This is a genomic window from Pseudomonas sp. LAIL14HWK12:I10, assembly GCF_900184205.1.
Lineage (GTDB): Bacteria > Pseudomonadota > Gammaproteobacteria > Pseudomonadales > Pseudomonadaceae > Aquipseudomonas > Aquipseudomonas kermanshahensis.
This window is the reverse complement of record NZ_FXWU01000007.1, coordinates 1-56,319: the sequence shown is the minus strand read 5'-3', so window position 1 is coordinate 56,319 and position 56,319 is coordinate 1. Positions and strand designations below refer to the sequence as shown.

Sequence of the window (56,319 nt, the reverse complement as noted above, 5' to 3'; positions counted from 1 at the left end):
CCGAGGCTGTCGTTGATGTGCTTGAAGCGGTCGAGGTCGAGGAACAACACCGCGCCCTGGCGGTTCGAGACTTGGGCGCAGGTGAGTACGGCCTGCAGGCGGTTCTCGAACAGTGCGCGGTTGGGCAGGCCGGTGAGCGGGTCGTGGTGAGCCTGGTAATCCAGCTTGGCCTGGGCGTGCTTAAGGCTGGAGATGTCGGCGAACACGGCGACGAAGTGGGTAATCTCGTAATCGCTGTTGCGCACCGCGCTGATGGTCAGCCAACTGGGGTACAGCTCGCCATTCTTGCGTTTGTTGTAGATCTCGCCCTGCCAGTGCCCCTCGTCGGTCAGCTGATGCCACATGGCGGCATAGAAGGCGCTGTCGTGCTGGCCGGAGGCAAGCAGGCGCGGGGTTTGGCCGAGCGCCTCGATCTCGCCGTAGCCGGTAATTTCGCTGAAGGCGCGGTTGACCGCGCTGATGCGCTGGTCGATGTCGGTGATCAGAACGCCCTCGGCGGTGTTTTCGAACACGGTGGCGGCCAGCTGCAGTTTTTCCTGCATGAGGTGGCGCTCGGTGATGTCGCGGGCAATGGTCAGCATGCAGTCGACACCGCCAATCGGCAGGGGCCGGGCGGACAGTTCGCACAGGCGGATCTGCCCATCGCTGCGGCGGATGTGGCAGCTGAAGTCACGTACGAAGCCATCACGCTTGAGCTGGTCGACCAGCCGCTTGCGCTCGTTGAGGTCTACCCAGATGCCCAGATCAAGGGAGGTCTGGTCGATGGTCGGGTTCAGGTCGTAGCCGGTGAGGCGGCAGAAGCCTTCGTTGACCTCAATCAGCAGCCCGTCGCTTTGGCGCGACAGCAGCAGGCCGTCGGGCGATGCGTGGAATGCCTTGGCGAACTTCTCTTCCGAGGTTTGCAGTTGCTCCTGGGTTTCTTTGAGCTGGCTGATGTCGCGCACGGCCACGACCAGCGCCGGCGTGCCATCGAGCTCGAATGTTTCTGCCGAGGTCAGGCCTGTGAACAACTGGCCATTGCTGCGGCGGAAGCTCATTTCCAGGTTGCGGATGCCGCCTTGGTGCAGGCGTTCGAGCAGCCGCGGCCCGGTGCCGGCGACGGCCCACAGGTTCAGCTCGGTGGCGGTGCGGCCGATCACTTGACCTGGGGTGAGGCCGATCTGTTCTTCGAAGGCTTCGTTGACCTCCAGCAGGCAGCCGTCGCTATGGCGGGCGATCAGCAGGATGTCCGGGCACTGCTGGAACACCGAGGCGAACTTCTGCTCCGACAGGCGCAGGGCGTCTTCGGTGCGTTTGGTCTCGCTGATGTCGATCATCAGCCCGCGCATCACCGGCCGGTGGCCATGCTCGATCATGCTGACGATGTTGCGAATCCACAGGGGCTGGCCGTCGGCGCGGATGACCCGGTAGTCGAGGCTGTGATCGCGGCCGGCTGCGGTTTCACTGTCGCAATAAGCCTGGGCCCAGAGCGCGTCCTCCGGGTGCAGGATGCTGCGCCAGAAGCCGGGCTTGAGCCAGTCATGCAACGGGTAGCCAAGCAGGTCTTCGGCATGGGGCGAGACATAGTTGTAGGTGAAATCGTTGGCGTCGGCTTCCCAGGCGATGGCCGACAGGCTCTCGACCAGGCCGCGGTAGTGATACTCGCTGCTGCGCAGCTCTTGTTCGAGGGCGATGCGCCGGGAAATTTCCGAGCTGAGCCTGCGGTTGATGCGGATCACCACGGCAAGAACCGCCACCAGCAACAGCACCGCAGGCAGGCCATACACCAGCATGTCGGACCAGAACAGGCGCTGGTCCACCACGTTACCGACCCAGCGCTGTTGAATACGGTTGATCTCGGCGCTGCTCATGTCGGCCATGACTTTGTCGAGAATGCCCACCAGGACTTTGTTGTCCCGTGGTGCGGCCATGGCCAGTTGGTAGCGGTAGGGCGTTTCGCCACTGACATAGAGGCCGTCGAGCTTGAGCTGGCGAAGGCTCCAAATACTCGAAGCGAGGTCGCCGACCACGGCGTCGACTTCGTCTGTGGCCAGTGCCTGCAGGGCCGAGCTGACATTGGGCATGGCCACCAGGTTGAGGTCGGGGTGGTGGGTGCGCAGCAGTTCGTGCGGGGCGTAGTTTTCGACCACGGCGATCTTCAGGCCGTACAGGTCCTTCAATGAGCGGGGTTGCGCCCCGCCTTTGTGGGCCAGGATGACAATCGGGAAGTCGAGGTAGGGGCGCGTAAAGGCCAGGTAACCCTGGCGCTCGGGAGTCGACATGATGCCGGGTAGCAGGTCGAGCTGGTTATTGCGCGCCTGCGCCAATACCTCGGTCCAGCTCTTGGGCTCGACCGGTTTTAGCGTCACGCCCAGGCGTTCCTGGATCGTGTCGATGTAGTCGGCGGCCAATCCCTGGTACCGGCCCTCCTGGTCGCGAAACTCGAACGGTGGCCAAGAGGCGTCTACGCCCAGGCTTAACTGCGGGTGGGCAGCCAGCCAGGCTTTTTCCTCGTCTGTCAGGGTCAGGGCGCCGGCCGTTGTGGTCCACAGGATAAGGAGCAGCAACAGAATGGCCGGCATTAGGGGCATAGCGGCCTCGCTATCAGAGTGTCTGACGTCGAGTGTAGACGGGCATTCAGGGGGATGTGGGGCAGAAATCAGGCATTGTGTCGCCGCTTTGCCCACAAAAGAAAAACCCCGGCCTGGGCCGGGGTTTGTCATCACTCGTCGAGGAAGGAACGCAGATGCTCGCTGCGCGTCGGGTGGCGCAATTTGCGCAACGCCTTCGCTTCGATCTGACGGATCCGTTCACGGGTCACGTCAAACTGCTTGCCTACCTCTTCGAGGGTGTGGTCGGTGTTCATGTCGATGCCGAAGCGCATACGCAGCACTTTGGCTTCGCGGGCGGTCAGGCCCGAGAGCACGTCACGGGTGGCTTCCTTGAGGCTTTCGACCGTGGCTACATCGATCGGGGACTGCATGGTCGAGTCCTCGATGAAGTCGCCCAGGTGCGAATCTTCGTCGTCACCAATCGGGGTTTCCATGGAGATCGGCTCTTTGGCGATCTTCAGTACCTTGCGGATCTTGTCCTCAGGCATTTCCATGCGCTCGCCCAGCTCTTCCGGGGTCGGTTCACGGCCCATTTCCTGCAGCATCTGGCGGGAAATACGGTTGAGCTTGTTGATCGTCTCGATCATGTGCACCGGAATACGGATGGTGCGGGCCTGGTCGGCGATCGAGCGGGTGATCGCCTGGCGAATCCACCAGGTGGCATAGGTCGAGAACTTGTAGCCGCGACGGTACTCGAACTTGTCCACCGCTTTCATCAAGCCGATGTTGCCTTCCTGGATCAGGTCGAGGAACTGCAGGCCACGGTTGGTGTACTTCTTGGCGATGGAGATCACCAGACGCAGGTTCGCTTCGACCATTTCTTTCTTGGCGCGGCGGGCCTTGGCTTCACCGATCGACATGCGACGGTTGATTTCCTTGATCTCCGCGACGGTCAGGCCAGTCTCGGTCTCAAGGTCGATCAGCTTCTGTTGGCAGGCGACGATGGCAGCGTCTTTTTCACCCAGGGCAGCAGCCCACTTGGTGTTACGCTTGGCCAGGTCACCGCTCCAGGTCTGGTCGGTTTCGTTGCTTGGGAACATGCGCAGGAAGTCGGCACGCGGCATGCGAGCGTCACGGACGCACAGTTGCATGATGGCGCGTTCTTGCTGACGCAGGCGGCTCAGTGCATCACGCACGCGCTCTACCAGTACCTCGAACTGCTTGGGTACCAGCTTGATCGGCATGAACAGATCGGCCAGCGCCTGCATGGCGCCGATGCTCTCGGCATGGCTGCGGCCATGCTTTTTCAGCACCTTGAGGGTGACGGCAAGCTGATCGGAAACCGCACCGAAACGCTGAGCGGCAACGACTGGGTCCGGGCCACTTTCGGCCTCTTCCTCATCGTCGCTCTCTTCGCTTTCTTCTTCGTCGTCCGTTTCTTCCTTGGCAGCCGCAACCTTGGCACCTGGAACAGGCACTTCTTCGGTCGGGGCAGCGATGTTGTCATCAGGGTCGATATAACCGCTGAGCACATCGGACAAACGGCCACCTTCGGTGGTGACGCGGTCGTATTCGCTGAGAATGTAGTCGACAGTACCCGGGAAGTGAGCGATGGCGCCCATGACTTCACGGATGCCTTCCTCGATACGCTTGGCGATTTCGATCTCGCCTTCGCGGGTCAGCAGCTCGACAGTACCCATTTCACGCATGTACATGCGCACTGGGTCGGTCGTGCGGCCGATATCGGTTTCAACTGCCGCCAACGCAGCAGCGGCTTCTTCGGCCGCGGCTTCGTCGGTGTCGGCTTCCGCCAACAGAAGGGCATCCGCATCCGGAGCACTCTCGAATACGTTGATCCCCATGTCGTTGATCATGCGGATGATGTCTTCCACCTGTTCAGGATCTGAAATATCCTCAGGCAGGTGGTCGTTGACCTCCGCGTAAGTCAGGTAGCCCTGCTCACGACCGCGGGTGATCAACTCTTTGATACGAGACTGCTGTTGCGCTTTTCCGGACATAACACCCTATCCACTGAAGGTCTTGGCGGGCAAAAAACAAGCCGAGGATTATACCCGAGCATGGGCCTCACGCGCCAGATGAGGTCGGCGTTTGTGCGGGAACATTCCTGCTAAGCAGGGCGAGAAGCTGCGATTTTTCCTCACTGCTCAACTCGCTTTGACGTGCTTTCCTGAGCAGATGTTCCAGGCTGCGCTCGCGTTGGCGGGCGGACAAGCTAGTTATAGTGTCGAAAAACTGTTGTTCAAGGTTGTCGGCTACGATCAGCCATTCCTTCTCGGCCAGCGCCCGCAGCAAACGGCCCTGTTCGGTGCCGTGCCAACGTGCGATCAACTGCATTGAGCTTAGCCCAGGATTCTTCTGAGCGGCTTCGATCAATGCCACCAGCAACTGGCTGTACAGGTGCTCTTCGTCGGCGAAGTGGCTGGCATCTTCCACCTTGCCGGCCAGTAATGGGTGGTGCAGCAACGTGCGCAAGGCCGCCAGGGTCGGGGGCTCCACGGGGGCCGGGGTGCGCGGTGGGGCCTCGTCGCGTTGCTGCCAGGGCTTGCCGCCTTTGCGGTTTTTGTCCCAGGGCTTGTCGCTCCACGGCTTCTTGCCGCCCGCCTTGTTCGGCTTCCATTGTTGCTCTTGCTGCGCCGGCGCGTAGTCGTGCTGCGGCATGTCGCCGTAGTCAGGCGTGTAACTGGCCATGGCGTCGTAGTCATAGCCCGGATCGTAGTCCGGGACGCTGCTACTGGCTGCCGGTTGTTGGGCCAGTTGCTCGACTTGCTGAGGGTCGAGGCCGGTGATTTCCTTCAGGCGGTTACGCATCAACTGACGCAAGTTGGCGCCAGGGATTTTTTCGATCAACGGTGCAGCCAGGGTCGCCAAATGCGCCTTGCCTTCTAGCGAGCGCGGGTCAGCTTCGGCGCTCAGTTGCTCGAAAAAGTAATCTGCCAGGGGTTGGGCATGCTGGTTGATGCGTGCCATGAAGGCATCGGTGCCTTCGGCGCGCACCAGGCTGTCCGGGTCTTCGCCTTCGGGCAGGAACAGAAAGCGTGCGCGGCGGCCGTCCTGCAGGGCCGACAGGGCGGACTCCAGCGCGCGCCAGGCCGCCTTGCGCCCGGCCTGGTCGCCGTCGAAACAGAACAGCACGCTGGGCACCACGCGGAACAGGCGCTTGAGGTGCTCTTCGCTGGTGGCGGTGCCGAGGGTGGCGACAGCGTTGCGCAGGCCCTGCTGGGCCAGTGCGATGACGTCCATGTAGCCTTCGACGACGATGATTTCGTCGAGGTTGCGGTTGTGCTTGCGCGCCTCGTAAAGCCCGTAGAGCTCCTGGCCTTTATGAAAAACCGGGGTTTCCGGGGAGTTGAGGTACTTGGGTTTGTCGTCACCCAGTACGCGGCCGCCGAAGGCGATCACGCGGCCACGGCTGTCGCGGATCGGGAACATCACGCGGTCGCGGAAGCGGTCATAGCGTTTGCCGGTTTCGGCGTTCTCGATCAGCAGGCCGGCATCGATCATGACCTTTTGCTGCAGGGTGTCGGCACCCAGGTGCTTGAGCAGGTTGTCCCAGCCGGGTGGCGCGAAGCCCAGGCCGAAGTCCCGGGCAATCTCCCCAGACAGGCCGCGGCCTTTGAGGTAGTCCACCGCCGCTTTGCGGGTGGGGTGGTTGCGCAGGGCCTGGCGGTAGAATTCGGTGGCGGCATCCAGTAGCGGATACAGCGGTGAATCGGTTGGCTGGCGCGGCTTTTGTGCGCGACGGCCTTCCTCGCGGGGTACTTCCATGCCAGCGGCGCGGGCCAGTTCCTCGACGGCCTGGGGGAAGTCCAGGTTGTCGTGGTCCATGACAAAGCCGAGGGCGTTGCCACCGGCGCCGCAACCGAAGCAGTAATAGAACTGCTTGTCGGGGCTGACCGTGAAGGACGGGGTCTTTTCCTTGTGGAACGGGCAGCAGGCCGAGTAGTTTTTGCCGGTTTTTTTCAGCTGGACGCGCGAACTCACCACGTCGACAATGTCGAGGCGGTTGATAAGGTCGTCAATGAAACTCTGGGGAATCAGCCCGGCCATGGCAGTCTCGTCATCTGGCAACTGGCAAGTCTAATCGCTCACGCGCCGGTTGGGGCGAATGCTGCAAGGGGAAGTGCGAGGGAAGTATGTGCTCGTCGCCAGCCAATTAAGGCTCGTCAGACAGGACGTGCACGATCTGGTCAATGACCAGCTCTGACGTTTCAGGCAGGTTGCCCCCATGCAGTTCGCATGACGCGAGTGCATAAAAGGCCTTGAGCTAGCTGCCCAAGTTTGAAGCAGTTGTGAAGCAACCGCTGCCATCGGCCCGGCGGTGAGCCGGGCAGGGCAGAAGCTTTGCGTAGAACGTCTGTATTAGTACAGACGAACGGCGCGGCGCTGTTCGCGCTGAACTTTCTTGGCGTGGCGCTTAACAGCAGCAGCTGCTTTACGCTTACGCTCGGCGGTCGGCTTCTCGTAAAACTCGCGGCTACGAACTTCAGCCAGTACACCGGCTTTTTCGCAGGAGCGCTTGAAACGACGCAGAGCTACGTCGAAGGGTTCGTTCTCTTTAACTTTGACGGCTGGCATCCAGGGCTACCTTAATTCATTACCGGGGTAGACGTGCTCCTGGCAAAACAAAGGTGTGCTGGAGAACGTCGGTTTTCAAGGGTTGCGGATGTTAACCCTTAGCTGGCCGGAATGCAAAGCCTCTGATCGAAAACCGCTGGTCGGCACCCGACACGGCGACTATCATGCGCGGCTTCGAATTCAGCCCCCACAAGGGACGAGCCCATGCTAGTACTGGGATTGGAAACATCCTGCGACGAAACTGGCGTCGCATTATATGACAGCGAACGCGGTTTGTTGGCCGACGCGCTGTTCAGCCAGATCGACCTGCACCGCGTGTTCGGCGGTGTTGTGCCGGAGCTTGCCTCACGCGATCACGTCAAGCGCATGCTGCCGTTGATTCGCCAGGTATTGGACGAGGCTGGCTGCGTCGCCACCGAGATCGATGCCATCGCCTACACCGCGGGTCCTGGGCTGGTCGGCGCACTGCTGGTCGGCGCGTCCTGCGCCCAGGCCCTGGCGTTTGCCTGGGACATCCCGGCCATTGGTGTGCACCACATGGAAGGCCATCTTCTGGCGCCCATGCTGGAAGAAAACCCGCCCGAGTTTCCGTTCGTCGCTTTGTTGGTGTCGGGTGGCCATACCCAGTTGGTCAGGGTCGATGGCATCGGCCAGTACGAGCTGTTGGGCGAAAGCCTGGACGACGCAGCCGGTGAGGCGTTCGACAAGACCGCAAAGCTGATCGGCCTGAACTACCCCGGCGGCCCGGAAATCGCCCGGCTGGCCGAGCAGGGCGTGCCAGGGCGTTTTGTTTTCCCGCGGCCGATGACCGATCGCCCGGGGCTGGAATTCAGCTTCAGTGGCCTCAAGACCTTCGCCCTGAATACCTGGCAGCAGTGCCGTGATGCTGGCGACGACGGTGAGCAAACCCGTTGCGACGTGTCGCTGGCATTCCAGCAGGCGGTGGTGGAGACTTTGACCATCAAGTGCAAGCGGGCCCTGAAGCAGACGGGCCTGAAGCGGCTGGTGATTGCCGGTGGTGTCAGCGCCAACAAGGCGTTGCGTGCCTCGCTAGAGGAAATGCTGGGTGGCATGAAGGGCAACGTGTATTACGCGCGCCCGCAGTTCTGCACCGACAACGGCGCGATGATCGCCTATGCCGGCTGCCAGCGCCTGTTGGCCGGGCAGCAGCAGGACCTGGCGATCAGCGTGCAGGCCCGCTGGCCGATGGAGCAGTTGCCGCCGGTCTGAAAGTTGTCAGAAGTGGCGTTCACGCCCGGCGAACAGGTCGCGTAGGTTGTTGCGGTGGCCCCAGACGATCATCAGCGTGAGCACGCTGATTGGCAGCAATGCCTCGGGTTCGCGCCAGGCGAGCAGGGGCAAGGTCAGCGGCGTGGCAATAAGCGCCGCCAGTGAGCTGGTACGTGTGAGGTAGAAGGTCAGCAACCAAGCAGCGATGGCCAGCAATGCCGCCGGGAAGTACAGGCCCATGAGCATGCCGGCCGCCGTTGCCACGCCCTTGCCGCCCTGGAAGCGAAAGTACAGCGGGAACAGGTGGCCCAGCACCGCGCACACGCCAACCCAGGCCTGCTCCTGCAGGTCGAGGCCGGCAGCGCGGGCAAGCAATACGGGCAACAAGCCCTTGCACAGGTCGCCAAGCAGGGTCAGGATCGCCAGCTTGCGGCCTGCCAGGCGAAGCATGTTGGTGGCCCCGGCATTGCCTGAACCGCTGGCACGGGGGTCCGGGCTGCCGAAAAGGCGGCTCAGGACAATGGCGAAGGACAGCGAGCCGAGCAGGTAGGCGAGCAGCGCCAATAACCAAAACATGCTAACTATTCCGGGCGAGGACGCCCTGATTCTAACGGCGCCAGTCGCCCTTGTCGTGCTGTGGAGAGAAGTGCTTGGACAGAGTGTTCATCGAAGGCCTGGAAGTCGATACCGTCATCGGTGCCTATGACTGGGAGCGGGATATTCGCCAGTGCTTGCGCCTGGACCTGATTTTTGCCTGGGACAACCGCCCGGCGGCGGCCGGCGACGATCTCAGCCTGGCGCTGGACTACGCCAGTGTTTCGGCGCGTATCCAGGCATTTTCCGAACAGGCACGCTTCGAGTTGGTAGAAACCTTCGCCGAGCGCCTGGTCGCGGTGCTGATGGAAGAATTCCAGATTCCGTGGGTGCGGTTGAAGCTGACCAAGCCAGGCGCGGTTCCGGCTGCCCGTGGCGGTGTTGGCGTGGAGATCGAGCGCGGATGTCTCTGAACACGGTTTACCTGGGCTTGGGCAGTAATATCGACCGGCATGCGCACTTGTGTGCCGGGCTCGATGCCTTGGCGGGCATTCTTACCGACATGCGCTGTTCGCCAGCGTTCGAAAGCCAGGCGGTCGGGATCAAGAGTGGGCCGTTCATCAACTTCGTGGTGACCGGCAAGACCGATTTGCCGTTGATGGAGCTGGACCGCCGCCTCAAGTTCATCGAAGCCGACAACGGCCGTTACGCGCCAGAGCGTAAAGGGCTGCCGCTGGATATCGACGTGCTGCTGTATGACGACCTGCATGGCACGTTCGATGGGTTGGTGCTGCCGCGGGCCGAGATTTTGAAAAACGCGTTTGTGCTGTGGCCATTGTCGCTGCTGGCGCCAGAGTTGGTGCACCCGGGGGTGGGCAAGCCGATGGCGCAGGTGTGGCAGGAGGCGCGGATCGATCAGGTGTTGGCGCCGGTTGCCTTTGAGTGGCGCGGGTTGCAACTGACGCCTGCCTGATCCGAACTCTTTTGTTGCCTGAGCGGGCCTCTTCGCGGGTAAACCCGCTCCCACAGGGACCGCACAGGTCTAGAGACCAGTGATATTCCTGTGGGAGCGGGTTTACCCGCGAAAGGGCCGGCTCAGGCAATCGATAAATCAGCCTTCTGCACCACCTTTGTAGGCAACAAGCGCCTTCAACCGCTCACCTTTGAGTGCCTCCCCCAACGCCTGCCCGGTCAGCCCAGCCTGCACCAGCGGCTTCACATCCACCGCCCTCGCCGCCGCCGCTGCGCCCCTTAGGTAATCAGCCTGTGGATAAGCCCGCTCGCCCTGACGCGCACGCGCATCCATCTGGCAGGCGCTGAGGAAATCGTCAAAACGCTGTGGCCGGCGGTACACATCGAACTTCTGCAACAGCCCCAGCAATGCCTCAGGATCCAGCTCAAAGGCCTGGTTGCAGTGTGTCAGGCACTCACCCACCAGCATGGCCAGCTCCTGGCACTCGCGCGGTGCCTTGAAGCGCTGGCTGACCGCCTTGATCACTGCCGGCTGCAGCTCGCGCAGCAGGCAAGCCCAGCGCACGTGCAGCGGTTGACCGTGCAGCGCAGCCTGCTCCAGGCCTGCCAGTGCGTGATGGCTGTCGATGAGCTCAGGCAGCAACTCCTGCAAGGCGTCGCACGCGTGCAAGACCTCGAAGAACACCTGGGGTTGCGGCTCCATCAGCGCGCGCTCGATCTCTTTCCAGCTGCGCTCAGCGGTGAGCGCTTGCAGCTCGCCGGAGGCGCTGATCTGGCGCATCAGCGCCAGCGTCTCGTCAGCGACCTTGAAACCGAGGGGGGCGTAGCGTGCGGCAAAGCGGGCAACCCGCAGTACCCGCAGCGGGTCTTCAGCGAATGCCGGGGAAACGTGGCGTAACAGGCGCCTGTCGAGATCTTCTTTGCCGTGGTAGGGGTCGTACAGCGTGCCCGCATCATCCTCCGCCATCGCATTGATGGTCAGGTCGCGGCGGATCAGGTCTTCTTCGAGGGTGACGTCGGGGCTTGCATGGAAGGTAAACCCGCCGTACCCCCGCCCGCTCTTGCGCTCGGTGCGCGCCAGGGCATATTCCTCACCGCTTTTGGGGTGGATGAAAACCGGAAAATCAGCGCCCACTGGGCGATAGCCCAGGGCTTGCATCTGTTCGACGGTCGCGCCAACCACCAGCCAATCGATATCGCTGACGGGGCGCCCGAGCAAGCGGTCGCGCACGGCGCCGCCGACTTTGTAGATGTGCATGTACAGCCTCCATAACTGCCCACAGGATAACCTGTTGGCAGTCATGCAGGGGCAGCGGTGCTAGAGGTGGTGGATGACGGCCAGGTCCATGCGGCCATAGTCGGCGCTTTCGCTGTGCTCGCCGCGGGGTGGCATGTGGTGGGTCTTCATGACCTGGTCGCCCTGAACGGTCTCCAGGTGGATGTCGAAGCCCCACAGGCGATGCAGGTGCTTGAGCACTTCCTCGGTCGAGTCGCCCAGGGGTTTGCGGTTGTGCTGTTGGTGGCGCAGGGTCAGCGAGCGGTCGCCGCGCCGGTCGATGCTCCAGATCTGCACGTTCGGTTCGCGGTTGCCCAGGTTGTATTGCGCCGCCAGTTGCTCGCGGATGACCCGATAACCGGTCTCATCATGGATGGCGGGCACCAGCAGGTCATCGCGCTGGTCGTCGTCCAGAATGCTGAACAGCTTGAGGTCGCGGATCACCTTGGGCGACAGGTACTGCAGGATGAAGCTCTCGTCCTTGAAGCTGCTCATGGCGAACTTGATGGTCGATAGCCAGTCACTGCCGGCAATGTCGGGGAACCAGTGGCGATCCTCCTCGGTAGGGTTTTCGCAGATCCGGCGGATGTCGGTGTACATCGCGAAGCCCAGCGCATAGGGGTTGATGCCGTTGTAATACGGGCTGTCAAAGCCTGGCTGGAACACCACGCTGGTGTGCGATTGCAGGAACTCCATGATGAAGCCGTCGGTGACCAGGCCTTCGTCGTACAGGTCGTTCATCAGGGTGTAGTGCCAGAAGGTAGCCCACCCTTCGTTCATGACCTGGGTTTGGCGCTGCGGGTAGAAGTACTGGGCGATCTTGCGCACGATGCGCACCACTTCACGCTGCCAGGGCTCGAGCAGCGGGGCGTGTTTTTCGATGAAATAGAGGATGTTTTCCTGAGGTTCGGCGGGGAAGCGCGCATCATCGCGGTCGCCGCCTTTTTCTGCGCCCTTGGGAATGGTGCGCCACAGGTCGTTGATTTGCCGCTGCAGGTGCTCTTCACGCTCTTTTTGCCGGCGCCGTTCCTCTGCGGCGGAAATGGGGTAGGGGCGCTTGTAACGGTCGACGCCGTAGTTCATCAGGGCGTGGCAGGAGTCGATGAGGTCTTCGACCGCATCGATGCCGTGGCGCTCTTCACATTGGGCGATGTACTGCTTGGCGAACACCAGGTAGTCGATGATCGAACTGGCATCGGTCCAGGTGCGGAACAGGTAATTGCCTTTGAAGAAGCTGTTATGGCCGTAGCAGGCGTGAGCAATCACCAGCGCCTGCATGCACATGGTGTTTTCTTCCATCAGGTAGGCGATGCACGGATCGGAGTTGATCACGATCTCGTAGGCCAAGCCCATCTGGCCCCGACTGTAGGATTTTTCGGTGCTGAGGAACTGTTTGCCATAGGACCAGTGGTGGTAGCCCAGCGGCATGCCGACCGAGGCGTAGGCATCCATCATCTGCTCGGCGGTGATCACTTCGATCTGATTGGGGTAGGTGTCCAGGGCGTAACGCTCGGCCAGACGGCTGATTTCCCGGTCGTAAGTCTGGATCAGGTCGAACGTCCACTCGGACCCGGTGGAAATGGGTTGGCGTTTCTGAGCTCTGGCGGTCATGTGGCTAACCTGCGCTGGAAGAGTTCACGGAAGACCGGGTAGATGTCGCCGGCCGATACCAACTGCTGCTGGGCGAACGTGTCGGGGAAGCCCTCGCCGATTCGCTCGTACTCGTACCACAGCGCCTGATGTTCACGGGGAGTGATCTCAACGTAAGTGTAGTACTGCACGTGCGGCATGATCTGCTTGGAGAGGATCTCGCGGCAGATCGGCGAGTCGTCGTTCCAGTTGTCACCGTCAGAGGCTTGCGCGGCGTAAATGTTCCAATCGCTGGCCGGGTAGCGCTCGGCCATGATTTCCTGCATCAGCTTGAGTGCGCTGGAGACGATGGTGCCGCCGGTTTCCCGCGAATAGAAAAACTCTTCTTCGTCCACTTCCCGCGCGCTGGTGTGGTGGCGGATGAAGACCACTTCGATACGGTCGTAATTGCGCTTGAGGAACAGGTACAACAGGATGAAAAAGCGCTTGGCGATGTCTTTGGTGGCCTGGGTCATGGAGCCGGACACGTCCATCAGGCAGAACATCACCGCTTTTGAACTGGGGTTGGGCTGCTTGACCAGCAGGTTGTACTTCAAGTCGAAGGTATCGAGGAAGGGCAGGCGGTTGATGCGCGCCTTGAGGCGTTCGATCTCTTGCTCGACTTCCTGGATATCCGTGAAATTGTCGGGTTCCTCGACCTTCAGGCGGTCGAGTTCTTTCTGCGCTTCGCGCAACAAGGCGCGGCTGCTGCCGGTCAGGGCGATACGCCGGGCATGGGCCGAACGCAAGGTGCGCACGATGTTGATGCGCGACGGGTTGCCTTCGTTGGCGATACCGGCGCGTACGGTCTTGAAGGTGTCGGCACCGGTTAGGTGACGTTTGACCAGGTTGGGCAGTTCGAGGTCTTCGAACATGAACTCGAGAAACTCTTCCTGGGTGATCTGGAAGACGAATTCGTCCATGCCCTCGCCGGAGTTGCCGGCTTTGCCGCGGCCACCGCCACCACCGCCCCCCTGAGGCCTGGGGATGTGTTCGCCGGCAGTGAATTCCTTGTTGCCAGGGTGCACGATAGTCTGCTTGCCGCCACGACCGTGGTGCAACACCGGTTCATCGATATCCCGTCCCGGAATGCTGATTTGCTCGCCATGCTCCATGTCCATGATGGAGCGGCGGCTCACGGCCTCTTCGACGGCCTTCTTGATGTGGTCACGGTAGCGCCGCAGAAAACGCTGGCGGTTGACCGTGCTTTTGTTCTTGCCGTTCAGGCGTCGGTCGATTACGTAGCTCATGGTCCCTCCGGTAGCTGGGAACAGCTGCACGCTTCAAGCTACGAGCTGCACGTAAAAGCAGCTGCCGCCGCCCGAGGCTGGCACTGCAGCCTTGGGCGTGCGGTGTGTAGCTTGCCGCTTTATTGCGATTTCCTGACCCGCAGGTACCATTCCGACAGCAGACGAACCTGCTTGTCGGTGTAGCCACGCTCCACCATCCGGGTGACGAAGTCGTTGTGTTTCTTCTGGTCTTCCTTGCTGGCCTTGGCATTGAAGCTGATGACCGGCAGCAAGTCTTCGGTGTTGGAGAACATTTTCTTCTCGATCACCACCCGCAGCTTTTCATAGCTGAGCCAGCTCGGGTTCTTGCCATTGTTGTTGGCGCGTGCGCGCAGTACGAAGTTGACGATCTCGTTGCGGAAGTCTTTCGGGTTGCTGATGCCAGCGGGCTTCTCGATCTTTTCCAGCTCTTCGTTGAGGGCAATGCGGTTGAGGATCTCGCCGGTTTCCGGGTCGCGGTATTCCTGGTCCTGAATCCAGAAGTCGGCGTACAGCACATAGCGGTCGAAGATGTTCTGGCCGTATTCGCTGTAGGACTCCAGGTAAGCGGTCTGGATTTCTTTGCCGATGAACTCGATGTAGCGCGGCGCCAGGTATTCCTTCAGGTAGCGCAGGTAGCGTTCGCGCACTTCGGCCGGGAACTGTTCCTGTTCGATTTGCTGTTCGAGCACGTACAACAGGTGAACCGGGTTGGCTGCGATCTCGTGTGGGTCGAAGTTGAAGACTTTGGAGAGGATCTTGAACGCGAAGCGGGTCGACAGGCCGTTCATCCCTTCGTCGACACCTGCCGAGTCGCGGTATTCCTGGATCGACTTGGCCTTCGGATCGGTGTCCTTGAGGTTCTCGCCATCGTAGACGCGCATCTTCGAATAGATGTTGGAGTTCTCTGGCTCTTTGAGGCGTGAGAGCACGGTGAACTGGGCCAGCATCTTGAGGGTGTCGGGCGCGCAGTGGGCCTTGGCCAGCGAGCTGTTGACCAGCAGTTTGTCGTAGATCTTGATCTCGTCACTGACACGCAGGCAGTAGGGCACCTTGACGATGTAGATCCGGTCGATGAAGGCTTCGTTGTTCTTGTTGTTACGGAACGTGTGCCACTCCGATTCGTTGGAGTGGGCCAGCAGGATACCGGTGTAGGGAATCGCCCCCAGCCCTTCGGTACTGTTGTAGTTACCTTCCTGGGTCGCCGTAAGCAGTGGGTGCAGGACCTTGATCGGCGCCTTGAACATCTCGACGAATTCCATCAGGCCCTGGTTGGCCCGGCACAGCGCACCCGAATAGCTGTAGGCGTCGGCGTCGTTCTGTGGGTATTCCTCGAGCTTGCGGATGTCCACCTTGCCGACGAGGGCAGAGATGTCCTGGTTGTTCTCATCGCCAGGTTCGGTCTTGGCAATGGCGATCTGGTTGAGGATCGACGGATAGAGTTTGACCACTTTGAACTTGGAGATGTCGCCGCCGAACTCCTGCAGGCGCTTGGTGGCCCAGGGCGACATGATGGTGTTCAGGTAGCGCCGTGGGATCCCAAACTCTTCCTCGAGAATGGCCCCATCTTCGGTGGCGTTGAACAAGCCCAGTGGCGATTCGAATACAGGTGAGCCCTTGATGGCGTAGAAGGGCACCTTTTCCATCAGTTGCTTGAGCTTTTCGGCCAGCGACGACTTGCCGCCACCTACCGGGCCCAGCAGGTAAAGGATCTGTTTCTTCTCTTCCAGGCCCTGCGCCGCATGGCGGAAGTACGACACGATCTGGTCGATGCATTCTTCCATGCCATGGAAGTCTTCAAAGGCCGGATAGCGCCTGATCACCTTGTTGGAGAAGATCCGCGATAGCCTGGAATTGTTAGAGGTGTCGACAAGCTCCGGTTCGCCGATGGCCAGCAACAGCCGTTCTGCCGCCGATGCGTAGGCGCTGCGATCCTGCTTGCACAGCTCGAGGTACTCCTGCAGCGAAAGTTCTTCCTGGCGGGTGGACTCGAAACGTTGTTGGAAGTGGCTAAAAATGCTCATGACGTCACCTCGCTCGATACGTGGAGACGACGCCGGATCAGTCAGCTGATGCTGGCATGCAACCGGGTTCGCCGATTGCTGTATACCCCCCAGAACACCCTTGAAACGCTACCGATGACCCGCACGCCGGTGTACCGGCTCTCCCCTTTTTTGGATGGCCTGGGCTTAAGGATAGTTGGTAATACGCAAGGTCAAGGGCGTGAGGCCGAGAAGTTGCTCGCGACCGTTCGTCAGGTGAGCCGCGAGCCCGCATGGGGCGCGGGCTGCAGTAAAAATGAAAAAATTATTCGGCAGCGCCTTGGGCGGTCTCGGCCGGGTAGGTGGCGCGCCACAGCTCAAAGCCGCCATCGACGCTGTACACCTCTGAAAAGCCCTGGCCCGCCAGGTAGGCGGCAGCGCTCTGGCTGGAATTGCCGTGGTAGCAGACCACCAGGGTCGGTGCATCGAGGTCGGCATTGCGGATGAAATCGGCGACCGAATGGTTGTCCAGGTGGGTGGCGCCGCTGATGTGGCCGGCGGCAAAGGCTTGTGGGTCGCGAATGTCGACCACTACCGCACCTTGCGCGCGCAGGGCCAGAGCCTGCTCGGGAGGGATGCGTTTGAATTCGCTCATGGCTACGGTTTCCTTCAGGGCTGATCGTTGATTCTAGTGGGTTGTGCCGGCGGGCGTACGGTGCCGTCGTCGGAACAGTCGCAGCGATGGTATTCACCGCTGTCGACGTTGTAGAGGGTCATGGCACCGCCCCACACGCAACCGGTGTCCAGGGCGATGATGCCGGGCTCGTCGACGCGCCCTTCAAGGGCGGCCCAATGGCCGAAGATGATCTTCACGTGGCGTGAACGGCGGTCCTTGTGCGCATACCAGGGCTTGTAGCCTTTGGGGGCGGTGCCCAGGCCTTCCTTGCTCTTGAGGTCGAGCTTGCCCTCGGGCGTGCAGAAGCGCATGCGCGTGAGGTAGTTGGTGATCACCCGCAGGCGCTCGATGCCGGTGAGGTTCTTGCTCCACTTGTTAGGCTCGTTGCCGTACATGCCGTCGAGGTAAAGCTTGAGCCGGCCGTCGTCGCGCAGTGCTTCCTCGACTTCGGCGGCGAGCTCCAGGGCTCTGCCCAGGGTCCATTGTGGCGGTATGCCGGCATGCACCATGGCAATGCCGCGGGGCTCGTCGTAGTGCAGCAGTTTTTGCCGGCGCAGCCAGTCGAACAGCAGGTCGGCATCCGGCGCTTCGATGATTTCGCGCAGGGTGTCGCTTTTTTTCAGGCGTTCGACGTTGTGCCAGGCGGCCAGCAGGTGCAGGTCATGGTTGCCCAGCACGCAGACCAGCGACTGGCGGATTGAGTAGAGGAAACGCAGGGTCTCGAGCGATTCGGGGCCACGATTGACCAGGTCGCCGACCAGCCACAGGCGGTCGACGGCGGGGTTGAAGCGAACACGTTCGAGCAGGCACTTGAGCGGTTGCAGGCAGCCTTGCAGGTCACCGACGGCGTACGTTGCCATCAGTGCAGGGCTCCGGGTACCGCCAGGCGGAAGGGCGCAATCTCGGCGTCGAAGCGTTTACCGTCTTCGGCGAACATCTGGTAGCTGCCCTGCATGGTGCCCACGCGGGTGCTGATGACCGCGCCACTGCTGTAGGTGTGGCTCTGGCCCGGGTCGATGTTAGGTTGCTGGCCGACCACGCCGGCGCCGCGCACTTCTTCGACTTCACCGTCGCCGTTGGTGATCAGCCAGTGCCGGGACAGCAACTTGGCTGTGACAGAACCGTTGTTTTGCACGGTGATGGTGTAGGCGAAAGCGAAACGACTGTTTTCGGGGTCGGATTGTTCTTTGAGGTAACGGGTCACGACGCTGACGTCGATCTTGTAACGGGGATCGGACATGCAAAGGCCTTGGGCGAACTGACGCAATAATGCAGTCTAGGCCATTGGCGGGGGGGAGGGCCAGCGGTGTGGTCGCGGGCAGGTATGTGCAGGCGGGGTGGGGTGGCAGTGCCGGCCTCTTCGCGGCCAAGTTGGACCGCGAAGAGGCCGTAAAAGGCGCTAATCAGGCTTGCTGATCGGCCAACTGGTCAGCCAGGCGCACGAAGGCGGCCAGGTCCAGCTGTTCAGGCCGCAGGCTGCCATCTACGCCAGCGGCTTCGATCGCCTGGCTGTCGAGCAGGCCTTTAAGGGTGTTGCGCAGTGTCTTGCGGCGCTGGTTGAAGGCTTCGCGAACGACACGCTCCAGCAGCAGGTGGTCCTTGGCCGGGAACGGCAGCACTTCATGTGGCACCAGGCGCACGATGGCCGAGTCCACCTTCGGCGGTGGGTTGAACGCGCCAGGGCCAACGTTGAACAGGTGTTCGACCCGGCAGTGGTACTGCACCATGATCGACAGGCGGCCCCAATCACCGCCACCTGGGCCTGCGGCCATGCGCTCGACCACTTCCTTCTGCAGCATGAAGTGCATGTCGCGGATCAGGCCGGCATGGCTGAGGAGGTGGAAGATCAGCGGGGTGGAGATGTTGTAGGGCAGGTTGCCGACCACCTTGAGGCTGCGCGGTGGCACACCCAGCTGGTTGAAGTCGAACTTCAGGGCGTCGCCCTGATGCAGGCGGAAGTTATCGCGCCCGGCAAACTTGTGCTGCAGGATCGGCACCAGGTCCTTGTCCAGCTCCACCACGTCCAATTGCGCGCCGCTGCCCAGCAGGCCCTCGGTGAGGGCGCCCTGGCCCGGGCCGATTTCCAGCAGGTGTTCACCTGCCTTGGCGTTGATGGCGCGCAGGATGCGGTCGATGATGCCGGCGTCGTGCAGGAAGTTCTGGCCGAAGCGCTTGCGCGCCCGGTGTTGGTATTGCTCGTTCATGGTCGGTTCTCGGCCATCTGGTAGGCGGTTTCCAGCGCGACTCGCAGGCTGCCGGTGTCGACCTTGCCGGTGCCGGCCAGGTCCAGGGCGGTGCCGTGGTCGACCGACGTGCGGATGATCGGCAGGCCCAAGGTCACATTGACTGCGGCGCCGAAACCTTTGTACTTGAGTACAGGCAGGCCTTGGTCGTGGTACATCGCCAGCACTGCGTCGCAGTGCTCCAGATATTTGGGGGTAAACAGGGTATCGGCCGGCAGCGGTCCGCGCAGGTCCATGCCTTCGGCACGCAGGCGGGCCAGTGTCGGTTCGATGATGTCGATTTCTTCGCGGCCCAGATGGCCGCCTTCTCCGGCGTGCGGGTTGAGGCCGCACACCAGGATGCGAGGGTTGGCAATGCCGAACTTGTCGCGCATGTCGGCATGCAGGATGCGGGTGACACGTTCGACGCGTTCGGCCGTGATGGCGTCGGCAATGTCGCGCAGTGGCAAGTGCGTGGTCACCAGGGCCACGCGCAGGCCACGGGTCGCCAGCATCATCACTACCTGCGCGGTGTGGGTCAGCTCGGCCAGAAACTCGGTATGCCCGGAGAAGGCAATGCCGCTTTCGTTGATCACACCCTTGTGCACCGGGGCGGTGATCATCCCGGCGAAATGCCCGTCGAGGCAGCCGTTGCCGGCGCGGGTCAGGGTTTCCAATACGAAGCCAGCATTGGCCTTGTCCAGTTGCCCTGCCGTCACGGCGGTGGCCAAGGGCGTATCCCACACATACAGGCTGCCCGCAGGCGCGGGCTGGGCGGGCCAGTGCCCCGGCGCTACCGGCAGCAGGTTGACGGCCAGCCCCAGCTGCGTGGCCCGCTCGGCGAGCAGGTCACGGCTGGTGATGGCGATCAGGGGGTGGGGCTGGGCGTCTGCGGCGAGCAGCAAGCACAGGTCAGGACCTATGCCAGCTGGCTCGCCGGGGGTGACGGCGAAGCGCAGGGGCTTCACTGGGCGGCCTGGTCGGCGCCAGGCAGCTTGATTTCAACGTAGGCTTCGTCGCGGATCTGGCGCAGCCAGGTCTGCAGCTCTTCGTCGTACTTGCGGTTGCGCAGCACATTCATGGCCTGCTGCTCGCGTGCCTGCTCGGTGCTGTCGGTGGCGCGGCGGCCCAGCACTTCCAGGACGTGCCAGCCGTACTGGGTCTTGAACGGTTTGGTTACCACACCTTGCTGGGCGGTGGCCATCTGCTCACGGAACTCCGGTACCAGGCTGTTCGGGTCGACCCAGTTGAGGTCGCCGCCGTTGAGTGCGGAGCCCGGGTCTTCCGAGAAGCTCTTCGCCAGCTCGCCGAAGTCTTCGCCGTTCTGGATACGGTCGTACAGGCGCTCGGCCAGCTGCTTGGTGGCCGCTTCGCTACGGATTTCGCTCGGCTTGATCAGGATGTGGCGGACATGCACTTCGTCACGCAGCACGTTCTCGCCGCCACCACGCTTCTCCTCGAGCTTGAGCAGGATGAAGCCGTTGGGGATGCGGATTGGCTGGGTGATGTCGCCGACCGACATGTTGCTGAGCATCTTGGCGAAGTCAGGTGGCAACTGGCCGGCTTTACGCCAGCCCATTTCACCACCCTCAAGGGCGTTTTCGCTGGCCGAGTTGGCAATCGCCACCTGGCCGAAGTCCGCGCCCTGGCGCAGTTGCTGGTAGAGCTCACCGACCTTGCGCGCCGCTTTCTGGATGTCGTCCGAATTGGCGGCTTCCGGGGTCGGGATGAGGATGTTGGCCAGGCGGTACTCTTCCGAGAGCTGCATCTTGCCCAGGTCCGAGTTCAGGTAGTTTTTCACTTCCTGCTCGGAAACCTGAATGCGCTCGGCCACACGGCGCTGGCGCACGCGGCTGATGATCATTTCGCGCTTGACCTGCTCGCGCGCGTCGTCGAACGACAGACCATCATGGGCGAGGGCTGCGCGGAACTGGTCCAGCGACATGCCGTTGCGCTGGGCAATGGTGCCAATGGCCTGGTTCAGCTCCTCATCGGTGATGCGGATACCGGAGCGCTCGCCGATCTGCAGTTGCAGGTTCTCGACGATCAGGCGCTCGAGCACCTGCTGTTCCAGGGCGCTGGTCGGTGGCACGCCGGCGCCACGCTTGGCGATGGTTTGCTGAACTTCGTGGACGCGCTGGTCCAGTTGGCTCTGCATGACCACGTCGTTGTCGACGATGGCCACCACTTTGTCCAGGGGTTGTACCGCGGCATGCACCGCGCCACTCAGCAATGCAGCGCCCAGCAACACTGGGCGCAGACGATCAATAAGCTTGGTCTTCACGTGTACGGTAACCTTGAATGCCTTCGTCGAGGAAAGATTCGACCTTGTTGCCTACTACACCACCGAGGCCTTTCAGCACGATCTGCAGGAAGATACCGTGGTCGCCTTTTTCGTTCTGCGGGAGTGCCTGGCTGAAGTCGTCGTAGTCGATCCAGTAACGGTTGACCAGGCGCAGCTTCCAGCAGCAGTTGTCGTATTCGAAACCGCCCATGGCTTCCAGGGTGCGGTTGCGGTTGTAGTCATGCTGCCAGCGAGCGATCACGCTCCACTGTGGAACGATCGGCCAGATGACCGAGAAGTCATGCTGTTGGATCTTGTAGTAATCCTTGATGTAGTTCGGATCACCAGGCGTGCCGTAGTCGCCGCCACCCACTTTCCAGGTACCCGTGGTCGAGTCGTAGGCAATGGTGTCGTTGCGGTAGCGGTAGCCGAGGTTGACGATCTTGTTCGGATTGTCTTCAGGCTGGTAGTGGAACATCGCGCTGCCCGAGCGGGTGCTGCGGCTGTCCGGGTCCCAGTTGAAGTCCGAGTTGAAGCGCCAGTCGCGGTTGAAGTTGTAGCTGTACAGCAGTGCGTACGGCGACACGTCAGACTGCGAGTCTTTACGGGTGCGGTAGTCGATGCCTGGCAGTTGGACCTTGCGGTCCTTGAAGTACAGCGCCTGACCGATGCTGAAGCTCTGACGCTCGAAGCCGTTGTCTTCGATCCAGCGCGTGGTCACGCCCAGCGACAGCTTGTTCTCGTCGCCGATGCGGTCGGTACCGCTGAAGCGGTTGTCGCGGAACAGCGAGTCGTAGCTGAACAGGGTTTCGCCCGAGTCGAACAGCGGGATGTCCTTCTGGTCCTCGTAAGGGACGTAGAGGTAGAACATGCGCGGTTCGAGGGTCTGGCGGTAGTTGGTACCGAACATCGACGTGTTGCGATCGAAGTACAGGCCGCTGTCGACGCTGAAAATCGGAACGTCGCGGTTCAGGCTGCTGTTGAAGTCGCCGTTGAGCGCGACCGAGGCTGGGTTGTTGGCGATGTCGCTCTTGCCCTTGCCATCCAGATCGAGGTCATAGTGGGTGTACATGTACTTCAGCTTCGGCGTGATGTAGCCGTAGCTGGCTTGCATAGGCAAGCTCATGGACGGGGCAACGTTCAGTCGCGTGCCGTTGGCGCGGGCAACACCGAAGATGTTCTCGTCCAGTCGACGGCCAGGAACGCCGGCACTTGCGTCCGGGTTGCCATCTTTGTCGAGTACGAAGTCGTTTTTCAGGTCACGATCAAAGCGAACCGCTTCAGTCTCATACCCAAAATTCAAACCACCCGGCTGGAACGGCAGTGCGCCATTGAGGGTGATCTGCGGCAGACGGTCATACGGCGTGATCTGCGAGATGGTCGCCATCTCGTAGGCATGCACGTTCAACCGTGCGGTATAGCTGTCGCCACGGTAGGTCAGGGCACCCTGCTGGTTGAGCAGGTCACGGCTTTCGACGCCGATCTGGTCGGACTCCAGGTCCTGGAAGTAGAACGGGTCGCTGATGTCGGTGTAGTCCACCTCGGTCATCAGACGCTCGTCCAGCCCGCCCTTGTGCTGCCAGTTGACCATCCAGCGCTGATCTTTGTAGTCAGTCTGGTCTTTACGGTCGTCGTCCTTGTCGTTCAAGTACGCGCCGCCGAACTGGCCTTCGCTGGATGGGGTCAGGTAACGGAACTCACCTTCCATCAGCAGGCCGCGCTTGGTCATGTAGCGCGGGTACAACGTGGCGTCATAGTTGGGCGCCAGGTTGAAGTAGTACGGCGTGACCAGCATGAAGCCGGTGTCGCTGCTGCTGCTGAACGACGGCGGCAGGAAGCCGGACTGGCGACGGTCGTCGATCGGGAAGTAGATGTACGGTGTGTAGAACACCGGGAAATCCTTGACCCGCAGGGTGACGTTGGTCGCAGTACCGAAGCCGGTCGCCGGGTTAAGGGTGATGTTGTTGCCCTTCAGCTGCCAGGCGTTGCTGCCCGGTTCGCAGGTGGTGTACGTACCGTCTTTCAGACGGATGATGGCGTTTTCGCCACGTTTGGCGTACAGGGCGTTGCCGCGAATGTGCGACTTGTGCATCACGTATTCGGCGTTGTCGACCTGGGCTTCACCCGTGTCGAGCTGGATCTGCGCCTCGTCACCCACTACCAGCGAGCCGTTGTCACGGATCTTGACGTTGCCCTTGAGCTCGCCACGGTTTTCGGTCTGGTAGAGGTTGGCCTCGTCGGCCTCGGCCTGCATGCTGCCTTGGCGCATGACCACGTTACCGGCGAGGGTAGCGATCTGCTGCTCCTGCTGGTACTTGGAAACCTTGGCATTGATGTAGGTCGGCGATTCGTCCTTGGGCGTGGTGTCGGCCATGCCTGGGCGGGTCGGCTCGATGTACGCGCCACCGCAGTACGGGCCGGTTTCGGCCAGCTGGGCTGCGGTGAGCTTGTCACGGGGGACCCAGTCCAGGTGGCTGTAGTCTTCGCTGCGCGACTTCAGGCCACGGCCCTTGGCCTCGGTGACCAGCATCGGTTTGTCCGCGGTTTCGGCCTCGGCCGCCTGGGCCTCGGTGCCGGAACTGAGGGCAGCACCCTCGTGCACCGGACGCGGCGGCAGGTTGTTGACTGGAGTCTTGGGCTTGCAGTCCCAACCGCCGGAGGCGGACACTTGGCAGTCGAACTGTTCGGCTGCCACGACGTACGACGTGGCCAGAGGTTGCAGGGCCAGCAAACCGCCGGTGACCAGCAACGGAAACTTTCTACGAAACGCGGGGGATTTCAATGCCATCTTATTAGTCCGGGCTTCCTGCGTGCCATCTGCCCGCGTGTGGGGCCGCACGCCTCTCGATGGTCTGAAAAAGATGCTGGATAATAAAGCATGACCCGCTTGACGGCTAGGGCCGTCGGAGACCCTTGTAATGCCTGATCACGATGTACGCTTGCAACAACTGACTGTCTGGCTCGATGAGCAGCTCAACAATCTTTTTCTGAAAAACGCCTGGGGCGAAGTGCCAGCAGGTAGCCTGACGGCCGCCAGCAGCGATGCGAGCTTCCGTCGCTACTTCCGCTGGCAGGGCGCTGGGCGCAGTTTCGTGATCATGGACGCCCCGCCGCCGCAGGAGAACTGCCGACCGTTCGTCGCCATCGATCACCTGCTGGCCAGTGCCGGTGTGCATGTGCCGGTGATTCATGCCGAAGACCTGGAGCGCGGTTTCCTGCTGCTGGGCGACCTGGGCCATCAGACATACCTGGACATCATTGATGCCGACAACGCCGATGTCCTTTTCAGTGACGCCATCGATGCGCTGCTGGCGTTCCAGCGCCTGCCGATGGACGCGCCACTGCCGAGCTACGACGATGCCCTGCTGCGCCGTGAAGTCGAACTGTTCCCGGAGTGGTACGTCGGGCGGGCGCTTGGCCTGACCCTTACCGAAGCCCAGCAAGCCACCTGGCAGCGTGTGAGCCAGGCGCTGATCGACAGTGCCCTGGCCCAGCCCAAGGTGCTGGTGCACCGCGACTACATGCCGCGCAACCTGATGCAGAGCACGCCAAACCCAGGCGTGCTGGACTTCCAAGACGCCGTTTACGGCCCGGTCACCTACGACATCACCTGCCTGTTCAAGGATGCCTTCCTCAGCTGGCCACAGGCCCGTGTCGAAGCCTGGCTGCGGGATTACTGGCAAAAGGCGCAGGGGGCCGGCATTCCGGTACAGGCCGACTTCGAGGCGTTCCACCGTGCCAGCGACCTGATGGGCGTGCAGCGCCACCTCAAGGTCATCGGTATTTTCGCCCGCATCTGCCACCGCGACGGTAAGCCACGTTACCTGACAGACGTCCCGCGCTTCTTCGCCTATATAGATGAAGTGATCAAGCGCCGCCCCGAGTTGGCGGAGCTGGGTGAACTGATCGCGGAACTCCAGGCCGGAGCGCGTGCATGAAGGCGATGATCCTGGCGGCAGGCAAGGGCGAGCGCATGCGCCCTTTGACCTTGCATACCCCCAAACCCCTGGTGCCCGTCGCCGGTCAGCCGCTGATCGAATACCACCTGCGTGCCTTGGCGGCTGCGGGGGTTACCGAGGTGGTGATCAACCATGCCTGGCTCGGCCAGCAGATCGAAGATCACCTGGGCGATGGCAGCCGCTTCGGCCTGAGCATCCGCTATTCACCTGAGGGTGAGCCGCTGGAAACCGGTGGCGGGATCTTCAAGGCCCTGCCGTTGCTGGGCGAGGCGCCGTTCCTGCTGATCAATGGTGACGTCTGGACCGACTACGATTTCGCTCGCCTGCAAGCGCCGCTTGCGGGCCTGGCGCATCTGGTGCTGGTCGACAACCCTGGCCATCACGGCCGTGGCGACTTCCGCCTGGTAGCCCAGCAGGTCGTGGATGGCGACGACGCACCGGGTACCCTGACCTTCAGTGGCCTGTCGGTGCTGGACCCGGCGTTGTTCGCCGGTTGCCAGCCGGGTGCTTTCAAGCTGGCACCCCTGCTGCGTCAGGCCATGGCGCAGGGCAAGGTCAGTGGTGAGCACTACCGTGGCCATTGGGTCGACGTCGGTACGCTCGAGCGCCTGGCGCAGGCTGAACGCCTGATCGGCGAGCGCGCCTGACATGTGGTGGCCAAGCACGGTAATTGGTGCCGGTGCCGGTTTTGCCGTCGCCAGCATCCCGGGCGCCCTGCTCGGTGCCCTGGTAGGGCAGGCCATGGACCGGCGCCTGCAGGTGCGCGGCTGGGAGGACCTGCGCGAGCGCTTGGGCGGGCGCCCGGCCTTGCGTGACGAAGAATTGCTGTTCGTGCTGCTGGGCAGGCTGGCCAAGTGCGATGGCCGGGTTGCCGAGCAGCATATCCAGCAGGCACGCCAAGAGATGGTGCGCCTGGACCTGGCCGACGCGGCCCGGCTGCGGGCGATTGCCGCGTTCAACCGCGGCAAGGCCGGCAAGGACCGACTGGCGGGCCACCTGCGTCGTATCCGCGAGCAGCCGCATGCCGCCGAAGGGACCTTGCGCGCCTGTTGGCGCATGGTCTGGGCCGACGGCAAGGTCGGCGCCAAAGAGCGCGACTTGCTGTTGGACTGGGGGCAGACGCTGGGCTTGAGCCGGCGGCAGGTGCAAGCCATGTCGCTGGAGTACGAGCCGCGCAAGTCCGGGCTGGACGGCGGCACCATGACCTATGCGGCAGCCATGCGCCTGCTGGCCGTGGAGGCAGATACCGAGGGCGACAAGGTCAAGCAGGCTTATCGCCGGCTGGTTAGCCGCCATCACCCGGACAAGCTGGCGGGCAGCGGTGCCACGGATGCCCAGGTGCGTGCAGCGACCGAGCGGACCCGGGAGTTGCATCAGGCGTATGCGCTGATTCGCAAGCGGCGGGGTTTGTAGAAAAGCGGGAGCGCTTTGCGCCCCTTTTCGCGGCGCAAGGCCGCTCCCACAAGTGCTGTGCATCCCTCGGGCTTTGCGCGAACTTGTGGGAGCGGCCTTGTGTCGCGAAAGGGGTGCAAAGCACCCCCATCGATTTCAGCTCACTCTTGCGGGTTCATCCACCCGCGCACCCGGCGGAACAATTGTTCCTGTTCAGCGGCCTTGTTACCGGGCATGGCAATCAGCGACAACTGGCGGTATTGGCTGTCCTTCTGCCGTTTGCTGGCCTGCAAGCGCAGTTCCGCTGCACGGCGATCGCCCGTGCGGGTGGCGTAATACACGTCGGCGGTCGGCACCTTGAGGGTCGGCGCGAGGCTTTCCAGGTCATGTTCCACCCGGGCCGGCGTCTGCGCGGCGATCATCACCAGCTTTTGCACCTGCGCGGGTTGTTTCTCGCTCAGGTAGCGGGCTGCCCAGTACGCGCCACTGCCATGGCCGATCAGCACGATGCTGCGTGAGTCATGCTGTTGCGCGTAAGCCACCGCCGCGTCGAGGCGGGCGAAAATACGTTCGGCGTCGGCCGGGTCATTCTGCTCGCTGGCCTGTGCGGCATCGGTGCTTTCTGCCGTGTCGGGGTCGGCGGCAGTCGCCTGGGCGACGTTGGCATTGGCATCGGTCGGTGTGTCTTTGGCGGGGGCTGTTTCGCCCTCGTCCTTGGCAGGGGCCGCTGCGGGTTTGGCTTCGACACGCGCCTGCGGGCTGTCGGTAAGCAGGTCGGGCAGGCTGACGCTGAGGCTGTGCCAGCCCACATCGGGGAACTTGCGCCGCAACGGGCCGACGGCGTTCGGCCAGTCGGCCGTCTCACCGGCACCGGGCACGAGGATCACCGCACCTTTGGGGTCGTTGCTGTTGGCCGGCTTCCACAGTGCCAGGAAGCTTTCGGCACCCGCCTGCAGAGTTTGCTGCTCGGCCTTGGGCACCAGGCGCTCCAGGGCCAGGGCGTCTTCCTGGCTGCGTTCCAGCAGGGGCGGGCGGGTGGCTTCGGCCGGTGGGGCCTCGGCGGTGGTCGGTGGTTTTTCAGCGTCGGCGGCCATGGCGCCGAGCGGAAGGATCGAGGCTAGGCAGCACATTGCCAGCGTCGTGCGATAAAGTGTGGACATGCGTCAACCCAAGGCCAGAATGATACCGGCAGCCTAATAGTATTTGCCCGCGACGGCCATGTTAGGGCCGCCCTTGCCAAGACGAGCGTGTAGATGAAGCGAATGCGTCGCCTGTTGGTTATCGGCTGCTTGTGGCTGCCCTTGATCGCCTTGGCAAGGCCTGAAGCCGTGCCGAGCGTTGCCCTTGAGCCCGCGCAACAGCAGTGGTTGGACACCCACCGCAGCCTGCGTGTCGGCCTGGTGCTGCAAGCGCCTTATGCGCAGTTCGACCGGCGCTTGCAGCAACTGTACGGGGCCAACGTCGAGTTGGTGAACGCGTTGGCGCAGGCACTGAGGCTGGACCTCACCTGGCGCAACTTTGCCGACCAGGCCAGCCTCGAGCACGCGTTGCAGGCCGGTGAAATCGATTTTGCCCCCGGCCTGACACAAACCCCGGCAAGCCTGCGCCTGTGGCTGTTCAGCGACCCGTACATGCGCGTGCCGCAGCTGGTGGTCGGCCCACGCACAGGCGCCATGGCCGTCGAGCTTGAAAAACTCGAACCCGATCAGCGCGTCGCGGTGCGCATGCCCAGCCCGTTGGCGGACTACCTGCGCAGCAACTACGGCACGCTCAACCTGCAGGGCGTGCCCAACGAGCGCGAGGCCTTGCAGTTGGTCGTGGGTGGCCAGGCCAGCTACGCGGTGCTCGATGAAGCCCAGCTCAGCCGCCTGTCGCGTGAAAGCGAGTTCGGCGAGCTGGCGGTGGTTGGCGATATTGGCCTGCCGCAGCTGCTGCGGGTGGGTTCGCGGCGCGACTGGCCGTTGCTGGCCGACGTGCTCGAACGGGGCCTGCAGGCCATGCCGGCCAAGGCCTTGGAACAACTTCACCAACGCTGGTTGCAACCCAAGTACCCACGCTTGAGCGAGTCGGCAGGCTTCTGGCAAAACCTCGCCATGCTGTTTGGCATGTTGTTGCTGTGTGCGCTGGCCACGTTGATCTGGCAGCGCCGCCAGCAGCGCCAACTGGAACGTAGCCTGCTGGCCACCCGCGAGAACCTGGCTGAGCGCCAAGTGCGTGAAGAGGCGCTGCGGCTGAGCCAGTTCGCCATCGACCAGAGCACCGTGGGCATTTTGTGGGTCAATTGGGACAGCCATGTCCGTTATGCCAACCATGCCGCAGAGCGCATGCTGGGCTATGGTGAGGGCGCCTTGCTGGAACGCCCGCTGAGCGACTTCGAGCCAAACTTGAACATGGACCGTTGGCTGGAGCTTTGGCGCGGCGCGCGGGCGGGCGAAGGGGGTGTGGGGCAATTCGAGACCCACTGCCAGCGCGCCGACCTCAGCGTGTTGCCGGTGGAGCTTTCGTTAAGCTTCCTGCGTTTTCGTGATGCCGAGTACCTGGTGGTGTACATCGCTGATGTCACCGAGCGCCACCGCGCACTGGCAGCGCTGCGCGAAAGTGAAGCGCGCCTCAAAGGCATCGCCGGCAACGTGCCGGGGCTGGTGTTCCGGCTGGAACGTGACCCGGCCGAAGGCGACCTGGAGTTCCCCTACATTAGCGAAGGCAGCGAGGCCTTGGTCGGCTACGCACCTGCCGAAATCCAGCACCCCCACATGGGCCTGCGCAACCTGGTGCACCCCGAAGACCGCAGCGACTATCACCGGGTGCAGGACCTGGCCTTGGCCAGCAACCAGGACTGGTCCTGGCAAGGGCGCATCCTCACGCGCCAGGGTGAACAGCGTTGGGCCGACATCAAGGCCAGTACCCGGCGCCTGGCCGATGGCCGGGTGGTGTGGGACGGTATCGTCTGGGACATCACCCAGGGCAAGCGGGCAGAACTGGCGTTGGCGCGCTCCCAAGAGCAACTGCGCGAACTGTCGGCGCACCTGGAGAGCGTGCGCGAAGAAGAAAAGGCCCGCATCGCCCGCGAAGTGCACGATGAGCTGGGGCAGATGCTGACCGTGCTCAAGCTCGAAGTCTCGATGTGTGAGCTGGCCTTTGCCGAGCTGGATCCGGGGCTTAACGAGCGTTTGTCGAGCATGAAGCGCCTGATCGCGCAGCTGTTCCAGCTGGTGCGCGATGTGGCCACGGCATTGCGCCCGCCCATTCTCGACGCTGGTATCGCCTCGGCCATCGAGTGGCAAGCACGGCGTTTCGAGGCGCGTACACAGATTCCCTGCCTGGTGCAGGTACCGGATAATCTGCCAGCATTGAGTGATGCCAAGGCGACCGGGCTGTTTCGTATCCTTCAGGAGGCGCTGACCAATGTCATGCGCCATGCCCAGGCGCACAGCGTAGAGATCGAACTGGTGCGTGAAGCGGGGCAATTGCGCATGACCGTCAGCGACGACGGCACGGGTTTTTGCCGCGATCAGACCCGGCCCACCTCGTTCGGCCTGGTGGGCGTGCGCGAGCGCGTGCTGATGCTGGGTGGCAGCATGACGCTGGACAGTGAACCGGGCGAGGGCACCAGCCTGAGCGTGGCCATTCCGTTGGAGTAGGAGACCGATCGTGATTCGAGTGCTGGTGGCGGAAGACCACACCATTGTCCGTGAAGGCATCAAGCAATTGATTGGCCTGGCCAAGGACATGCAAGTGGTGGGTGAGGCCGGCAATGGCGAGCAGTTGCTCGAAGCCTTGCGCCATATGCCGTGTGAAGTGGTGTTGCTGGATATCTCGATGCCCGGCGTCAGCGGCCTTGAGGCCATCCCCAGAATCCGCGCCCTGAACGACCCTCCGGCGATCCTGATGTTGTCGATGCATGACGAGGCGCAGATGGCGGCGCGGGCGCTCAAGGCCGGTGCCGCAGGTTATGCCACCAAGGACAGTGACCCTGCCTTGCTGCTGACCGCTATTCGGCGGGTTGCCGGGGGTGGGCGCTATATCGACCCAGCGTTGGCCGACCGCATGGTCTTCGAGGTGGGCCTGACCGAGTCCCGGCCGTTGCACACCCTGCTCTCGGAGCGGGAGTTTTCGGTGTTCGAGCGCCTGGCCCAGGGCGCCAACGTCAACGACATTGCCCAGCAACTGGCGCTGTCGAGCAAGACCATCAGTACCCACAAGGCGCGGTTGATGCAGAAGCTCAAGGTGAACTCACTGGCGGAACTGGTGAAGTACGCCATGGAGCACAAGCTGGTCTGATTGCGACCTGCAGGCTTTTTGAGCCTGCCACCGACCTTGTGGGAGCGGGCTTGCCCGCGAAGAGGTCTGGCCTGCGGATCGCGGTGCCTGTGCTGCCGCTTTCGCGGGCAAGCCCGCTCCCACAGGTTGGGTGCAATGCTTGGGAAGGTGTTCAATCCCCGCCATTCTTGTAGGGCGATCCCTACACAGAATCTTCCATCTGGATGATGGCATTCTCTCAGTACCCCCGATTTTCGGGCGTTTGCGTCTTGTCTAGTCTTTGCCTACGCAGTCATCCAACAAGAAGGTGCAGGCATGAGCGAGGCGAATTCGAACGCTGCAACCAGCGAAACGCTGGTCAGCTTCCGTGGTGTGCAGAAGAGCTACGACGGCGAGTCGCTGATCGTCAAAGACCTCAACCTGGACATCCGCAAGGGCGAGTTCCTCACCTTGCTCGGCCCGTCCGGCTCGGGCAAGACCACCAGCCTGATGATGCTGGCCGGTTTCGAAACCCCCACCGCCGGCGAGATCCAGCTGGCCGGGCGTTCGATCAACAACGTGCCGCCGCACAAGCGCGACATCGGCATGGTGTTCCAGAACTACGCGCTGTTCCCACACATGACCGTGGCCGAAAACCTGGCCTTCCCGCTGACCGTGCGCAACCTGAGCAAGACTGATATCAGCGAGCGGGTCAAGCGTGTGCTCAACATGGTGCAGCTCAATGCCTTTGCCAAGCGCTACCCCGGCCAGCTGTCCGGTGGCCAGCAGCAGCGGGTGGCCCTGGCGCGGGCCCTGGTGTTCGAGCCACAGCTGGTGCTGATGGACGAACCCCTGGGCGCACTCGACAAGCAGCTGCGTGAACACATGCAGATGGAGATCAAGCATATCCACCAGCGCCTGGGAGTGACTGTGGTGTATGTGACCCACGACCAGGGCGAGGCGCTGACCATGTCTGACCGGGTGGCGGTGTTCCACCAGGGCGAAATCCAGCAGATCGCCGACCCACGCACCCTCTATGAAAAGCCGTGCAACACCTTCGTCGCCAACTTCATCGGTGAGAACAACCGCATCAACGGCACCCTGCTGGCCAGTGATGGCCATCGCTGCCAGGTGCAGCTGGCGCGGGGCGAGCGGGTCGAGGCGCTGGCGGTGAATGTCGGCCAGGCCGGTGAGCCGGTGACCTTGTCGATCCGCCCGGAACGGGTGCGCCTCAATGGCCACAGCGAAAATTGCGTCAACCGCTTCTCTGGCCGTGTGGCCGAGTTCATTTACCTGGGCGACCACGTACGGGTACGCCTGGAAGTCTGTGGCAAGGCCGACTTCTTCGTGAAGCAGCCGATCGCCGAGCTCGACCCGGCGCTGGCCGTGGGCGATGTGGTACCGCTGGGCTGGGAGGTGGAGCACGCCCGCGCGCTCGATCCGATTGCCGAAGCCCATTGATGGATTGCTTCACCAACCCTGTACTGTGGAGAGAATAATAATGCACAAGCAGTTGAAACTGACCGCCCTGGCCCTAGGGCTGTTCGCCGCTGGCCAGGCCATGGCGGCCGACCTGACCGTGATCTCTTTCGGTGGCGCCAACAAGGCCGCCCAGGTCAAGGCGTTCTACGAGCCTTGGGAAAAAGCGGGTAACGGCAAGATCGTCGCCGGTGAGTACAACGGTGAAATGGCCAAGGTCAAGGCCATGGTCGACACCAAGAGCGTGTCCTGGAACCTGGTGGAAGTCGAGTCGCCAGAGCTGTCCCGCGGGTGCGACGAGGGCATGTTCGAAGAACTCGACCCTGCGCTGTTCGGCGATGCAGCCGACTATGTGCCGGGTGCCATCCAGCAATGCGGCGTGGGCTTCTTCGTCTGGTCGACGGTACTGGCCTACAACGCCGACAAGCTCAAGACGGCGCCTACCAGCTGGGCCGATTTCTGGGACACCAAGCAGTTCCCGGGCAAGCGTGGCCTGCGCAAAGGCGCCAAGTACACGATGGAATTCGCCCTGATGGCCGATGGCGTTGCGCCCAAGGACGTCTACACCGTGCTGGCTACCAAGGAAGGCCAAGACCGCGCCTTCAAGAAGCTCGATGAACTCAAACCCAGCATTCAGTGGTGGGAAGCCGGCGCCCAACCGCCGCAGTTCCTGGCCTCGGGCGACGTGGTCATGAGCTCGGCCTATAACGGCCGGATCGCCGCCGTGCAGAAAGAGAGCAACCTCAAGGTGGTGTGGAACGGCGGCATCTACGACTTCGATGCCTGGGCAATTCCAAAAGGCGCCAAGAACGTCGAAGAGGCGAAGAAGTTCATCGCCTACAGCGTTCAGCCCGAGCAGCAGAAAACCTACTCCGAGAACATCGCCTACGGCCCGGCCAACTCCAAGGCCGTGAGCCTGCTGTCGGACGAGGTGAAGAAAGACATGCCGACCACGCCTGAAAACATTGCCAACCAGGTGCAGATCGACGTGGGCTTCTGGGCTGACAACAGCGAGCAGCTGGAGCAACGCTTCAACGCCTGGGCGGCGAAGAAGTAAACGACAAGGAGCCGCTACGCGGCTCATCGCCGGCAAGCCGGCTCCCACAGGCCAGGCGTAGCGCCTGAGCCCAACGCTGTATCTGTGGGGGCCGGCTTGCCGGCGATGGCTGCGCAGCAGCCCTGATTTCAGCCGGTTTTTACGGAGTTCGCCATGGCCATTGCAGTGCCCCTCAACGAAGGCGCAGGTCCAAGTCTCAAGCAGCGCCTCAAGCACGCCGAGCGGGTCAACCGCTGGAAGGCGCAGGCGTTGATCGCGCCGCTGGCGCTGTTCCTTCTGCTGGTGTTTCTGGTGCCGATCGCCGCGCTGTTGTACAAGAGCGTCGGCAACCCGGAGGTGGTCGCCGGCCTGCCGCGTACCGTCGAAGCGGTGTCGCAGTGGGATGGCAAGAGCTTGCCCGGTGAGGCGGTATACAAGGCACTGAGCCAGGACCTGGCTGAGTCGCGCAAGAACCAGACCCTGGGCGACCTCTCCAAGCGCCTGAACATGGAACTGGCGGGCTACCGCAGCCTGTTGACCAAGACCGCCCGAGCGTTGCCGTTCAAGGCTGAACCTGCCTCTTATAAAGAAGCACTGCAAACCCTCGATGAGCGTTGGGGCGACCCGGCCTACTGGCAGGCGATCCGCCGCAATACCAGCTCGGTCACCTCGTTCTACCTGCTGGCGTCGCTCGACCACCGTATCGATGACCTTGGCGAGCTGGCCAAGGCCACGCCTGACCAGGCCATTTACCTGGATATCTTTGCCCGCACCCTGTGGATGGGGGTGGTGATCACCGCCATCTGCCTGGTGCTGGCCTACCCGCTGGCGTACTTGCTGGCCAATCTGCCGGCCCGGCAGAGCAACCTGCTGATGATTCTGGTGCTACTGCCGTTCTGGACCTCGATCCTGGTGCGGGTGGCGGCGTGGATCGTGCTGCTGCAGTCGGGCGGGTTGATCAACAGTGCGCTGATGGCCATGGGCATCATCGATGAACCGCTGGAGCTGGTGTTCAACCGCACCGGTGTGTACATCTCGATGGTCCATATCCTGCTGCCGTTCATGATCCTGCCGCTGTACAGCGTGATGAAGGGCATTTCGCCCAGCTACATGCGTGCGGCCATCTCGCTGGGTTGCCACCCGTTCGCCAGCTTCTGGCGGGTGTACTTCCCGCAGACCTACGCCGGTGTTGGCGCGGGCTGCCTGCTGGTGTTCATCCTGGCGATCGGCTACTACATCACCCCGGCATTGCTGGGCAGCCCGAACGACCAGATGGTCAGCTACTTCGTGGCCTTCTATACCAACACCAGCATCAACTGGGGCATGGCGACCGCGCTGGGCGGCCTGCTGCTGCTGGCGACCGTGCTGTTGTACCTGATCTATAGCTGGCTGGTCGGCGCCAGCCGCCTGCGCCTGAGCTGAGGAGCCTTGTCATGCTGAGCCCTTACATGTCACCCGTGGAGCGGGTCTGGTACTACAGCCTGCGCATTCTTTGCGGCTTGATCCTGCTGTTTCTGATTTTGCCGGTGCTGGTGATCGTGCCGCTGTCGTTCAACAGTGGCAGCTTTCTGGTGTACCCGTTGCAGGGCTTTTCGCTGCAGTGGTACCAGGACTTCTTCGGCTCTGCCGAGTGGATGCGGGCACTGAAGAACAGCATCATCGTCGCCCCGGCGGCCACGGTGCTGGCGATGCTGTTCGGTACGTTGGCGGCGATTGGCCTGACTCGCGGCGACTTCCCGGGCAAGTCGCTGGTGATGGCGCTGGTGATTTCGCCGATGGTAGTGCCGGTGGTGATCATCGGTGTGGCCAGTTACCTGTTCTTCGCACCCTTGGGGATGGGCAACAGCTTTACCTCGCTGATCCTGGTGCATGCGGTGTTGGGTGTGCCGTTCGTCATCATCACCGTGTCGGCGACGTTGCAGGGCTTCAACTACAATCTGGTGCGCGCTGCGGCCAGCCTGGGTGCTTCGCCGCTGGTGGCGTTCCGCCGGGTGACCCTGCCGTTGATCGCCCCAGGGGTGATCTCGGGTGCGCTGTTTGCCTTTGCGACGTCGTTCGACGAGGTGGTGGTGACGTTGTTCCTCGCCGGGCCCGAGCAGGCGACCTTGCCACGGCAGATGTTCAGCGGTATCCGCGAGAACCTGAGCCCGACCATTGCGGCGGCGGCCACGTTGCTGATCGCGTTTTCGGTGGTGCTGCTGCTGACCCTGGAGTGGTTGCGTGGGCGTAGCGAGAAGCTGAGAACTCAGCAGCCTGCTTGATTGATGTTGCCAGTGCCGGCCTTTACGCGGGCACTGGCAATAGATGGGCACCGGTCGACACGGATTGATACCAATCAGCCTCTACCCGTTCGCCTGAGTTACAATACGCGCCACCGTGATTCTGACCTACAGGTGCGCCATGCAGCCCTACGCTATTGCCCCCTCCATTCTCTCCGCCGATTTCGCCCGCTTGGGCGAGGACGTCGACAAGGTGCTGGCCGCGGGTGCCGACATCGTTCACTTCGATGTGATGGACAACCACTACGTCCCCAACCTGACCATCGGCCCGATGGTGTGCACCGCCCTGCGCAAGTACGGCGTGACCGCCCCGATCGATGTGCACCTGATGGTCAGCCCGGTCGACCGCATCATCGGCGACTTCATCGAAGCCGGCGCCACTTACATCACCTTCCACCCGGAAGCCAGCCAGCACATCGACCGCTCGCTGCAGCTGATCCGCGACGGTGGTTGCAAGGCCGGCCTGGTGTTCAACCCGGCGACCAGCCTCGATGTCCTCAAGTATGTGATGGACAAAGTCGACATGGTCCTGCTGATGAGCGTCAACCCAGGCTTTGGCGGGCAGAAGTTCATCCCCGGCACCCTCGACAAGCTGCGTGAGGCGCGCGCGCTGATCGACGCCAGTGGCCGCGATATCCGTCTGGAAATCGACGGTGGCGTCAACGTCAACAATATCCGCGAAATCGCCGCTGCTGGCGCTGACACCTTCGTTGCCGGTTCGGCCATCTTCAATGCCCCGGACTATCAGGAAGTCATCGCCAAAATGCGCGCCGAACTGGCCCAGGCCCGCCCATGAGCGGCTTCGAGCAGCTGTTCCCAGGGACGCTGCCAAGGCTGGTGATGTTCGATCTGGACGGTACCCTGATCGACTCCGTGCCAGACCTGGCCGCCGCCGTGGACCGCATGCTGCTCGAACTTGGGCGCCCGCCAGCGGGCTTGGACGCCGTACGCCACTGGGTTGGCAACGGTGCCCAGGTGCTGGTGCGCCGGGCGCTGGCCGGGGGCATCGAGCATGCCTCGGTGGACGATGCGCTGGCCGAACAGGCGCTGGCGCTGTTCATGGAGGCCTATGCCGAAAGCCATGAACTGACCGTGGTCTACCCCGGCGTGCGCGACACCCTGCGCTGGCTGCGCAAGCAAGGCGTGGAGATGGCGCTGATCACCAACAAGCCCGAGCGCTTCGTCGCCCCGCTGCTGGACCAGATGAAAATCGGTCGCTACTTCCGCTGGATCATCGGCGGAGACACCCTGCCACAAAAGAAACCCGACCCCGCGGCACTGCTGTTCGTCATGCAGATGGCCGGTGTTACGCCGCAACAGTCGCTGTTCGTCGGCGATTCGCGCAGCGATGTGCTGGCCGCCAAGGCCGCCGGTGTGCAGTGCGTGGGCCTGACCTACGGCTACAACCACGGCCGGCCGATCAACGACGAATCGCCGAGCCTGGTGATCGACGACCTGCGTGCACTGCTGCCCGGTTGCGCAGACCCGGCCACTGGGATAACGTTGGCGGACCTTCAAGCCTCACAAGACAGAGAGTCCACCGTGGCGGTTACTGGCAAATTCTGGATGAAAGTCATCAAGGCCCTGGCCCGTTGGCGTTGGCGCGCCTGACTTCTGCTCGCCGGCCGCTGCCGGCCCGTCCGTTTGCCTGACCTTACTGCTGCTTGCCACGAGGCTACTCATGACCCGCGAAGAATTCCTGCGCCTGGCCGCTGCCGGCTACAACCGCATCCCCCTGGCCTGTGAAACCCTGGCCGACTTCGACACGCCGCTGTCGATCTACCTGAAACTGGCCGACCAGCCCAACTCCTATTTGCTCGAATCCGTACAGGGCGGCGAGAAGTGGGGGCGTTACTCGATGATCGGCCTGCCATCGCGCACGGTGATGCGTGTGCATGGCTACCACGTCAGTATCCTGCAGGATGGCGTCGAGGTAGAGCGCCACGACGTCGACGACCCGCTGGCCTTCGTCGAGTCGTTCAAGGACCGCTACAAGGTCGCGGATATTCCCGGGCTGCCGCGTTTCAACGGTGGGCTGGTCGGCTACTTCGGCTATGACTGCGTGCGCTATGTGGAGAAGCGTCTGGGCGCGAGCCCGAACCCGGACCCGCTGGGCGTGCCGGATATCCTGCTGATGGTGTCTGACGCCGTGGTGGTGTTCGACAACCTGGCGGGCAAGATGCATGCAATCGTGCTGGTCGACCCGGCCGAAGAGCAAGCCTTCGAACAGGGCAAGGCTCGCCTGGCCGGGTTGTTGGAGACCCTGCGCCAGCCGATTACCCCGCGCCGTGGCCTGGACCTGAGCGGCCCGCTCGCCGCCGAGCCGGAATTCCGCTCCAGCTATACCCGCGAGGATTACGAGAACGCGGTTGGCCGCATCAAGGAGTACATCCTGGCCGGTGACTGCATGCAGGTGGTGCCGTCCCAGCGCATGTCGATCGACTTCAAGTCTGCGCCCATCGACCTGTACCGTGCGTTGCGCTGCTTCAACCCGACGCCGTACATGTACTTCTTCAATTTCGGCGACTTCCATGTGGTCGGCAGTTCGCCTGAAGTGCTGGTGCGTGTCGAGGACAACCTGGTCACCGTGCGCCCGATTGCCGGTACGCGCCCACGGGGTGCGACGGAAGAAGCCGACCGTGCGCTGGAAGACGACTTGCTGTCGGACGAGAAAGAGATTGCCGAGCACCTGATGCTGATCGACCTGGGCCGCAACGACGTGGGCCGTGTGTCCTCGACCGGCAGCGTGCGCCTGACCGAGAAGATGGTGATCGAGCGTTACTCCAACGTGATGCACATCGTGTCCAACGTCACCGGTCAGCTGCGTGAAGGCCTTACCGCCATGGATGCATTGCGGGCGATTCTGCCAGCCGGCACGTTGTCGGGTGCACCGAAAATCCGCGCCATGGAGATCATCGACGAGCTGGAGCCGGTCAAGCGTGGCGTTTACGGCGGTGCAGTGGGCTACTTTGCCTGGAACGGCAACATGGACACCGCGATTGCCATCCGCACTGCGGTGATCAAGGACGGCGAGCTGCATGTGCAGGCGGGTGGCGGCATCGTGGCCGACTCCGTGCCGGCGCTGGAGTGGGAAGAAACCATCAACAAGCGCCGCGCGATGTTCCGCGCGGTGGCGTTGGCTGAGCAGACGTCCGCCAAGTAATGCTGGGAATTGGGGGCTGCTGTGCAGCCCCTCGCCGGCATGAGGGAGTGGGTGAACCCGCTTCCTCAGCGCCCAAACCACTCAGAAGTCCAAGCTTACCGCCAGGCTCACCCCCTGCTGCGTCAACTCATCACTCTTGCGCCAGTTGTAATTCCCTCGCACATGCACCCCCGCCATCAGCTCATGGCTCAAGCCCAAGCTGGCCCGGGTCAGGTCACTGTGCGGCGTATACCCGGTCAGGGTGAAGTCGTGCGCCGCCAACGTCGTCAGGTGCATCGTCACGTCCTGTTGGTCATCCTCGAACTCGTGCTCCTGGGCAACCTCGGCAAACAGCCGCGTCCCCGTTGCCACCTGCACACTGCCTAACAGCCCAATACCGAGCCGCCGGGAGGTACGTTCCTGGTCATCGAAGCCCAGCGCTGTCGAGCGCCCGCTCTTCTCGTCATAACCATCGACCTTGACCCGGGCATAGTCGGCGCTGATGAACGGCGCCAGTTGCCAAGGGCTGCTCTCGGCGGCCAGGTTGTAACCCAGCCGACCCGTCACCGCCCACGCTTCGCCATCGGTATCGCCTTTTTCGCTGCGGTCATTTACGCCCAGGGCGAAGGTGCGTTTGAGGTCGCTGTAGTCCAAGTGCCCGGCCGTCAGTGCAGCATCGGCCCACCAGTGGTCCTGGCGGTATTGGGCGAACGCCGTGGCCAGGTAGCTGTCGAGCTTGTAGTCCGAGTCCTGTTCACCCGCCTCCAGTTTCTGCCGGTATACGCCACCCGCCAGGCCCAGGCGCCAGGCATCGTTCAAACGGTAGCTGCCACCCAGAGTCAGGTTGTAGCCACGGCCGTCGCCGCTGGCCGCGCTGCGCTGGCCGTCAAAGTCCAGGTCCTGCGCGCCGGTGGCGACGAAGGCCTGCCATTGCCCCACGGCTTGCCAGGGCGTTTGCCACTGGTTGCGCAGCTCGTCCTGGTGGGCGCGCAGGGTGGCGTGGGCCATTTCCGGCAACAGGGTCAGTTCCCAGGGGGCGGAGATGATCGAGTAGGCGTAGTCGGCTATCAACTGCTGGCCGGCAATGGTCGGGTGTACCGAGTCGTTGAACAGCAGTTTGGTTGGGTCCGGAGTGGCGCCGTTGATGCCGTAGACCGGGTTCTCGACGCAGCCTTGACCGCTGTAGCAGGTGCCGACCAGGTTCTGGCCGCTGGCCAAGCCGAATTGGGTCGGGCTGGCCAAGGCCTCACCCAGTAATACCGGAATGTTCAGTGGGATGATCTCGGCGTCGATCTGCCCGAGTTGATTGAGCAGTGACTGGTTGAACACGCCCGACAGCAGCGACAGCGGGTTCTGTTGCGGGGTGCCGCTGAAGTTCGGCGTTTGGCCCAGGTCGGGCAGCAACCAGACCATGATGTAGCGGGCGCCGCCTTGTTGCAGGGCTTGGGCGCTGGCAGCCAGCCGGCCTCCAGCAGCGGCGGCATCGGCGGGGCTGTTCACCAGGCCCTGGAGGAAGTCGTTACCGCCACCGGTGAGGTAATAGAGCGCGTTGGGGTCTGCACGTAGGCCATTGGCCAGGTAGCCGGGGCGTTCACGGAAGACAAAGCCTGGCGCCGGTCCATTGGGGGGGACGATCACTTTCGATGACTCGGTGATCGAATCGAGAATCTGCTGTGTCGTGTAGCCGCCCACTGCCCAGTTGTTGCCATCAGGCCGGATGCCGACCGACGTGGAGGGGTTGAGTTCGTCTTGCCCGATGCCCAGCCGACCGCCAAGAATCATCGGCGAAACCGGCGCGAAGTTACCGTCGGCATCGCGGTTGGTGAAACGCTGGCCTGCCGTACCGCCGGTCAGGTCAGGAAATTGGCCGGCGTCACTCAGGCTGTCGCCAAATACGATCAAGGTCGAATAAGGGGAAGGGGCAGCGAATGCCTGGCTGCAGGCCAGGGCCAAAGAGGCGAGGGTAAATCGCAACAAGGGAGCTTTTCGCATCAGAGAACATCCTTTTCTTTGTTTTTATGAGGACTACCCGATCGACCATAGCAAATCGCGGGGCTTGTCTCCCAAGTCCATTCGTTTCCCCGTGTTTACAGGCATATTGCGCCCATCGCCCCGGTAGGCTACTGTGCCGGGACGTATGAGCGAGACCTATCCTGTGTTGATCGTCAGCAAACTCTTGATGCGCGTTATCAAGGCCCACGCCCGTTGGCGTTGGCGCGCCTGACTTTATCTCCTGCCGGCCAGCCCGGCCCGTTTCTGTTTGCCTTCTTATCCGTTTCCGAATGCCCTTAGTGGCAATGCCATGCTGCGGGCGGTGTAGGAAGGTTCGTATTCTGAAGTCAGTAGATTCAAGAGGTTTAGCCCGATGTTACTGATGATCGACAACTACGACTCATTCACTTACAACGTCGTCCAATACCTCGGCGAGCTAGGTGCCGAGGTCAAGGTCATTCGCAATGACGAAATGACCATCGCTGAAATCGAAGCCCTCAACCCGGAGCGCATCGTTGTCTCCCCTGGCCCCTGCACGCCGAGCGAGGCGGGTGTGTCGATCGAGGCGATCCTGCACTTTGCTGGCAAACTGCCGATTCTGGGCGTCTGCCTGGGCCACCAGTCCATCGGCCAGGCATTTGGCGGCGACGTCGTGCGTGCCCGCCAGGTGATGCACGGCAAGACCAGCCCTGTGCTGCACCGCGACCTGGGCGTGTTCGCCGGCCTCAACAACCCGCTGACCGTGACTCGCTACCACTCCCTGGTGGTCAAGCGTGAAACCCTGCCCGATTGCCTGGAGGTCACTGCCTGGACTGCCCATGCAGACGGTACGGTCGACGAGATCATGGGCCTGCGCCACAAAACCCTGAATATCGAAGGGGTGCAGTTCCACCCCGAGTCCATCCTCACCGAGCAGGGCCACGAGCTGTTCGCCAACTTCCTCAAGCAGACCGGCGGCCGCCGCTAAGGATCGAACATGGATATCAAGAGCGCGCTGAGCCGCATCGTCGGTCACCTGGACTTGTCCACCGAAGAAATGAGCGACGTCATGCGTCAGATCATGACCGGTCAATGCAGTGAGGCGCAGATCGGCGCCTTCCTGATGGGCATGCGCATGAAAAGCGAGAGCATCGACGAGATCGTCGGCGCGGTGTCGGTGATGCGTGAGCTGGCCGACAAGGTTGAGCTGAAGAGCCTCGATGGGGTGGTCGATATCGTCGGCACCGGTGGCGATGGCGCCAACATCTTCAACGTCTCCACCGCCTCCTCGTTTGTGCTCGCCGCGGCCGGTTGCCCGGTGGCCAAGCACGGTAACCGTGCGGTCTCGGGCAAGAGCGGTAGCGCCGACTTGCTGGAAGCCGCTGGCATCTACCTGAACCTGACCCCGGTGCAGGTCGCCCGCTGCATCGACAGCCTGGGCATCGGCTTCATGTTTGCCCAGAGCCATCACAAGGCAATGAAGTACGCCGCTGGCCCGCGCCGTGAGTTGGGCCTGCGCACCCTGTTCAACATGCTGGGCCCGCTTACGAATCCGGCCGGTGTGAAGCACCAGGTGGTCGGCGTGTTCACCCAGGCCCTGTGCCGCCCGCTGGCCGAAGTGCTGCAGCGGTTGGGCAGCAAGCACGTGCTGGTGGTGCATTCCAAGGACGGCCTGGACGAGTTCAGCCTGGCGGCGCCGACGTTTGTCGCCGAGCTGAAAAATGGCCAGATCACCGAGTATTGGGTAGAGCCGGAAGACCTTGGCATGAAGAGCCAAAGCCTGCATGGCCTGGCGGTTGAAGGCCCACAGGCCTCCTTCGAGCTGATTCGTGATGCCCTGGGCCGACGCAAGACCGAGAACGGCCAGAAAGCCGCGGAAATGATCGTGCTCAATGCGGGCGCCGCGCTGTACGCCGCGGATCATGCCATGACCCTGGCACAGGGCGTGGAGCTTGCCCATGACGTGCTGCACACCGGCCTTGCCTGGGAAAAGCTGCAGGAGCTGGGTGCCTTCACCGCCGTATTCAAGCTGGAGAACGAAGCATGAGCGTACCGACCGTGCTGGAAAAGATCATCGCCCGCAAAGTTGAGGAAGTGGCCGAGCGCAGTGCCCGGGTCAGCCTGGCTGAGCTGGAGCGCCTGGCCAAGGCCGCCGACGCGCCACGTGGTTTTGCCAATGCGCTGATCGAGCAGGCCAAGCGCAAGCAGCCGGCGGTCATTGCCGAGATCAAGAAGGCGTCGCCGAGCAAGGGCGTGATACGCGAGCACTTCGTGCCAGCGGAAATCGCCGTCAGCTACGAGAAGGGCGGGGCGACCTGCCTGTCGGTGTTGACCGATGTGGATTACTTCCAAGGCGCGGATGTGTACCTGCAGCAGGCGCGCGCGGCAGTGTCGCTGCCGGTGATCCGCAAGGATTTCATGATCGACCCCTACCAGATCGTCGAGGCCCGTGCACTGGGCGCTGACTGCGTGCTGTTGATCGTCTCGGCGCTGGATGACGTGAAGATGGCCGAACTGGCTGCCACAGCCAAGGCTGTAGGCCTTGATGTGTTGGTCGAAGTGCATGACGGCGATGAGCTGGAGCGTGCGTTGAAAACCCTCGATACACCGCTGGTGGGGGTGAACAACCGCAACCTGCACACCTTTGAGGTCAGCCTGGAAACCACCCTTGACCTGCTGCCGCGTATTCCGCGTGATCGCCTGGCGATTACCGAGAGCGGTATCCTCAACCGGGCCGATGTAGAGCTGATGGCAATCAACGAGGTTTACTCGTTCCTGGTGGGTGAGGCGTTCATGCGCGCTGATCAGCCTGGGCTGGAATTGCAGCGGTTGTTCTTCCCGGAGCAGGTGAAGAAGACTGTTCAGCCACTGGACTGATCGAAACGAAGCCGGCGTGACTGCCGGCTTTTTTGTATGCCTGTAATGGCCCTTTCGCGGGTAAACCTGCACCCACAGGTACTTCGGCGCCCTTATGGCTGTGTTGAACCTGCGGGGATCGATAACAACATCAAAGGTGGATCAATGACCGATCAACCCCTGGCCCTGACCGTTGAACAAGGCCTGCATGCCGAACAGGACCTGCTGGCCGCCGTCTGCCGCGGCGAACGCGACAGCGGTGTGCTGTTTTGGCGCCCGACCGACCATGCCCTGGTCATGCCGCGGCGCATGAGCCGCCTGGACAACTTCGAAGCTGCCTGTGCCGAGCTGGCGATCGCTGGCTGGCCGGTGCTGTTGCGCGAGACCGGCGGTGAACCGGTGCCGCAGTCGCATGCCACGGTCAATGTGGCGCTGGTCTATGTGGCGCCGCGCGTTGAAGGTGACCATGGGCGCATCGAAAATGCCTACGAGCGCCTGTGCCTGCCGCTGTGTGAGGTGTTACGCGAGTGGGGCGGGGTGGCTTCGGTGGGCGAGATCGACGGGGCGTTCTGCGACGGCCGCTATAACGTCAACCTCAATGGCCGCAAACTGGTCGGCACGGCCCAACGCTGGCGCCAGGGGCTGGGTGGCAAACGCCCGGTGGTGTTGGTGCATGGCGCGTTGCTGCTGGATAACGAGCGTGAATCGATGGTCGCGGCAGTCAACCGCTTCAACGAATGCTGCGAACTGGAGCAGCGCTGCCGGGCCGATGCGCATATTGCCTTGCACGAAGTGGCGCCCCAAGCGCCCTGGTTCGAGCGCCTGTCACAGGCTTATGCCAAGGTGCTGGCCGATTTGCCCAAGGACTAACGGGTACCGTAGACCACCATGGTCTTGCCCTTGACCTGCACCAGGCTGCGTTCCTCGAGGTCTTTGAGGACGCGGCCGACCATCTCCCGCGAACAACCGACGATACGCCCAATCTCCTGCCGAGTGATCTTGATCTGCATACCGTCCGGGTGGGTCATCGCATCGGGTTGCTTGCACAATTCGAGCAGGCAGCGGGCAACACGCCCGGTGACATCGAAGAAGGCCAGGTCGCCAACCTTGCGCGTGGTGTTACGCAGGCGCTGGGCCATCTGGCCGCCCAGGGCGTAGAGGATGTCGGGGTCCTGGCGGGAGAGTTCGCGAAACTTGTCGTAACTGATCTCTGCTACTTCGCATTCAGTCTTGGCGCGGACCCAGGCGCTGCGCTGCTGCTCGCCTTCTACGGGCTCGAAAAGGCCCAGCTCGCCAAAGAAATCGCCATTGTTGAGGTAGGCAATGATCATTTCGTGACCATCGTCGTCCTCAATCAGGATGGTCACCGAACCCTTGATGATGAACGACAGTGTTTCGGCCTTGTCGCCGGCGCAGATGATGTTGCTTTTAGCGGTGTAGCGGCGGCGTTGGCAGTGCACCAGCAGTTTGTCGATGTTCTTGATCTTGGCGGGTAGGGCGGAGGCAACCATCACGAAATCCTGTTCGATACGACGCATAGGTTTCTTATAAAGAGTGTCTGGCAGAACGCGCCAGTCATTTGGCGCCAGCTTATCAGACACTACAGAATGTTTCGGTACTAAACCGACACGTCTCGAGCTTTTCCGACAGCCACACAAGGTCTAAGCTGACACCCTTTTCCGAAAATTAGGAGTCCGGGTAGATGAAGGCACGTATCCAGTGGGCCGGTGACGCGATGTTCCTCGGCGAGTCGGGGAGCGGGCATGTCGTCGTGATGGACGGCCCACCCGAGGCCGGTGGCCGAAACCTGGGCGTGCGCCCGATGGAAATGCTGCTGCTGGGCCTGGGTGGCTGCAGCAGTTTCGACGTGGTGAGCATCTTGAAGAAGTCGCGCCAGGCCGTGGAAAGCTGCGAGGCGTTTCTGGAGGCTGAGCGCGCCAGTGAAGACCCGAAGGTGTTCACCAAGATCCACATGAACTTCGTGGTCAAGGGCCGTGGCTTGAAAGAGGCCCAGGTCAAACGCGCCGTGGAGCTGTCGGCTGAGAAGTACTGCTCGGCTTCGATCATGCTGGAGCGTGCAGGTGTCGAGATTACCCACGGTTACGAGATTGTAGAGCTGGGTTAAGTGCTGGATTGTTGGGGCCGCGAAGCGGCCCCTGCTATCTTCAGTCACGTAATGCCGGAAGGGCCATTCGCAACCATTGCGGTAAACCGTTTCTGAATACCTGGCTCAACCGCTCCCGCCGCTTCTGGTAAACCAGACCCAGCCAGATAACCCCCAGCCCAATCACCGTCACCACCACTGGGAACAGCAGCGATTCGGCGAATACCTCGTAAGACAGGTACCCCAGGTAAGCCGCCACGCCCAATGCCCCGAACACCATGAAGACCGGCCTGCGTAACAGCACGGCGATGCCCATCAGGCCGATATTGATCAGGCAGTAGAGGGCCTTGCCCAGTTCGCTACCGCTGTCCACCAGGGTCAACCCGCCCCAGAATGCCGCAAGCCCAGCCAGATACCCCCAGTGTGCGTAGTCCTCGCGCGTGCGGCCGTCCACCACCAGAAACACCAGCAGCATGCCAAAGCCGAACCACAGCGACACTTCGCGTCGTTGTTCCCAGCTGAACGGCGAGCCATAGAACCATTCGCTGAGGTCCATCGACATGAACCACAGCGCCACGGCAATCGGCATCATGATGAACGGGAAGGGGATCAGCCTTAGCATGAGCAACCCGGCAATCACAGTTGCCGCTTCCATCATCAGCCAGCCACCCTGCACATAGGTGTAGTACTGGTGATAGGCGGTTTGCCTGTCATCCATCGGCCACCATCCCACCAGGCGCTCGATGGCGAACACCACCAGCGGCACGATGCTGACCGCGACCGCCGCCAGTACACCGGCGGCAATCGGCTGAGCGCGCCGTTGCAAATTAAGGGCAAAGAGGGTTAGCAGGACGATGTACAAGGTGGCAATGGCCAGCAGTGCCCAGTCGCCGATCGACATCCAGGCTTCGGTCAGCAGCCAGCCCATGGCGCCCATGATGAGCAAGGCGCCGAAATAGAAGGCGACGTGCGCCAGCTGAAAGCTGCCACGTGTTGCCGGTTGCTGGCGCAGAAACTGCAGCAGGGCCTGGTCTTGGCCCGGCTGGAGGATGCCGGCTTGCACGGCACGCGCCAGGTCCTTGGCGCTGAATCGTTCCGTCATGGGGGTGCCTTCAGATGCGGTAAGTGCTTTTGGTCATGACCTTGGCCAGCAGGCTCATGCCGAAACGCACAGGGGCAGGGAAGCGATAGCCGCCCGCTTCGAGGGCAGATTCGGCGTGCTGCTCTTCATCGATGCGCATCTGCTCAAGGATCGCGCGGGACTTTTCGTCCTCGTGCGGGATTTGCTCCAGGTGTTCGTCCAAGTGTTTGCACACCTGATGCTCGGTGGCTGCGACGAAGCCCAGACTGACCTTGTCGCTGACCAGGCCGGCGAGGGCGCCAATACCGAACGACATGCCGTAGAACAACGGGTTGAGCACGCTCGGGTGGCCGTTCAGCTGACGAATGCGCTGTTCACACCAGGCCAGGTGGTCGATTTCTTCCTCGGCGGCGTGCTCCATGGCTTTGCGTACCTGGGGCAGCTTGGCGGTCAGGGCCTGGCCTTGGTACAGCGCCTGGGCGCAGACCTCGCCGGTATGGTTGATGCGCATGAGGCCGGCAATGTGGCGGCTCTGGGCGTCGTCCAGGTCGGCATCCGGCTGGACGATGGCCGGGGATGGGCGGGACGGTTGGCCGCTGAAGGGCAGCAAGGTGCGCATGGCGGTATCGGCCTGCAGCAACAAGCGGTCGAGCGGCGAGTAGTGACGTTCGGTAGCCATCGGGCACCTCCGCAAGAGTGTGCCCGACAGTTTACCGCAATAGCGCAAGGGTCGCTTGCCCTGGATCAGCCCGGTGGCCAGTGCATCTGGCGTTGGCCAAGCACGTGCATATGGATGTGGTAGACGGTCTGCCCACCTTGCTCGTTGCAGTTCATGACCACGCGGAAGCCGTCATCGCAACCCAGTTCCTTGGCCAGGCGCTGAGCAGTGAACAGGATGTGGCCGGCCAGGCCTTTATCCTCTTCGGTCAAATCGTTGAGGGTGCGGATGTGCTTTTTCGGGATGACCAGAAAATGCACGGGCGCCTGGGGGGCGATATCGTGGAACGCCAGAACCTGGTCGTCCTCGTAAATGATCTTCGCCGGGATTTCCCGGTTGATGATCCTGGTGAATAAATCGTCCACAGCACTTGCTCCATGGTGAGGGTCCGGGCCGAGTGTACTCAGCCGGGCGCCGCTCGCCCAGTGGCTATTCCATTCCGACCGGGCAGTAGCGGCGATGGATTACCCCGGCGAGCTTGCGCACCAACCAGCGCGGTAGCAGGCGTGGCGCGAACGCCAGCCAGCGATTGCGTCGGCCGGGGGTGATCAGCGTGCGGTTTTTGTCCAGGGCACGCACGGTGTACAGCGCCACTTCCTCGGGGCTGAGGCAGCGCGTGCTGCCCTCGAGCCGCGGAATGCGCCGGCGCGAAGAGCGTACCGGGCCAGGGCAGAGTACCGAGACCTTGATGCCGGTGCGTTTGAGCTCCTCGCGCAATGCTTGGGAGAAACTCAACACATAAGCTTTGCTGGCCGCGTAGGCCGCCATCCAGGGGCCCGGTGCGACGCCGGCCAGGCCTGCGACATTGAGGATCTGCCCGCCACCCTGTACAGCCATCAGGTTGCCGATGGCATGGCAGAGGCGGCTCATGGCCAGGATATTGACCTCCAGCAGGTCCTGCTCGTCGGCCCACTCGTGGGCCAGGAACGGCCCGTAGGTGCGCAGCCCCGCGCAGTTGACCAGCAGGTCGATACGCCGCTCACTTTCTTCCAGCTCTAGCACAAAGCCCGAAAGGCGAAGCGGCTGGCTGAGGTCACAGGCGCGGAACAACACCTCGACACCGAAGCGTTGGGTCAGCTCGATGGCCACCGGCTCCACCGTTTCGCGCTGACGTGCCACCAGGATCAGATTGCGCCCGCGCCGTGCCAGCGCTTCCGCCAGGGCCAGGCCCAGGCCGCTGGAAGCACCAGTGATCATGGCGTAACGGGTCATGCAAAGGCTCCTGGGGGCTGAAGAGGGCGCCTAGTGTACAGCTTGGCTGGGCAAGGTGTTGCCTTTTGCTACAAGGCCTGAGCGCGAATACCCTGGCAGCGATCCAGGGCTTCCCGGTACTCGCTTTGCAGGCGTTCGATCAGCACGCGGGCGTCCGGCAGGTCATGGATATCGCCCACCCCCTGGCCTGCCGACCATACGGTTTTCCAGGCCTTGGCTTCGTCGTCGATCGGCTTGAGCTTGCCCAGTTCGTGGCCACTCTTGAGTGCGTTCATGTCATAGCCCGCCTGCTCCAGGCTCGGGCGCAGGAAACTCGCCGGCACACCGGAGACCGCCGGGGTGTGGACGATATCGACGGCATGGGCATCGAGCAGCATCTGCTTGTAGGCATCCTGCGCCTGGCTTTGCGCGGTGGCAATGAAGCGGGTGCCCATGTATGCCAGGTCCGCACCGAGCAGTTGTGCCGCGAGAATTTCATGGCCATGGTTGATGCAGCCCGCCAACAGCAGGGTCTTGTCGAAGAACTGCCGGATTTCGGCCACCAGGGCGAATGGGCTCCAGGTACCGGCATGGCCGCCGGCGCCCGCCGCGACGGCGATCAAGCCATCGACGCCGGCCTCGGCGGCTTTCTCGGCATGGCGGCGGGTGGTGACATCGTGGAACACCAGGCCGCCGTAGCTGTGCACGGCATCGACCACTTCCTTCACTGCGCCCAGGCTGGTGATGATGATCGGCACCTTGTGCGCTACACACAGGGCCAGGTCGGCCTGCAAGCGCGGGTTGGTCGGGTGCACGATCAGGTTCACCGCATAGGGGGCCGGTGCTTGCAACTGTGCCAGGCCTGCCTCGATCTCTTCTAGCCAAGCCTTGAACCCGGCACTGTCGCGCTGGTTCAGCGCCGGGAAGCTGCCCACCACGCCACTGGCGCAGCAGGCCAGAACCAGGCTCGGGTTGGAAATCAGGAACATCGGTGCTGCCACCACGGGCAGGCGCAGGCGTTGTTCGAGCGAGGCGGGCAATGACATGGCAAGGCTCCTGTAGGGGGTTACCGTCAGAACGGTTTGACCACCACGAGAATTACGATACCCAGCAGGAACAGCACCGGGACTTCGTTGAACCAGCGGTAGTAGACGTGGCTGCGGGTATTGGCGCCGCTGGCGAAGCGTTTGCGCTGCGCGCCGCACATGTGATGGTAGCCGGTCAGCAGGATGACCAGGGTGAGCTTGGCGTGCAGCCAGCCTTGGCTCAGCCAGCCCGGGGTCAGGTAGAGCATCCAGGCGCCGAACACATAGGTGGCGATCATGGCCGGGTTCATGATGCCGCGGTACAGCTTGCGCTCCATGGTCACGAAGCGGTCCTGGCTGATGCTGTCCTGGCTCTGGGCGTGGTAGACGAACAGCCGGGGCAGGTAGAACAGGCCGGCGAACCAGCAGACCACGCTGACGATATGCAGCGCTTTGATCCATAGGTAAAGCATTGAGGGAGTTCCTTCAGGTTTTCACGGTCGTCAGATAGTAGTGGTCAAGCGCCCGAAGGGTCACCCGAAGAGTTGTTACAGGCGGCTTGCGCCCCTATTATCGTGCGCTTTCCAGTGGGCTCGTTGATAAGGGGCAAGCGTTATGATCAAGGTCGGTATCGTCGGCGGCACGGGTTACACCGGCGTCGAACTGTTGCGTCTGCTGGCGCAGCATCCACAGGCCGAAGTGGCGGTCATCACTTCGCGCTCCGAGGCGGGCGTGGCGGTAGCTGACATGTACCCGAACCTGCGCGGCCACTATGATGGCCTGGCGTTCAGCGTGCCGGACAGCAAGGCCCTGGCGGCGTGCGACGTGGTGTTTTTCGCAACGCCCCATGGTGTCGCCCACGCCCTGGCAGGCGAACTGCTGGCGGCCGGCACCAAAGTGATCGACCTGTCTGCCGACTTCCGTCTGCAGGATGCTACCGAGTGGGGCAAGTGGTACGGCCAGCCTCATGGCGCGCCTGAGCTGCTCAAGGACGCCGTCTATGGCCTGCCTGAAGTCAACCGCGAAAAAATCCGCCAGGCACGCCTGATTGCGGTCCCGGGCTGCTACCCGACGGCCACCCAGCTGGGCTTCTTGCCACTGCTGGAGGCCGGCCTGGCCGACCCGTCGCGCCTGATTGCCGACTGCAAGTCGGGTGTCAGTGGTGCTGGGCGTGGCGCTGCAGTGGGCTCGCTGTTCTGTGAGGCTGGCGAGAGCATGAAGGCCTATGCGGTCAAGGGCCATCGCCACCTGCCAGAAATCAGCCAAGGCTTGCGCCTGGCGGCGGGCAAGGATATTGGCCTGACCTTCGTGCCGCACCTTACGCCCATGATCCGGGGTATCCACGCCACCCTGTACGCCACCGTGGCAGATACGTCGGTCGATCTGCAGGCGCTGTTCGAGAAGCGTTATGCGGATGAACCGTTCGTCGATGTGATGCCAGCTGGCAGCCACCCGGAAACCCGCAGCGTGCGCGGTGCGAACGTCTGCCGTATCGCTGTCCATCGTCCGCAGGGCGGTGATCTGGTGGTGGTGCTGTCGGTGATCGACAACCTGGTCAAGGGCGCGTCGGGCCAGGCGGTGCAGAACCTCAATATCCTGTTCGGCCTGGATGAGCGTATGGGCCTGTCCCACGCGGGCCTGCTCCCCTAACAGGGTAAGCTGGCACAGAGGCCCGCCGTGTGCGGGCCTTTTTGTGGGCGCGACTAAAGCCGCACAATTCTTGACCATTTTTCTCGGAGAAGCGGATAATGCGCGTCATCGAGTTTTATGGCGGCAACTGCGCCGGGAGAATCAGCATGAGCGTCGAAACCTTCACCCCTACCGGTCTGGAATTCACCCAAGGGGCAGCCCAAAAGGTGAAGACCCTGGTCAACGAGGAAGGCAATGAGCGTCTGAAGTTGCGTGTGTTCGTGACCGGCGGTGGCTGCTCGGGCTTCCAGTATGGTTTCACCTTCGATGAAGATGTGGCCGAAGATGACACCATCGTCGAGCGTGAAGGCGTGTCGTTGGTGGTCGACCCGATGAGCTTCCAGTACCTGGCAGGTGCCGAAGTGGACTATCAGGAAGGCCTGGAAGGCTCGCGCTTCATCATCAAGAACCCGAACGCCGCCACCACCTGCGGCTGTGGTTCTTCGTTCTCGATCTGATCACGGGCTGTACGAAAACGCCGCGCATTTGCGCGGCGTTTTGCATTCTGGCGGGGTGTTAAGCGGGGTAGATGGCGCCAAGCACGCGCAGCCCACGGGCTGCTGTCACGCTGGGGCGGTTGGCTGGAATGCCTTCCAGGCAGCAATGGGCAAGCCAGGCAAAGGCCATGGCCTCTACCCAGTCCGGGTCGACGCCATGCGCTGCGGTGCTGTCCACCTGGGCACCTGGCAACAGTTGGGCAAGCCGGCGCATCAGTGTGCCGTTGCGGGCCCCGCCACCGCACACCAGCAGTGCCTCAGTGCCTTGCTGCGCAGTGCACAGTGATTCGATGATGCTGCGCGCGGTCAGCTCCAGCAGGGTCGCCTGCACATCCTCGGCACGATAGGGCGGCAGCTGGCTCAGATGGCTGTGCAGCCACGCCAGGTTGAACACTTCGCGGCCTGTGCTCTTGGGGCCGGCGCCTGCAAAGAACGGGTCGCGCAACAGCGCCGCAAGCAAGTCCTCGATCACCACGCCACTCGCCGCCCAGGCGCCGTCAGCATCGTAATGCAGGCCGCGCGAGTGCTCGATCCAGGCGTCCAGCAGCACGTTGCCCGGCCCACAGTCGAAACCATGCACCGGCGTGTCGTTGGCAATCAGGCTGAGGTTGCTGAAGCCGCCGACATTAAGCACGGCGAGCCGTTTGCCCAGGTGGCCGAACAGCGTTTCGTGAAAGGCCGGGACCAGCGGAGCCCCTTGCCCGCCAGCGGCTACATCGCGGCGTCGGAAATCGCCGATCACGCTGATCTGGGTAAGCTCGGCAAGCAGTGCCGGGTTGCCGATTTGCACCGTGAAGCCGCGGGCGGGTTCATGGCGGATTGTCTGGCCATGGCTGCCGATGGCGCGGACAGCGTTGGCTTGCAAGCCCTGGCTCGCGAGCAGGTGGCCGATGCCTTCGGCTGCCAGGCTGGCCCAGCGGTTCTCGGCCAGAGCAGCGCGGGCAATCTCGTCAGGGCCGCTGGCGCAAAGGCTCAGCAAGTCCTGGCGAAGGTCGGTAGGCATGGGGATGTAGTGAGTGGCGAGCAGTTGAGGCTGCTCGCGCTGTTCGATCAGGGCGATGTCCAGGCCATCTAAGCTGGTACCGGACATGACCCCCAGATAAAGCGCCATGGCTTAGCGCTTGTTCGCTGCGAGCATGGTGGCCTTTTCCTGATCCATGCGGGCGATCAGTGGCTGGCTCTGCTGCAGGAAGCGTTGGCGTTCGGCCTTGGCGATCGGGTCGGACATCGGCACTTTCTGGCTCAGCGGGTCAACGTGAACGCCGTTGACCTGGAACTCGTAATGCAGGTGTGGGCCTGTGGAGAGGCCGGTGGTGCCGATGTAGCCGATGATCTGGCCCTGCTTGACCGAGCCGCCGGTCTTGATGCCTTTGGCAAAGCCTTGCATGTGGCCGTAAAGGGTCTTGTAGCGGTTGCCGTGCTGGATGATCACGGTGTTGCCGTAGCCGCCACGGCGCCCGGCCAGTTCGATACGACCATCACCCGCTGCCTTGATCGGTGTGCCGCGGGGGGCGGCATAGTCGACGCCTTTGTGGGCGCGGATCTTGTTCAGAATCGGGTGTTTGCGGCCAGCGGAGAAGCGTGAGCTGATGCGGGCGAAGTCCACCGGGGTACGGATGAACGCTTTGCGCAGGCTGTTGCCATCGGCGGTGTAGTAGCTGGTATTGCCTTGTTTGTTGGTGTAACGCACCGCAGTGTAGGTTTTGCCGCGGTTGGTGAAGCGCGCAGAGAGGATGTTGCCAGTGCCCACCACCTTGCCATCCATGACTTTCTGCTCGTACACCACGTCGAATTCGTCGCCCGGGCGGATGTCCTGGGCGAAGTCGATGTCGTAGCCAAGGACGCGAGCCATGTCCATGGTCATGCTGTGGGAAAGGCCGGCGCGTTGGGCGGAGGCCGACAACGAGCTCTTGATCACGCCATGGGCATAGGCCGTGCGGACCACGGGCTTGCTGATTTCGCGGTTGAAGGTGTAGCCCTTGGCGTTTTTGGTCAGGCGAATGGTTTCAAGGTTGCTGACCTTGCTGTGCAGGTTGGTCAGCTGGCCGTCCTTGTCGAGCTCGAACTGCAGCACCTGGCCGTGCTTGAGCTGGCTGAACTGCTTCGCCTGCTTGTTGCTGGCCAGCACCTCATGAACCGCGCTGGCTGGCAAGCCGACCTTGGCGAACAGGGTGGAGAGAGTGTCGCCACGCGCTACGGTGACTTCGCGGTGGCCGGGCTGCTTGGCGGCCTCGGCTACCGGTGCTGCTGCAGGCTTTTCCTGTTCAGCTTTCTCGGTGGCCGAATCGGCCTCTTCGATCTGGGCGAACGGCGAGCTTTGCTCAGCGTCAGCCTGCACCAGCGGCGCGGCCTTGGATTCTTCTTTCAGTCGCTCGACCGGGCTTTCCAGTTCGAGGTTGAGGGTGGTTTTCTTGGCTTCGACTTCGCTGGAGGGAAATACCAGCAGTGCCAGGCTGAGCAGGGCGGCGATGCCGCTGGCGGCCAACAGATGGCTTTTCGGATAAAGCGGGGGCGCTTTAGGCGGTTCGTTGGTCATAGGTAAGGTGACTTTTTGAAGAAAAGTGAATATGGAAAAGATGAATGACATGATGAAGATGAAATAACTGTATAAAATATAACCAAATCCATTTTCACGCAAGGGCGCGTAGACGCCGCAAGTCTGCGGTCAGGTCACATTCCGTTGCGAAACTTGTATTTGATGGCCGATCTTGTATGGTTGGCTCCCCTTGAATCTGAGCCTTGCGGGTCTGTCTATGAAGTCGGTTGAAGAGCAGCTGGCGCTTATCAAGCGCGGTGCGGAAGAAGTATTGGTCGAGTCGGAACTGGTGGAGAAGCTCAAGCGCGGCCAACCTCTGCGCATCAAGGCAGGCTTCGACCCTACTGCGCCTGACCTGCACCTTGGGCACACGGTGCTGATCAACAAGCTGCGCCAGTTCCAGGAGCTGGGGCATCAGGTCATCTTCCTGATTGGTGATTTCACCGGGATGATCGGTGATCCGAGCGGCAAGAGCGCCACGCGCCCGCCGCTGACCCGCGAGCAGGTACTGGATAACGCCGAGACCTATAAACAGCAGGTGTTCAAGATTCTCGACCCGGCCAAGACCGAGGTTGCGTTCAACTCCACCTGGATGGACACGCTGACGCCAGCTGACTTCATTCGCCTGGCATCGCAGTACACCGTTGCGCGCATGCTTGAGCGGGATGACTTTGACAAGCGTTACACCACCAATCAGCCGATCGCCATCCATGAGTTCCTCTACCCGCTGGTGCAGGGCTATGACTCGGTGGCACTGAAAGCTGACGTGGAACTGGGCGGTACCGACCAGAAGTTCAACCTGCTGATGGGGCGTGAGCTGCAGCGTGCCTATGGCCAGGAAGCGCAGAACATCGTGACCATGCCGCTGCTCGAAGGGTTGGACGGCGTGAAGAAGATGTCCAAGTCGCTGGGCAACTATGTGGGTATCCAGGAAGCGCCAGGGGTGATGTACAGCAAGCTGGTGTCGATCCCGGACACGCTGATGTGGCGTTACTTCGAGCTGCTTAGCTTCCGCTCGATGGAAGAGATCGAGCAGTTCCGTGCTGATGTTGCCAGTGGCGCGAACCCGCGCGACATCAAGATCAAGCTGGCGGAAGAGATCGTGGCGCGCTTCCATGGTGAAGAGGCTGCTGCCAATGCTCACCGTGCGGCGGGCAACCGAATGAAAGAAGGCGAGTTGCCAGAAGACTTGCCAGAAATCGAAGTCGCTGCGGCTGAAGACCTGCCGATCGCTGCCGTGCTGAACCGGGCGGGGCTGGTGAAGAACTCGGCGATGGCGCGAGATCTGCTGAATGGCGGTGCCGTTAAGGTAGATGGTGCGGTGGTCGATCGTGACTTCGTTTTTGCACTGGGCGCCACTCACGTTTGCCAGGCCGGTAAGAAGGCGTTTGCCCGGGTCACTCTAAAGGCTGAGTGATCGTTAGTAGGTGTAGCTACATAGAAGCGGGGAGGCCGACAGGCCTCCCCGCTTTGTTTTTAGCGATATTAGGGTTTCGTGAAATTAAAGGTTGACGGGGTTTCGAATCCCCTTATAATGCGCCCCACTTCCAGCGTGATTGGAACGAGAAACTCCTTGAGTATCAACGAGTTAATCGATTCAGGTAGTGTTGTAAGGGCTTCGATCGAAGGATCGTCAGCGGTTGAAATGGTGGTTGACAGCGCTTCTAAATGCTGTATGATTCGCCTCCCGCTACGAGAGATCGCAGCGAGCCAAGTGTTTGAAGCTAAACGAGTTTCTCGCAAAAAACTTCAAAATAAACGCTTGACAGGCTCTGAGGAAAGCGTAGAATGCGCACCTCGGTTGAGACGAAAGGCTCTTAACCAAACGCTCTTTAACAAATTGAATCAAGCAATTCGTGTGGGTGCTTGTGAGTATGGACTGATAGTCACAAAGATTATCAGCATCACAAGTGACCATGCGAGAA

Annotated in this window: 51 protein-coding genes (1 of these 51 only partly in view); 24 read left to right on the top strand and 27 right to left on the bottom strand. The window is 62.2% G+C overall.

Annotation, left to right across the window (positions count from 1 at the left end):
• The 4 genes from QOS90_RS16790 to rpsU all read right to left on the bottom strand — a co-directional run.
• Positions 1–2,570: the 5' portion of a bifunctional diguanylate cyclase/phosphodiesterase gene (locus QOS90_RS16790; RefSeq protein ID WP_085274067.1), read on the bottom strand. Its footprint begins 1,174 nt before the window's first position; only the first 2,570 of its 3,744 coding nucleotides appear in the window; it begins with the start codon at positions 2,568–2,570; the stop codon falls past the left edge of the window.
• Between the two features lie 131 nt (positions 2,571–2,701).
• Entirely contained in the window at positions 2,702–4,549 is a 1,848-nt protein-coding gene (rpoD, locus tag QOS90_RS16785) for an RNA polymerase sigma factor RpoD (RefSeq protein ID WP_085274068.1), read from the bottom strand.
• Positions 4,550–4,616: 67 nt separating this feature from the next.
• Positions 4,617–6,599, bottom strand: a complete 1,983-nt coding sequence (gene dnaG, locus QOS90_RS16780) for a DNA primase (protein WP_085274069.1) — start codon at positions 6,597–6,599, stop codon at positions 4,617–4,619.
• Between the two features lie 312 nt (positions 6,600–6,911).
• Positions 6,912–7,127 carry a 30S ribosomal protein S21 gene (gene rpsU, locus QOS90_RS16775; protein ID WP_003255575.1) on the bottom strand — a complete coding sequence of 72 codons (216 nt, stop codon included), beginning with the start codon at positions 7,125–7,127 and terminating at the stop codon, positions 6,912–6,914.
• Positions 7,128–7,331: 204 nt separating this feature from the next.
• Between rpsU and tsaD the strand changes: the two genes are divergently transcribed.
• Entirely contained in the window at positions 7,332–8,357 is a 1,026-nt protein-coding gene (gene tsaD / locus QOS90_RS16770) for a tRNA (adenosine(37)-N6)-threonylcarbamoyltransferase complex transferase subunit TsaD (RefSeq protein ID WP_027594375.1), read from the top strand.
• Positions 8,358–8,363: 6 nt separating this feature from the next.
• Here tsaD and plsY read toward each other — a convergent pair whose 3' ends face one another.
• Entirely contained in the window at positions 8,364–8,933 is a 570-nt protein-coding gene (gene plsY / locus QOS90_RS16765; RefSeq protein WP_027594376.1) for a glycerol-3-phosphate 1-O-acyltransferase PlsY, read from the bottom strand.
• A gap of 74 nt (positions 8,934–9,007) precedes the next feature.
• On the opposite strand from plsY, the gene folB reads away from it, so the two are divergent.
• Together folB and folK are read left to right on the top strand one after the other, a co-directional pair.
• Entirely contained in the window at positions 9,008–9,364 is a 357-nt protein-coding gene (gene folB, locus QOS90_RS16760) for a dihydroneopterin aldolase (protein ID WP_027594377.1), read from the top strand.
• Positions 9,355–9,864 (top strand): 2-amino-4-hydroxy-6-hydroxymethyldihydropteridine diphosphokinase, encoded by a 510-nt coding sequence (folK, locus tag QOS90_RS16755; protein ID WP_027594378.1) that lies wholly within the window; start codon positions 9,355–9,357, stop codon positions 9,862–9,864. The genes folB and folK overlap by 10 nt, the downstream gene beginning before the upstream one ends.
• Before the next feature lie 138 nt (positions 9,865–10,002).
• Here the strand turns inward: folK and QOS90_RS16750 are convergent, their stop codons facing one another.
• The 11 genes from QOS90_RS16750 to QOS90_RS16700 all read right to left on the bottom strand — a co-directional run bounded on the left by QOS90_RS16750 (position 10,003) and on the right by QOS90_RS16700 (position 23,988).
• Positions 10,003–11,121 (bottom strand): multifunctional CCA addition/repair protein, encoded by a 1,119-nt coding sequence (locus tag QOS90_RS16750; RefSeq protein WP_085274070.1) that lies wholly within the window; start codon positions 11,119–11,121, stop codon positions 10,003–10,005.
• A gap of 60 nt (positions 11,122–11,181) precedes the next feature.
• A complete protein-coding gene (locus QOS90_RS16745; RefSeq protein ID WP_085274071.1) occupies positions 11,182–12,750 on the bottom strand; it encodes a SpoVR family protein in 1,569 nt (522 codons plus the stop codon).
• The gene (locus QOS90_RS16740) at positions 12,747–14,018 is read right to left on the bottom strand and encodes a YeaH/YhbH family protein (RefSeq protein WP_027594381.1); all 1,272 of its coding nucleotides are present in this window, start codon (positions 14,016–14,018) and stop codon (positions 12,747–12,749) included. Before QOS90_RS16740 ends, QOS90_RS16745 begins: the two co-directional genes overlap by 4 nt.
• 119 nt (positions 14,019–14,137) lie before the next feature.
• Positions 14,138–16,060 carry a PrkA family serine protein kinase gene (locus tag QOS90_RS16735; RefSeq protein WP_027594382.1) on the bottom strand — a complete coding sequence of 641 codons (1,923 nt, stop codon included), beginning with the start codon at positions 16,058–16,060 and terminating at the stop codon, positions 14,138–14,140.
• A 283-nt stretch (positions 16,061–16,343) separates the two neighbouring features.
• Positions 16,344–16,673, bottom strand: a complete 330-nt coding sequence (glpE, locus tag QOS90_RS16730) for a thiosulfate sulfurtransferase GlpE (protein WP_027594383.1) — start codon at positions 16,671–16,673, stop codon at positions 16,344–16,346.
• Between the two features lie 14 nt (positions 16,674–16,687).
• Positions 16,688–17,554: a symmetrical bis(5'-nucleosyl)-tetraphosphatase gene (locus QOS90_RS16725; protein WP_027594384.1), complete on the bottom strand. Its 867-nt coding sequence runs from the start codon at positions 17,552–17,554 to the stop codon at positions 16,688–16,690.
• Positions 17,554–17,934 (bottom strand): Co2+/Mg2+ efflux facilitator ApaG/CorD, encoded by a 381-nt coding sequence (gene apaG / locus QOS90_RS16720; RefSeq protein ID WP_085274072.1) that lies wholly within the window; start codon positions 17,932–17,934, stop codon positions 17,554–17,556. The genes QOS90_RS16725 and apaG overlap by 1 nt, the downstream gene beginning before the upstream one ends.
• A gap of 163 nt (positions 17,935–18,097) precedes the next feature.
• Positions 18,098–18,898: a 16S rRNA (adenine(1518)-N(6)/adenine(1519)-N(6))-dimethyltransferase RsmA gene (gene rsmA, locus QOS90_RS16715; protein ID WP_027594386.1), complete on the bottom strand. Its 801-nt coding sequence runs from the start codon at positions 18,896–18,898 to the stop codon at positions 18,098–18,100.
• On the bottom strand, positions 18,895–19,884 hold the full coding sequence (gene pdxA, locus QOS90_RS16710; RefSeq protein ID WP_027594387.1) for a 4-hydroxythreonine-4-phosphate dehydrogenase PdxA: 990 nt from the start codon (positions 19,882–19,884) through the stop codon (positions 18,895–18,897). The genes rsmA and pdxA overlap by 4 nt, the downstream gene beginning before the upstream one ends.
• Complete coding sequence (gene surA / locus QOS90_RS16705) at positions 19,881–21,200, bottom strand: peptidylprolyl isomerase SurA (RefSeq protein ID WP_027594388.1); 1,320 nt, start codon at positions 21,198–21,200, stop codon at positions 19,881–19,883. The genes pdxA and surA overlap by 4 nt, the downstream gene beginning before the upstream one ends.
• Positions 21,181–23,988 (bottom strand): LPS-assembly protein LptD, encoded by a 2,808-nt coding sequence (locus QOS90_RS16700; RefSeq protein WP_027594389.1) that lies wholly within the window; start codon positions 23,986–23,988, stop codon positions 21,181–21,183. Before QOS90_RS16700 ends, surA begins: the two co-directional genes overlap by 20 nt.
• 130 nt (positions 23,989–24,118) lie before the next feature.
• On the opposite strand from QOS90_RS16700, the gene QOS90_RS16695 reads away from it, so the two are divergent.
• From QOS90_RS16695 to QOS90_RS16685, 3 genes are read left to right on the top strand one after another with little or no spacing between them, the layout of a single operon-like run.
• Positions 24,119–25,138 carry an aminoglycoside phosphotransferase family protein gene (locus tag QOS90_RS16695; RefSeq protein WP_085274073.1) on the top strand — a complete coding sequence of 340 codons (1,020 nt, stop codon included), beginning with the start codon at positions 24,119–24,121 and terminating at the stop codon, positions 25,136–25,138.
• On the top strand, positions 25,135–25,806 hold the full coding sequence (gene murU, locus QOS90_RS16690) for an N-acetylmuramate alpha-1-phosphate uridylyltransferase MurU (RefSeq protein ID WP_085274074.1): 672 nt from the start codon (positions 25,135–25,137) through the stop codon (positions 25,804–25,806). The genes QOS90_RS16695 and murU overlap by 4 nt, the downstream gene beginning before the upstream one ends.
• Position 25,807: 1 nt before the next feature.
• Positions 25,808–26,572 carry a TerB family tellurite resistance protein gene (locus tag QOS90_RS16685; RefSeq protein ID WP_027594392.1) on the top strand — a complete coding sequence of 255 codons (765 nt, stop codon included), beginning with the start codon at positions 25,808–25,810 and terminating at the stop codon, positions 26,570–26,572.
• A gap of 140 nt (positions 26,573–26,712) precedes the next feature.
• Here QOS90_RS16685 and QOS90_RS16680 read toward each other — a convergent pair whose 3' ends face one another.
• Positions 26,713–27,711 carry an alpha/beta hydrolase family protein gene (locus tag QOS90_RS16680; protein WP_085274075.1) on the bottom strand — a complete coding sequence of 333 codons (999 nt, stop codon included), beginning with the start codon at positions 27,709–27,711 and terminating at the stop codon, positions 26,713–26,715.
• Between the two features lie 93 nt (positions 27,712–27,804).
• On the opposite strand from QOS90_RS16680, the gene QOS90_RS16675 reads away from it, so the two are divergent.
• From QOS90_RS16675 to trpE, 9 genes are all read left to right on the top strand, one after another.
• Positions 27,805–30,192 (top strand): PAS domain-containing sensor histidine kinase, encoded by a 2,388-nt coding sequence (locus tag QOS90_RS16675; protein ID WP_085274076.1) that lies wholly within the window; start codon positions 27,805–27,807, stop codon positions 30,190–30,192.
• Between the two features lie 7 nt (positions 30,193–30,199).
• Entirely contained in the window at positions 30,200–30,832 is a 633-nt protein-coding gene (locus tag QOS90_RS16670) for a response regulator (protein ID WP_172960400.1), read from the top strand.
• A 294-nt stretch (positions 30,833–31,126) separates the two neighbouring features.
• Positions 31,127–32,251, top strand: coding sequence for an ABC transporter ATP-binding protein (locus tag QOS90_RS16665; protein WP_027594396.1), 1,125 nt, complete (start codon positions 31,127–31,129; stop codon positions 32,249–32,251).
• Positions 32,252–32,291: 40 nt separating this feature from the next.
• Entirely contained in the window at positions 32,292–33,326 is a 1,035-nt protein-coding gene (locus QOS90_RS16660; RefSeq protein WP_085274077.1) for an ABC transporter substrate-binding protein, read from the top strand.
• Positions 33,327–33,479: 153 nt separating this feature from the next.
• A complete protein-coding gene (locus QOS90_RS16655) occupies positions 33,480–34,727 on the top strand; it encodes an ABC transporter permease (RefSeq protein WP_027594398.1) in 1,248 nt (415 codons plus the stop codon).
• 11 nt (positions 34,728–34,738) lie between these two features.
• Positions 34,739–35,566, top strand: coding sequence for an ABC transporter permease (locus tag QOS90_RS16650; RefSeq protein WP_027594399.1), 828 nt, complete (start codon positions 34,739–34,741; stop codon positions 35,564–35,566).
• A 139-nt stretch (positions 35,567–35,705) separates the two neighbouring features.
• Positions 35,706–36,380, top strand: a complete 675-nt coding sequence (gene rpe / locus QOS90_RS16645; protein WP_027594400.1) for a ribulose-phosphate 3-epimerase — start codon at positions 35,706–35,708, stop codon at positions 36,378–36,380.
• Entirely contained in the window at positions 36,377–37,195 is an 819-nt protein-coding gene (locus QOS90_RS16640) for a phosphoglycolate phosphatase (protein ID WP_027594401.1), read from the top strand. The genes rpe and QOS90_RS16640 overlap by 4 nt, the downstream gene beginning before the upstream one ends.
• A gap of 70 nt (positions 37,196–37,265) precedes the next feature.
• Positions 37,266–38,747: an anthranilate synthase component I gene (trpE, locus tag QOS90_RS16635; RefSeq protein WP_027594402.1), complete on the top strand. Its 1,482-nt coding sequence runs from the start codon at positions 37,266–37,268 to the stop codon at positions 38,745–38,747.
• An 81-nt stretch (positions 38,748–38,828) separates the two neighbouring features.
• Here the strand turns inward: trpE and estP are convergent, their stop codons facing one another.
• Positions 38,829–40,718 carry an esterase EstP gene (gene estP / locus QOS90_RS16630; RefSeq protein ID WP_085274078.1) on the bottom strand — a complete coding sequence of 630 codons (1,890 nt, stop codon included), beginning with the start codon at positions 40,716–40,718 and terminating at the stop codon, positions 38,829–38,831.
• Positions 40,719–41,091: 373 nt separating this feature from the next.
• Here estP and QOS90_RS16625 point away from each other — a divergent pair, with 373 nt between their 5' ends.
• The 4 genes from QOS90_RS16625 (at position 41,092) to QOS90_RS16610 (ending at position 44,423) form a co-directional block, all read left to right on the top strand.
• On the top strand, positions 41,092–41,685 hold the full coding sequence (locus QOS90_RS16625) for an aminodeoxychorismate/anthranilate synthase component II (RefSeq protein WP_027594404.1): 594 nt from the start codon (positions 41,092–41,094) through the stop codon (positions 41,683–41,685).
• Positions 41,686–41,694: 9 nt separating this feature from the next.
• Positions 41,695–42,744 carry an anthranilate phosphoribosyltransferase gene (gene trpD, locus QOS90_RS16620; RefSeq protein WP_027594405.1) on the top strand — a complete coding sequence of 350 codons (1,050 nt, stop codon included), beginning with the start codon at positions 41,695–41,697 and terminating at the stop codon, positions 42,742–42,744.
• Entirely contained in the window at positions 42,741–43,574 is an 834-nt protein-coding gene (trpC, locus tag QOS90_RS16615) for an indole-3-glycerol phosphate synthase TrpC (RefSeq protein ID WP_027594406.1), read from the top strand. The genes trpD and trpC overlap by 4 nt, the downstream gene beginning before the upstream one ends.
• A 144-nt stretch (positions 43,575–43,718) precedes the next feature.
• Positions 43,719–44,423 (top strand): lipoate--protein ligase family protein, encoded by a 705-nt coding sequence (locus tag QOS90_RS16610; protein ID WP_027594407.1) that lies wholly within the window; start codon positions 43,719–43,721, stop codon positions 44,421–44,423.
• Here the strand turns inward: QOS90_RS16610 and crp are convergent.
• Entirely contained in the window at positions 44,420–45,064 is a 645-nt protein-coding gene (gene crp, locus QOS90_RS16605; RefSeq protein ID WP_027594408.1) for a cAMP-activated global transcriptional regulator CRP, read from the bottom strand. The two genes, QOS90_RS16610 and crp, sit on opposite strands and share 4 nt — an antisense overlap.
• A 191-nt stretch (positions 45,065–45,255) precedes the next feature.
• Here crp and QOS90_RS16600 point away from each other — a divergent pair, with 191 nt between their 5' ends.
• The gene (locus QOS90_RS16600) at positions 45,256–45,678 is read left to right on the top strand and encodes an OsmC family protein (protein WP_027594409.1); all 423 of its coding nucleotides are present in this window, start codon (positions 45,256–45,258) and stop codon (positions 45,676–45,678) included.
• 40 nt (positions 45,679–45,718) lie between these two features.
• Here the strand turns inward: QOS90_RS16600 and QOS90_RS16595 are convergent, their stop codons facing one another.
• The 6 genes from QOS90_RS16595 to hemJ form a co-directional block, all read right to left on the bottom strand.
• Entirely contained in the window at positions 45,719–46,759 is a 1,041-nt protein-coding gene (locus QOS90_RS16595; protein ID WP_085274079.1) for a DUF2157 domain-containing protein, read from the bottom strand.
• A gap of 10 nt (positions 46,760–46,769) precedes the next feature.
• Positions 46,770–47,417, bottom strand: a complete 648-nt coding sequence (gene coq7 / locus QOS90_RS16590; protein WP_085274080.1) for a 2-polyprenyl-3-methyl-6-methoxy-1,4-benzoquinone monooxygenase — start codon at positions 47,415–47,417, stop codon at positions 46,770–46,772.
• A gap of 65 nt (positions 47,418–47,482) precedes the next feature.
• Positions 47,483–47,821, bottom strand: coding sequence for a histidine triad nucleotide-binding protein (locus tag QOS90_RS16585; protein WP_027594412.1), 339 nt, complete (start codon positions 47,819–47,821; stop codon positions 47,483–47,485).
• Between the two features lie 64 nt (positions 47,822–47,885).
• Positions 47,886–48,668, bottom strand: a complete 783-nt coding sequence (locus tag QOS90_RS16580; RefSeq protein WP_085274081.1) for an SDR family NAD(P)-dependent oxidoreductase — start codon at positions 48,666–48,668, stop codon at positions 47,886–47,888.
• Between the two features lie 68 nt (positions 48,669–48,736).
• Complete coding sequence (locus tag QOS90_RS16575; protein WP_027594414.1) at positions 48,737–49,693, bottom strand: NAD(P)H-dependent flavin oxidoreductase; 957 nt, start codon at positions 49,691–49,693, stop codon at positions 48,737–48,739.
• A gap of 26 nt (positions 49,694–49,719) precedes the next feature.
• Positions 49,720–50,145 (bottom strand): protoporphyrinogen oxidase HemJ, encoded by a 426-nt coding sequence (hemJ, locus tag QOS90_RS16570; protein WP_027594415.1) that lies wholly within the window; start codon positions 50,143–50,145, stop codon positions 49,720–49,722.
• Between the two features lie 142 nt (positions 50,146–50,287).
• Between hemJ and argC the strand changes: the two genes are divergently transcribed.
• Positions 50,288–51,322, top strand: coding sequence for an N-acetyl-gamma-glutamyl-phosphate reductase (gene argC, locus QOS90_RS16565; RefSeq protein ID WP_008089527.1), 1,035 nt, complete (start codon positions 50,288–50,290; stop codon positions 51,320–51,322).
• 146 nt (positions 51,323–51,468) lie between these two features.
• On the top strand, positions 51,469–51,819 hold the full coding sequence (gene erpA / locus QOS90_RS16560) for an iron-sulfur cluster insertion protein ErpA (protein ID WP_027594416.1): 351 nt from the start codon (positions 51,469–51,471) through the stop codon (positions 51,817–51,819).
• A gap of 58 nt (positions 51,820–51,877) precedes the next feature.
• Here the strand turns inward: erpA and QOS90_RS16555 are convergent, their stop codons facing one another.
• Together QOS90_RS16555 and QOS90_RS16550 are read right to left on the bottom strand one after the other, a co-directional pair.
• Positions 51,878–52,969 (bottom strand): anhydro-N-acetylmuramic acid kinase, encoded by a 1,092-nt coding sequence (locus QOS90_RS16555; RefSeq protein WP_027594417.1) that lies wholly within the window; start codon positions 52,967–52,969, stop codon positions 51,878–51,880.
• 3 nt (positions 52,970–52,972) lie between these two features.
• Positions 52,973–54,394, bottom strand: a complete 1,422-nt coding sequence (locus tag QOS90_RS16550) for a peptidoglycan DD-metalloendopeptidase family protein (protein ID WP_027594418.1) — start codon at positions 54,392–54,394, stop codon at positions 52,973–52,975.
• A 217-nt stretch (positions 54,395–54,611) separates the two neighbouring features.
• Between QOS90_RS16550 and tyrS the strand changes: the two genes are divergently transcribed.
• Positions 54,612–55,811, top strand: coding sequence for a tyrosine--tRNA ligase (tyrS, locus tag QOS90_RS16545; protein ID WP_085274082.1), 1,200 nt, complete (start codon positions 54,612–54,614; stop codon positions 55,809–55,811).
• 156 nt (positions 55,812–55,967) lie between these two features.
• A partial coding sequence (locus tag QOS90_RS16540; protein ID WP_283600554.1) for a hypothetical protein occupies positions 55,968–56,319 on the top strand: 352 nt, incomplete at its 3' end.

What these genes read in the sequence shown, in the direction of transcription:
- QOS90_RS16685 (WP_027594392.1), top strand. Translation starts at nt 25,808, where the DNA reads ATGTGGTGGCCAAGCACGGTAATTGGTGCCGGTGCCGGTTTTGCCGTC.
- QOS90_RS16740 (WP_027594381.1), bottom strand. Translation starts at nt 14,018, where the DNA reads ATGAGCTACGTAATCGACCGACGCCTGAACGGCAAGAACAAAAGCACG.
- rpe (WP_027594400.1), top strand. Translation starts at nt 35,706, where the DNA reads ATGCAGCCCTACGCTATTGCCCCCTCCATTCTCTCCGCCGATTTCGCC.
- trpC (WP_027594406.1), top strand. Translation starts at nt 42,741, where the DNA reads ATGAGCGTACCGACCGTGCTGGAAAAGATCATCGCCCGCAAAGTTGAG.
- QOS90_RS16680 (WP_085274075.1), bottom strand. Translation starts at nt 27,711, where the DNA reads ATGTCCACACTTTATCGCACGACGCTGGCAATGTGCTGCCTAGCCTCG.
- QOS90_RS16745 (WP_085274071.1), bottom strand. Translation starts at nt 12,750, where the DNA reads ATGACCGCCAGAGCTCAGAAACGCCAACCCATTTCCACCGGGTCCGAG.
- rpoD (WP_085274068.1), bottom strand. Translation starts at nt 4,549, where the DNA reads ATGTCCGGAAAAGCGCAACAGCAGTCTCGTATCAAAGAGTTGATCACC.
- QOS90_RS16640 (WP_027594401.1), top strand. Translation starts at nt 36,377, where the DNA reads ATGAGCGGCTTCGAGCAGCTGTTCCCAGGGACGCTGCCAAGGCTGGTG.
- QOS90_RS16695 (WP_085274073.1), top strand. Translation starts at nt 24,119, where the DNA reads ATGCCTGATCACGATGTACGCTTGCAACAACTGACTGTCTGGCTCGAT.
- rpsU (WP_003255575.1), bottom strand. Translation starts at nt 7,127, where the DNA reads ATGCCAGCCGTCAAAGTTAAAGAGAACGAACCCTTCGACGTAGCTCTG.
- erpA (WP_027594416.1), top strand. Translation starts at nt 51,469, where the DNA reads ATGAGCGTCGAAACCTTCACCCCTACCGGTCTGGAATTCACCCAAGGG.
- QOS90_RS16665 (WP_027594396.1), top strand. Translation starts at nt 31,127, where the DNA reads ATGAGCGAGGCGAATTCGAACGCTGCAACCAGCGAAACGCTGGTCAGC.
- plsY (WP_027594376.1), bottom strand. Translation starts at nt 8,933, where the DNA reads ATGTTTTGGTTATTGGCGCTGCTCGCCTACCTGCTCGGCTCGCTGTCC.
- glpE (WP_027594383.1), bottom strand. Translation starts at nt 16,673, where the DNA reads ATGAGCGAATTCAAACGCATCCCTCCCGAGCAGGCTCTGGCCCTGCGC.
- QOS90_RS16580 (WP_085274081.1), bottom strand. Translation starts at nt 48,668, where the DNA reads ATGACCCGTTACGCCATGATCACTGGTGCTTCCAGCGGCCTGGGCCTG.
- QOS90_RS16610 (WP_027594407.1), top strand. Translation starts at nt 43,719, where the DNA reads ATGACCGATCAACCCCTGGCCCTGACCGTTGAACAAGGCCTGCATGCC.
- murU (WP_085274074.1), top strand. Translation starts at nt 25,135, where the DNA reads ATGAAGGCGATGATCCTGGCGGCAGGCAAGGGCGAGCGCATGCGCCCT.
- estP (WP_085274078.1), bottom strand. Translation starts at nt 40,718, where the DNA reads ATGCGAAAAGCTCCCTTGTTGCGATTTACCCTCGCCTCTTTGGCCCTG.
- QOS90_RS16595 (WP_085274079.1), bottom strand. Translation starts at nt 46,759, where the DNA reads ATGACGGAACGATTCAGCGCCAAGGACCTGGCGCGTGCCGTGCAAGCC.
- QOS90_RS16575 (WP_027594414.1), bottom strand. Translation starts at nt 49,693, where the DNA reads ATGTCATTGCCCGCCTCGCTCGAACAACGCCTGCGCCTGCCCGTGGTG.
- argC (WP_008089527.1), top strand. Translation starts at nt 50,288, where the DNA reads ATGATCAAGGTCGGTATCGTCGGCGGCACGGGTTACACCGGCGTCGAA.
- QOS90_RS16655 (WP_027594398.1), top strand. Translation starts at nt 33,480, where the DNA reads ATGGCCATTGCAGTGCCCCTCAACGAAGGCGCAGGTCCAAGTCTCAAG.
- QOS90_RS16650 (WP_027594399.1), top strand. Translation starts at nt 34,739, where the DNA reads ATGCTGAGCCCTTACATGTCACCCGTGGAGCGGGTCTGGTACTACAGC.
- QOS90_RS16735 (WP_027594382.1), bottom strand. Translation starts at nt 16,060, where the DNA reads ATGAGCATTTTTAGCCACTTCCAACAACGTTTCGAGTCCACCCGCCAG.
- QOS90_RS16625 (WP_027594404.1), top strand. Translation starts at nt 41,092, where the DNA reads ATGTTACTGATGATCGACAACTACGACTCATTCACTTACAACGTCGTC.
- QOS90_RS16675 (WP_085274076.1), top strand. Translation starts at nt 27,805, where the DNA reads ATGAAGCGAATGCGTCGCCTGTTGGTTATCGGCTGCTTGTGGCTGCCC.
- dnaG (WP_085274069.1), bottom strand. Translation starts at nt 6,599, where the DNA reads ATGGCCGGGCTGATTCCCCAGAGTTTCATTGACGACCTTATCAACCGC.
- tyrS (WP_085274082.1), top strand. Translation starts at nt 54,612, where the DNA reads ATGAAGTCGGTTGAAGAGCAGCTGGCGCTTATCAAGCGCGGTGCGGAA.
- crp (WP_027594408.1), bottom strand. Translation starts at nt 45,064, where the DNA reads ATGGTTGCCTCCGCCCTACCCGCCAAGATCAAGAACATCGACAAACTG.
- QOS90_RS16550 (WP_027594418.1), bottom strand. Translation starts at nt 54,394, where the DNA reads ATGACCAACGAACCGCCTAAAGCGCCCCCGCTTTATCCGAAAAGCCAT.
- QOS90_RS16725 (WP_027594384.1), bottom strand. Translation starts at nt 17,554, where the DNA reads ATGGCAACGTACGCCGTCGGTGACCTGCAAGGCTGCCTGCAACCGCTC.
- apaG (WP_085274072.1), bottom strand. Translation starts at nt 17,934, where the DNA reads ATGTCCGATCCCCGTTACAAGATCGACGTCAGCGTCGTGACCCGTTAC.
- tsaD (WP_027594375.1), top strand. Translation starts at nt 7,332, where the DNA reads ATGCTAGTACTGGGATTGGAAACATCCTGCGACGAAACTGGCGTCGCA.
- QOS90_RS16555 (WP_027594417.1), bottom strand. Translation starts at nt 52,969, where the DNA reads ATGGCGCTTTATCTGGGGGTCATGTCCGGTACCAGCTTAGATGGCCTG.
- folK (WP_027594378.1), top strand. Translation starts at nt 9,355, where the DNA reads ATGTCTCTGAACACGGTTTACCTGGGCTTGGGCAGTAATATCGACCGG.
- coq7 (WP_085274080.1), bottom strand. Translation starts at nt 47,417, where the DNA reads ATGGCTACCGAACGTCACTACTCGCCGCTCGACCGCTTGTTGCTGCAG.
- trpE (WP_027594402.1), top strand. Translation starts at nt 37,266, where the DNA reads ATGACCCGCGAAGAATTCCTGCGCCTGGCCGCTGCCGGCTACAACCGC.
- QOS90_RS16750 (WP_085274070.1), bottom strand. Translation starts at nt 11,121, where the DNA reads ATGCACATCTACAAAGTCGGCGGCGCCGTGCGCGACCGCTTGCTCGGG.
- QOS90_RS16700 (WP_027594389.1), bottom strand. Translation starts at nt 23,988, where the DNA reads ATGGCATTGAAATCCCCCGCGTTTCGTAGAAAGTTTCCGTTGCTGGTC.
- QOS90_RS16660 (WP_085274077.1), top strand. Translation starts at nt 32,292, where the DNA reads ATGCACAAGCAGTTGAAACTGACCGCCCTGGCCCTAGGGCTGTTCGCC.
- trpD (WP_027594405.1), top strand. Translation starts at nt 41,695, where the DNA reads ATGGATATCAAGAGCGCGCTGAGCCGCATCGTCGGTCACCTGGACTTG.
- rsmA (WP_027594386.1), bottom strand. Translation starts at nt 18,898, where the DNA reads ATGAACGAGCAATACCAACACCGGGCGCGCAAGCGCTTCGGCCAGAAC.
- QOS90_RS16600 (WP_027594409.1), top strand. Translation starts at nt 45,256, where the DNA reads ATGAAGGCACGTATCCAGTGGGCCGGTGACGCGATGTTCCTCGGCGAG.
- hemJ (WP_027594415.1), bottom strand. Translation starts at nt 50,145, where the DNA reads ATGCTTTACCTATGGATCAAAGCGCTGCATATCGTCAGCGTGGTCTGC.